Source organism: Thalassotalea psychrophila (assembly GCF_031583595.1).
GTDB classification, from domain to species: Bacteria; Pseudomonadota; Gammaproteobacteria; order Enterobacterales; family Alteromonadaceae; genus Thalassotalea_A; species Thalassotalea_A psychrophila.
On sequence record NZ_CP134145.1, the window covers coordinates 2076169 to 2133839 of the forward strand.

Below are 57671 nucleotides of genomic sequence, written 5' to 3' on the forward strand. Positions count from 1 at the left end.
GATATTCGTAATATTGGTATCAAAGATGGAAAAATTGTCGCTATAACTAAAGACTCTATTATCGCTGATAAAATTATCGATGCCAGTGGCAAGGTTGTCGCCCCTGGCTTTATTGATTTTCATATCCATACCAATACCGAGTTTGGTTTTAACTTGCTAATGCGCGATGGCGTTACTACTGCGTTAGAGCTTGAAGGTGGTACATACCCATTAAAGGGTTGGTTAGCAGACAAGTCAGAAAAAACGCCGGTAAACTATGGTGCATCGGTGGCGCATTCAGGTATTCGTGCGGCAGTACTAGATGGTTATGTGCATCCTGATGGTAACCTTATTGAAGCAACCTTAGGGGGCGATTTAGCCAAAAACTTTCAATGGTCGGTAAAAGTATCAAATACTGAAGAACGTCAACAAATTGTTGAGTTAATTGATAACCAATTACAACAAGGCGCAATTGGTCTTGGTATCACAGTTGGTTACTACAGTAATGGTGCTTCTTCGCCTGAAATTTATGACGTGATTAAGGCTACCGGAAAATATGAATTACCTTCATTTGTACACGCTCGTTTTTCAGGTCAAAAACCACCTACAAGTGGATATATGTCTTTAGCAGAAGTGATTTCTGCTGGCGCTATTTCAAATTCACCTATGGTATTACAGCATTTTCATAACCAAACGTTGTCAGAAACCAGAGATGCAATCCAAATGTTTGAAGATGCCAATGCCAATGGTATCAAAGTGATTGGTGAAGTTTATCCATATAACTTTGGCAATACCTTTATGTTTGCGGATTTCTTACAACCAGAAAACTATGGTCCTGGTTTTGGCCGTTCATACGAAGACATTATTCACCCTGATGGCTCGCGCATGACTAAAGAAAGTTTTGATGCATTATTGAAAAAAGCGCCGCAAACACCAGTAATCTTTTATGGTGCACAAGAGGCCGATATGAATTATGCAGTATCGCATCCAAGTGTCATTATTGGCTCTGACGCTGGTCCATTATTTGATATGACAACCGGTAAATTTGCAGCTGCCGATGCAGACCCTAAAAATGTAAAAGGCCACCCTCGTTCAGCTGGTTCACATGCGAAAGTCTTGCGTATGGCGCGTGAGCAAAAGTTAATGCCATTAATGTTGGCTATTAGTAAAATGTCTTACATGCAAGCACAATTTTTAGCGACAAGTGGCATTTCTTCTATGCATAACAAAGGTAAGGTGCAATTAGGTACTGATGCCGATCTTATTGTTTTTGATGCAAATACAGTAACCGATAATGCTGATGAAAATTATGCCGCTTTTGCAACAACCGGTATCACCGATATGTTGGTTAATGGCGTCCAAACCGTTAAAAATGAGCAAGTGATTAGTGGTGTTAACCCTGGGCAACCAGTGTTTAGTGATTTAAAGAAGTAATTACTAAAAATATAACATTCACGAGCCTTTTAAAAACATAGGCTCGTGTAATTCAAAAGGTTGAATCAATGAAATTTAATTATAAAAAGCTTTATGCTAAAGCGTTTATAGGTGTTGTACTATTGTTCAGCGTTAGCTCAATAGCACAAGAAAAAGCTGATGACAGACACTTTATATTTATAGCAGAGCCAACGGCCGAAGGCTTTAAATATTTAATGCAGTCAGATATGAATGCTGGTGAAACAGCGCTTAAAAAAGCGTTTGAAGCAGTAGGAGGGAAGTTAATTTCCTATTACTATGGCTTAGGTGATAAAAAGCAGTACATCATCGTTCGCTTACCGAACGATGATGAGCTTATTCAAGCAATTTATTTAATGCGACTTCCTTTAGGTGTATTAGAGTCGTATTCGGCAGTCGAAATTATGCCTAGAGATAAAATGACTAAAGCGATAGCAAAAGCCAATGCCATGATCAGTAATGACAAAACATTGAAACACTAACCGATAAATATTTAGTCCGTTGCTATAACCTAAAAAAGAGCTGATATTCAGCTCTTTTTTAATTCAGGGATAAATTAACCGTATAGCTCTTTTGCCATTTGGTCACGCATGTCTATTTTGCGAATTTTACCGGTAACTGTCATAGGGTATGAATCAACAAAGCGGATATATCGTGGAATTTTAAAGTGGGTAATTTGTCCCTTACAAAATTCTCTAATATCGTCTTCAGTTGCGTTTTCACCTTCTTTAAGTTGGATCCATGCGCAGACTTCTTCACCCATTTTTTCATCAACTACACCAAATACTTGAACTTCAGATATTTGTGGGTGAGTATATAAAAATTCTTCAATTTCACGTGGGTAAATGTTTTCGCCGCCGCGAATTACCATGTCTTTAATACGACCGGTAATACGTACATAGCCATGCTCGTCCATGGTGCCTAAATCACCTGAGTATAACCAACCATTTTTAATGGTGTCTTTGGTTTTCTCTTCGTCGTTCCAGTAATGCGACATTACCGAGTAACCGCGAGTACAAATTTCACCTTGATCACCAATGGCGACAACGCGACCAGATTCATCAACAAGTTTAATTTCAACATAAGGGATGGCACGACCAACTGTTTGTGTGCGGTTTTCAAGCGTGTCATCAGGCAAGGTCATATGGTTAATTGGGCTAACCTCAGTTTGGCCATAACCAATTACTACACTATCCATATGCAATTTATTAATGATGTTATTCATCAACTCTTCAGGGCATGGCGCGCCGGCAATAACGCCTGTTCGAAGCGAGCTAACATCATAGTCACTAAAATCTGGATGATCGAGTTCCATTACAAACATGGTTGGTACACCATGCAATGCTGTACATCTTTCTTTATGCACAGCTTCAAGTGTTGAGCGAGAATCAAATGCTTGTGCTGGGAACACCATGGTGGCGCCAGTAGTGATACAACACAAAACACCCAATACCATACCAAAACAGTGATAAAGAGGAACAGGTATACATAACCTATCTTTAGATGTGAATTGCATGCCATTAGCGGTGTTATAACCATTATTTAAAATATTATTATGGCTTAATGTCGCACCTTTTGGATTACCAGTAGTTCCTGATGTAAATTGAATGTTAATGGCATCATCGGGTTGTAGCTCAAATGCCAATTCGGCTAATTTTAATTTGCCAGCTTCAGAGCCCATGCCACATACATTGCCAAAGTTAAACATGCCGGGTGTTTGCTCAACTCCCATACGAATTACGGTGGTTAAGTGTGGGAATTTTTCAGCTTTTAAATGACCAGGTTTACAAGTGTTTAGCTCAGGCGCAAGCTCTTGCAACATTGTTAAATATTCACTAGTTTTAAAGCTTTCAGCGCTTATGATAGCTTTACACTCTACTTTATTAAGGGCATATTCTAATTCATACAAACGATACGCTGGGTTAATACACACCATAAGTGCGCCGATTTTAGCTGTAGCAAGTTGAGTTAGTACCCATTCATAACTGTTTGGTCCCCAAATACCAACACGATCGCCTGGCTCTATACCTAAGGCAAGCAATCCTGTTGCTAATTTATCTACTTCTTTTTTAAGTTCGCTATAAGTCCAGCGAATGTTTTGATAACGAACAACCAGAGCTTCATTGTCAGGATATTGTTTTGCAATACGGTCAAAACAATTGCCGATTGTTTCATATAATAATTGACCAGTACCTTCACCAGTCATATAACTTTGGCTTAATTTCATTATCTACTTCCCACACTTTTATGTGTTTTGGATTTGTTAAACATTATTTATTTAGATGTTATCGTTCGCGTAAATTAATAACTTGTCTTGATGACTAAAATTTTCGTCAAAAACGAACTTATATTACAGGTTTATAAAATCAATACACTAACCGTCTAAATTATTGTTAAGAGTGACTTTAATAAATAATACAGTTAGGCCAATAGTTACTTATTATTTTAGGAAGTTTGCTTGTTTCAAGGCGAATAACTCGCAATTTTGATGTTATCAAGATTCTTTTTGACGTTGTTAAAAAAGTTTAAGACAAGTAATCATAAAAGCAATTTGTCATTATCATCGCAACAGAATTTAAGACTAAGTTCAATTCTAGTGATTTGAACCTGAGACATAACTAGGGAGTTATAAACCATGCCTGCTGTAGAGTATAACAAATACATTTTAACGTTGAAGTGCCCAGATCAACTTGGCTTAATGGCTAAATTTTCAACGGCTCTATATGAAAATGGAGCATACGTAACTAAGGTTACCCATTTTGGCGATCCTGAAACGTGTATTTATAATTCACGTATTGAGTTTGACGACCGTGAAATGAAAGATGGTATCGAAACGTTTAAAGTTAAATTTGATGCATTAGCTAAAGAGCTGAGCATGGAATATAAACTGCGCAGCGCTGACTACCGTCCAAAAGTATTATTAGCGGTAAGTAAATATGATCATTGTTTAAATGTATTGCTTACCAAATGGAAAGGTGGTGTTTTACCTATTGATATCGTTGGTGTGTTTTCAAATCACCCTGATTGTCGTGATTTTGTTGAATTTTACGGTTTACCTTTTTATCACTTTCCAATTACTAAAGAGACTAAGCCACAGCAAGAAGCACAAATTCTTGAGTTGATGGATAAAGAAAATGTCGACCTATTAGTACTTGCCCGTTACATGCAAATTTTATCAGATGATTTATGCAAAAAGTTAGGTGGTAAAGCCATCAACATTCATCATTCATTTTTACCTGGTTTTAAAGGCGCTAAGCCTTATCAACAAGCCTATGACCGTGGTGTTAAATTAATTGGTGCAACGGCTCATTACGTAACTGCTGATCTGGACGAAGGCCCAATTATTGTTCAAGAAGTTAAGCATGTTGATCACGCAACTTCAGTGCAAGACATGATTGAAATTGGTCATGACAGTGAAGCTACGGCTCTTGCTCGTGCCGTACGATTACACGTTGAGGACAGAATTATACTTAACGGCGAACGAACCATCATCCTATAATTTCGCGTCACATTTAGCTGTTAGGCGGCATTGTTTTCAAAATTATCTTAATCATTTATGGAACATAAACTCATAAGATAATTTATCAACGGCTTTGCCCAACAACTAACTGTTTAGCGAAAGCGAATAAACTAACGGTGGGTACTTTGTTTACTCATCAGATCTTTCAAGGAGATCTATAAATGGAAAAATATTCATTTACTAATTTGGCCAAGCATGCGCTTACCGGTCATAAAAATTGGAAGCCATTATGGCGCTCGCCAGAGCCGAAAAAATCCTACGATGTAGTGATTGTAGGAGCTGGTGGCCAAGGTTTAGCAACAGCCTATTATTTGGCTAAAAATCACGGCATCACCAACGTTGCTGTTATCGATAAAGGCTGGTTAGGCGGTGGTAACACTGGCCGTAATACCTCTATGGTACGGTCAAACTACTTCTATGAAGAAAGTAGTAATTTTTATGACCACTCACTAAAGTTGTATGAACAGCTTGGTAATGAACTTAACTACAATGTGATGTTAAGCCAAGGCGGGGTGATGCTACTTGGTCATTCTGCGGTTGAAATGCAGTTAATTGAGCGTGCGGCAAATTCATTATTACTACAAGGTGTGGATTCAGAAATGCTTACACCTGAGCAAGTAAAAGAGCGCGAGCCAGTTATTGATTTAAATCCTAATGGCCGTTATCCAATTCAAGGTGGTTTCGTACAAAAACGTGGCGGTGTAGCTCGTCATGATGCCGTTGCTTGGGGTTATGCTCGACGTGCTTCTGACATGGGCGTAGATATTATTCAAGAGTGCCCGGTTACCAATATATTAACCGACAGCAATAACAAAGCCATTGGCGTTGAAACTGCCAAGTTTGGTGTTATTAAAGCCGATAAAGTGGTGAGCTGTGTTGCTGGACTCTCTTCAACTATTGCAGATATGGCAGGCTTTGACTTACCAATTAAATCGCAAACCTTGCAAGCAATGGTTTCTGAACCTATCAAGCCAGTAATGCATGGTTGTGTTGGCTCAGGTCCAGTACATTGTTATGTTTCGCAATCAGACCGCGGTGAAATTTTAGTAGGTGGTACTGCTGACTTTTATCCATCATTTGGTCAACGCGGAAATATCAATCCAACTGAACATACACTTGCTGCTATGTGTGAAATTTTTCCATTATTTAGTCGCTTAAAATTAATGCGTCAATGGGCCGGCATTGTTGATATTTCTCCAGACTCGACCCCGATTATTGGTTTAACTCCTGTAAAAGATATGTACATCAGTACAGGTTGGGGCACAGGTGGCTTTAAAGGCATTCCTGCTGGTGGTGAAACACTAGCGTATACGGTAGCAAACAATAAGCCGCATCACTTAGTTGAGAAATTCGATTTAGGTCGTTTTGCCAGAGGCGAGATGATAGACGAGGCAGCCGCTGCCGGCATCCCTCATTAACTTTGTTGGGGGTAAAAGCGTTTTATGCTGCGTTACTTGGCGCTCGTTTAGTGTACTAAACGTCGCTTCAAGTGCCTTGCCTAAACCACCTTTACCCACCAACAAAGAGCTTATTACTAAGTTTTAAAGCTTAATTGATAGAAAAATATTACTCCATAAGGAGAGAACAAAATGATGATAGTACCTTGCCCAATTTGTGGCGATCGTGATGAAGATGAATTCACCTGTGGTGGTCAGGCGGGCATTATTCGCCCTGAGCAACCTGAAAATGTAACAGATGAAGAATGGGCAGAATACTTGTTCGTTCGTAAAAATACTATGGGCTTGCAACGAGAGTTGTGGCGTCATACTTATGGTTGTCGTCAGTGGTTCACCATTGACCGAAATACCATCACTCATGAAATTACAGTAGTTACTAATGATAGTAGCGCTGCTAGCGCAGAACCGGAGGCTAAATAATGTCTTATGCAAAACGCTTAGGCAATCTCCATCGTGTAGATACAAATAAGCCATTAACATTTAGTTTTGATGGCAAAAAATTCCAGGGCTTTCAGGGCGACACCTTAGCTTCAGCTATGCTTGCTAATGACGTTAAAATTGTTGGTCGTAGTTTTAAATTACATCGTCCGCGTGGCCTAATGGCTGCGGGTATTGAAGAGCCAAATGCATTAGTTCAATTAGAACCAGATTCGGCTTATTCAGAGCCAAGTGCGCGCGCCACCTTAGTACCTTTATACGATGGTTTAACAGCTCAAGGTCAAAACTCTTGGCCAAACGTTAACAATGACGTATTTGGTTTATTGGGTTATTTCCACCGTTTCTTTCCTGCATCGTTTTATTATAAAACGATGATGTGGCCAAACTGGAGTTGGTATGAAGGTTTAGTACGTAATATTGCCGGTCTTGGTAAGTGCCCAACTGAACGAGATCCTGATACTTACCAAAAACGTCATCGCCATACTGATGTCTTAGTCGTTGGTGCTGGCCCATCTGGTATTGCCTCAGCATTAACCGCTGCCCGCCAAGGTTTGCAAGTAATGTTGGTTGATAATGACGTTGAATTTGGCGGTTCTCTACTGGCATCGGCAGAATTAATTGATGGCAAGCCTGCAATGCAGTGGGTTGCACAATCAATTAGCGAACTTAACGCGTTAGATAATGTGACATTATTAAAACGCACTATGGTGAGTGGCTATTACGATCAAAACTTTTTAGTTGCAATCGAGCGTGTTACAAATCACTTAGGTCCGGCAACAAAAAATAGTGAAGTAAATAAAGATTTACCTCGAGAGCGTTTTTGGAAAATTAGAGCTAAACGTGTAGTACTAGCTACTGGTAGTCTTGAGCGTCCATTGGCATTTGCTAATAACGATGCCCCAGGAATAATGTTGTCCAGCGCGGTCCAAACTTATATTAACCGTTACGGTGTTTCTGCTGGTAATAAAGCCGTGTTCGTTACCAATAACGACAGTGCTTACCAAGCCGTTTTAGATTTTCATGGTACTGGCGGTGAAGTTGTCGCTATTGTTGATACACGCGCCAATGCTAATGGTTTCTGGCAACAACAAGCAACCAACCAAGGTATTACTATTTACCATGGTTATACCATTGCCAAAGTACATGGCCGAAAAGGCTTAAAAGCGGTATCTATTGCTAAACATGACAACGGTGCGCTGCAAAGTGTTGATACCAAAATAAGTTGTGATTTACTCGCAATGTCAGGTGGTTGGACGCCAACGATTCATTTATATTCACAAGCGGGTGGTTCATTAGATTACATTGATGAAAAAGCTTGTTTAGTACCACGTGGTAATTGTACACAAGCAGTTAAAGTTACTGGCTCTGCAGATGGTCATTTTTCATTAAAAACAGTACTTGAGTCGGGTTATTCTGTTGGCGCTGATGCGGTAAGTAAAGTAACAAATACAACGGTGACGGCTCAGAGTGAACATCAGTGTGCTGATGACGAAACTCAAGCCATTCAAGCGTATTGGTATACTAAAAATTCACCTTCAGATAAACAATGGCTAGATTTTCAATACGATGTAAAAGTTGCTGATATTGAACTTGCCCAACGTGAAAACATGTTATCTGTTGAACACGTTAAGCGTTATACCACTAACGGTATGAGCGTCGATCAAGGTAAAACTTCTAACGTTAATGCTTTAGCTGTAATGGCTGAGCTATCGAACCGACCAATTCCACAAGTGGGTACGACTAAGTTTCGTCCACCATATGCGCCAATTACAATAGGTGCTATAGCCGGTCGTGATATTGGTGAACAATACCGTCCTCGCTTACAAGTGGCGGCGAAAAAATTCCATGAAGACAATGGCGCTGTGTTTATCGATTATGGTTGGCAACGTGCTGATTACTACCCGCAAGCGGGCGAAAGTAAAGAACAAGCGGTAATTCGTGAAATCAATGCGGTTCGTACTTCTGTTGGTGTACTTGATTATTCATCGTTAGGTAAAATTGAAGTTAAAGGCCCTGATGCTGCTGAATTCTTAAACCGTATTTATGTAAATAACATAGGTACAGTTAAAGTAGGTAAAGCACGTTACGGTTTAATGTGTAGTGAACGAGGTTCACTCATTGATGATGGTATTGTGGTTCGTTTCGCTGATGATCACTTCTTATTAAATACCACCTCTGCAGGTGCTGCATCAATAGCATTAATGCTAGAAGAGTGGCAGGCCGAGTGGCCGCATTATAAAGTATTGGTTGCTAACGTATCTACCCAGTGGGCTGATATTAAAATATCAGGCCCGAACGCACGTAAAGTGATGGAAAAACTAGATACTGGTATAGATGTAAGCAAAGACGCTTTTGCTCATATGGAAATGAAACTTGGTCAAATTGATGGTGTACCTGTGCGCGTATTACGTGCAAGCTTCACCGGTGAATTATCGTTTGAAATTAATATACCAAGCCGATACGCAACAGCACTTTCAGAAATGATCATGGCTGCCGGTGAAGAATACGACATTACTCCTTTTGGTACTGAAGCATTAAACTGGATGCGTATCGAAAAAGGTCACTTAGTAATTGGCTTAGATACCTTAGGTACTAGTACGCCACTAGATTTTGGTTGGGCTGTGCCTATATCGAAAAAGAAAGGTGACTTTATCGGTAAACGTTCGTTATCTCGTCCAGCTGATCAGGATGAAAACCGCCATCAATTTGTTGGTTTTAAAGCGAATGACCCAACACAAGAGCTACCTTTAGGTGCTCATATTATTAATGAGTCTGTATTTAAAGCGCCAATGAATAGTCAAGGTTTTGTAACTTCATCGGTTATGAGCCCAACACTAAATGCATCCGTTGCAATTGGTTTAGTTAAAGGTGGTAATAAGCGTATTGGCGATACAGTGTACGCATTCCATCGAGGTACAGTGATCCCATGTACTATCACTAAAGCAGCCCATTACGACCCGAAAGGAGACCGTATCAATGTCGAGTAATCCAAAGTTATTTGTCACTTCAACCTTAGCTGAACTTCATCAGCAAGTCGGTGAAGCAAAATGGCAAAATGCCAATGTAAGCTTTGAAGAAATTTGTGCAACAGGTCTTGTTCGTTTACAAGGCCCAGGTTCAGATGAAGCATTTTTACAAGCTGTTAAAAGCCTACTTGGGGTAGCACTACCAACTAAAGCTTGTACAGCAAGCGCTAATGAAACGTATCGCATCATGTGGTTAAACCCAAATGAGTGGTTGGTTAGCATGCCAATTGAGCAAGAGTTGGAAATATTAGAAAAGTTGATCACTTTACAAGATAACTTTATATCTTTAACCACGTTAAATACCGATAGCCGTGTTGGCTTTACGTTAACGGGTAATGAAGTGGTAGAGCTTATGTCAAAAGGCTGCTCACTTGATATGCATAGCAAATTTGCTGTTAATAGCTGTACAGTAACAAAATTTGCTGAAATTCCAGTGATTTTAGATCACATAACTCAAAGTAAATATAATGTTTACGTTGACCGTGGTTTAGCTCGTTTCCTTTGGGATTGGTTAATTGATGCATCTGTGGAATTTAATTAATCTATTCCTTGCAGGACGACACAACTTATAAAAACAACAAAGCCGTCTTCATGACGGTTTTTTTGTTTCAAGGATGAATTAACTTAGAATTGCCATGGATGGTTTTGAATTCTGTTATAAGTGCTCCTTTAGCTCCATTTTACAATGCAGTATGCGGATTATTAAAATAGAGTCTGCCTGTAGATCATATATAATTAAATGTTTACGTTCAGGGCATATTCTAATCGCAGGGGTAAACTCAACTCTTTTGACATAAAAATATGGGTTAAGAGCAATTTTTTGAATGGCTGAATCAATGTTTGTAAAATATTTTTCAGCTTGTTGTTGCCCATATTCTTTGAGGGAATATCGATAGATGTTAATTAAATCATTACTTGCAGCTACGGTCCGTTGTATTTGCATGGTTAAATCCTTTTATTTAGCTACGCTATTTTTTTAGCTTCCTTTAATATCTCATCCATGGTCATATTGCTGATACCGCTTTCTATGCCTTCATTAATGGCCAGTTGTAATGCAAGTAATTTGTTTTTTTGCTCTTGATCTCGACGAATTAGATCTCGTAAATAATCACTGGAACTTGCATATTTTCCACCTTCAATTTGCTGCTGTACCCATTCACGCATAGGATCAGGCATTGATACATTCATAGTTGCCATTGTCATACTCCAAACTTACTTACTCTTAATGATGGCATTATTTGGCAAAAAATGCCAAATAATGCCACTTAGCCTTGAAATTTCAACTCTCTATATTCACTAGGTGACATACCTACCCAACGTTTGAATGAGCGGGAGAAATTACTACAATCAGATACACCTAATAGGTATGCGGCTTCACCTATAGTTAAACCGTCGGTGCCAATGTATTGCTGGGCAAGTTCTTTACAAATATGATCGAGCAGCTCTTTATAGCTGGTATTAATTGCTTTTAATTTTTTGTGCAATGTACCAGGAGACATCTTTAGGGCATCTGCTACGCGTTCTCGTGAGCAATCACCTGATGGTAAAAACTCAATTATTTTAGCGTAGACCCGTGATTCTATATCGATAGTCGCGGTTTTTTCTAAAAACTTAGTGACGGTTTTGTCGCTTTCTCGTGCTAATTCAATATTCGCGCTAAAAAGTTCTTTATCTAAATCATTTACGTCGAAATAAATCTCAGTTTTATTCGCTGAAAACTCAATGTTAGGTCCGAACAAATCAAAATATTGCGGTTGAATTTCTACCGGGGGGGTCCAAATTAAGGATACTTTTTTTGGAAAGTATTGAGGCCCCATTGTCATGCGTAAAAACTTCAGGGTACTGGCAACAAAACAATCTGAATCAAAGTTTGTGACTAAGCTACAAATGTCGGCATCTTCAACTGATTCAAGCCTTGCTTCTATGTCGGTTTCAACATAACGAATTTTTAGCATGGTAGAAATTAGCGTGAAGTAGCGCTCGTAGCGTTTACAAAACGAGCGCAGATTTTCACTATAAAGCAATCCAACGCCAAGAGCATGGTAGCTTGCGGGACTGAGTTGGTTAACACTATCAAAACTTAACGTTGGGCTGGTTTCGATTATTGCCAATTCAACAAAACGCTCAATTAAATTGTTAGGAATGCGTTTTGAGCCATCCTTATAATCAGCAATATTAATCCCCGATTGTATATATAACGAATTCACATCAATCCCTCTTGCTTTTAACGCTAGGGTGATGGCACTGATGTTCCCATAGTAACTGCTAGGCGAGTCGTTATTCATTCAGATCTCAAGATGATTTTTTTAATTGCTGTGAAATAAGGAGATAGAAAAATTATACCTGTATTTTAATTAAGTGAAAGTACTTAGCAAAATAATCTGTATTTTTTATAAAGCTAAAAGTTGTAAGTAAATTGTAGGTATATGCTGAAAATAGTGGTTTATTTCTAAGTTTTGACCTTAGTTTCGATACTTTTGACCAGTTAAACTTTACATAGTTTGGGATGATGACAAGCGATTACATTTTTTACAAAATTGCCAAAAAAATAAAATAACAGCAGTTTTGTTTATAAACATTAATGCTTATTAGAAGCACAACAGGAGTGAACATGAGTTCAAACAAACCAGTAGTAGTATACGGCGCAAGTGGTTATACCGGCCGTTTAGTATGTGAATTTTTACGTCAATACAATATCCCTTTCATTGCAGCCGGTCGTAACGCTGAAAAATTAGAAAAAATCATGCAAAACGTTCCTGGTATCGAAACTGCTGATTATGAAGTTGCTGCCGTTGAACACTCTGTTGAAGCATTAACTGAATTATTTTCAGGTGCTCAAGTTGTTTGTAACATTGTTGGCCCATTTGAAACTTACGGTGAAACAGTTGTTGAAGCAGCACTTAATGCAAACTGTCACTACATTGATACTACTGGTGAGCCAGCATTTGTTAAAACTATTATCGAAAAATTTGCTGCTGATTTTGAAGCAAAAGGTTTATTGATGGCTCCTTGTACAGCTTATATGTACACGCCAGCTGAAATTTGTGCACGTATTTGTTTAGAAGAAGGGGATATTGATACATTAGAAGTGGCAACTGCTGGTAACTTTGTACCAACTCACGCATCTACTCAATCAATATACTCTTTGTTCAGCCACGATGCACAATACTTGATGAACAATGAATTTGTGTCATGGCCCGCAGGTAAAGGTTATGAAATTCAAGTACCAGGCTATGCTGTAAATCAAATCGTTCACCCATGGGGTGGTGGTACATTACCAACAGTATTTAAAAATGACCCTCGTGTTCGTACTTGTCGTCAATACTCTGGTACTGCAAACCGCGAAGTGATGGAAGGCGTAATTGCTCTTCAACAAGATTTTGAAGCAAACTTCCGTACTCTTCCTGAAGATCAACAAGTTGTTGAAATGAAGAAAATGGTTGATGCTGTTCCACCATTCACGCCACCACGTGAAGAAACACTTGTTCACCGTAGTTGTGACTTTGCTGTTGGTACGGGCTCTGCTGGTGGTAAGAAAGTAGTAATGCAATCTACTAGCCCTTATACACAAACGGGTATGATCCAAGCGGCAACTGCTGCAAAATTAATTGCTAGCGGCACATCTAAAGCGGGTTTTGCTACAGCTTGTGAAGCAGTAGATTACAAATACCTTCTTGGTCAGTTAAAACAATTTTTCCCACTAAAACTAACTGTTACTGATATCTAGAAACAGTTTGCAAAAATAATTTGGCGTCCATTTGGGCGCCTTATTTTTCTTAATAACAATAAATTAGTATTTTGTCATTAGTGGTTGATTAACAACAATTAATCAGAAAATAGTAAGTAATAAATTAAAAAGGACGTATTCATGCGTATTATCGATTTTTGGGATCAAGGCGTAGCTTATCACGCAAACAATCAAGCGTTTGTAGATAACACCAGTAAGTACACTTATGGTGAAGCGGATAAAGAAATCCACAAAATAGCCGCTGCTATCCACGGTAATGGTTTTAGTAAAGGTGCAAGAGTGGGTGTATATGCTCCAAACTCAAACGATGCATGGCTAGCACTACTTGGTTTAATGCGCGCTGAAAGTATTTGGTTGCCAATTAATCCGCGCAACAGCGTTGAAGTGAATGTTGATTTATCTGATCGTTTTAACATGGATATTATGTTTTACGATGCCTGTTTCAATGCTGAAGTTAAAGCGATTGCAGCACAAGTGCCTTCAATTAAAGCGTTTGTATGCATTACAGGAGAAGGCGAAGTAGGTCAGTCGTTAACAGATTTCGTTGCCGGCCAAGTGGAGTTTCATCAAGTTGGTGAACAAAGCGTTAATGAACTTGCGGCAATTTTTCCTACCGGTGGCACAACAGGTAAGTCGAAAGGCGTACTGATGAATCATGAAGCGCTTGAAACATTCGCTATCAATTGGTTTACCCACTTTAAATTTGAAGAGAATAGTGTTCACTTGGTTGTTGCGCCGATGACTCATTCTGCTGGCATTATGGGCTGCTTACACTTTATGCGTGGTGGTACAAACGTAATCACTAAGCATGTTGACCCATTATCAATTATGCAAGACATCAGCGAGCACAAAGTCACTCACTTATTTTTACCGCCAACCGTTATGTACATGATGTTAGCGCACGAAGACATTGCTAATTATGATTACTCATCGTTGCAACATTTTGTTGTCGGTGCAGCCCCAACTTCAGTAGAAAAACTAAAAGAAGCATGTAAAGTTTTCGGGCCTTGTATGACTGAAGCTTATGGTCAAACAGAAGCACCAGCTGCCATTACCTTAAAAGCACCATGGGATTACATGGACAAAGATGGCAACATCAATGAAGAGCGTTTAGCGGGTATTGGTCGTCCTGCTGGTCTTAATATGGTCAAGATCTTAGGTGAAGACGGCAAAGAGGTTGCTCGCGGTGAAGCCGGCGAAATTTGTGTTAAAGGTCGTTTAGTAACATTAGGTTATTTAGATAACCCTGAAGCGACAGCCGAGGCTCATAAAAAAGGTTGGTTATGGACTGGTGATGTTGGTGTAATGAATGAAGATGGTTACATTAAGATTGTTGATAGAAGTAAAGATTTAATCATTACTGGTGGCTTTAACGTTTACCCTAATGAAGTTGAACAAGTTATCTCTGAAAACGCCGCTGTACAAGAATGTTCAGTTATTGGTGTTCCTGATGAGAAATGGGGTGAATCAGTAAAAGCTGTTGTGCAGTTAAAACCAGGTCAAACAGCTACGGAAGAAGAACTTATCTTAGCGGTTAAAGCTAAATTAGGCTCTGTTAAAGCCCCTAAAACCGTTGATTTTATAGATGACTTACCACGCTCTCCAAACGGAAAAGTGATGAAAGCAGACCTTCGTAAGACGTACTGGTCTGGTAAAGATCGCGCTGTAAACTAGGAATTTAAAATGAAACAAAATGCATATATTGCCGGTGTTGGTATGACCAAGTTTGGTAAACACCTTGACCGTTCATTAAAATCACTTGCCAGTGAAGCAATTTATATCGCGTTAGAAGATGCCGGTATTAGCAAAGAAGAGCTGAACGCGGCCTATTGCGGTAATGTTGGTGCTGGTGTGTTGCAGGGCCAAACCTGTGTACCTGGGCAAGTAATATTACGTGATATGGGTATAGGTAAAATTCCAGTAATCAACATTGAAAATGCTTGTGCATCTTCTGCTACTGCGTTTCAACAAGCCTGCTCTATGGTAACAATGGGCGCTTACGATATTGTTTTAGCCTTTGGTGTTGAAAAGTTATTCCATAAAGATAAATTGAAAACCTTTGGTGTATTCTCTGGTGGTATTGACGTAGAGAAAAACGATGAACTGCTGGCTGAAGTCGGTGAAAAGTTAAAGGCACTTGGTATGCCTGTTGATGAAGGTGCTGGTACTAACCGCAGTGTATTTATCGATATTTATGTGTCTTGGGCACTGGACCATATGCAAAAGTATGGTACTACTCGTGAACAACTTGCGGCGGTGTCTGCTAAAAACTCATACCATGGCAGCATGAACCCTTATGCCCAATATCGCGATGTAATTACTGTTGACGATGTATTAAACTCTCGCGAAGTGGTTTATCCATTAACATTACCAATGTGTTCTCCAATTGGTGATGGCGCATCAGCCACTATCATTGTGAGTGAGAAAAAAGCGAAAGAGCTTGGCATGAGCCGTATGGTTAAAGTTGAAGCTTCGGAGCTTTCAAGTGGCTACGATTACGCTGAAGATACTGGTTTAGAATGTCCTAAAGTTGGTGCTGAAAAAATCTATAACACTACCGGTATTTCACCAAGCGATTTAGATGTAGTTGAACTACACGATGCCTCGGCTATTTCTGAAATTATGTACTACGAATACCTAGGCCTTTGTCCACAAGGCGAGGGTGGTAAGCTAATTGAAGAAGGCCACACTAAATTAGGCGGACGAATTCCAGTAAACACCTCTGGTGGTTTAATGCGTAAAGGTCACCCTATTGGCGCGACAGGAACATCACAAATTACCGAACTTGTTTGGCAATTACGTGGTGAAGCTGGTGAACGCCAAGTTAAAGGTGCAAAACTCGCATTAGCTGAAAACGGTGGCGGCTTCATCGGCACCGATGTTGCTGCATTAGCGTTAACCGTTTTAAGCAAATAGTTTAGTTACAACAAAAATCATAAAGGGGTCAGTACCTTTTAGCTTATTAAAGCTAAAAAGGTACTGACCCCTTTTTTTTAAGCTATTCTATTAATTGAAGTTTCTTTTGTATTAATAGGATTGTATACGTTGTTAAGAATATTTTTTCAAAGCGAGCAATGGCATAAACGCTATTCAGTGCTTTCTCTAGTGCTTGTCGCTTTATTTATCTGTTATATCGATAGGGTAATGGTCTCAGTAGCTTCTATAGAAATGCAGCGTGTTTTTTCTTGGAGCGATACTGAAAAGGGCTTTGTGCTATCAAGTTTTTTTATTGGCTATTTAGTCATGCAAATTCTTGGTGGTTTATTATCTAATCGCTTTGGCGCCTATCTGGTTTTTGCGATTGCAGTTATGTTCTGGTCTTTATTCACGTTAATCACTCCACTGGCTGCAAGCATTTCTTTTTCTGCATTAATTGTTGCTCGTATTTTTTTGGGGTTAGGCGAGGGGGCAGCATTTCCATGCTCTTATAGATTATTAAATGACTGGATGAAAAAAGACGAACTATCAAGATCTTATGGCTTAATGAATATGTCTACTGCTATTGGAAGTGTGTTCTCGTTACTGATCACCGGTACATTAATTATATGGTTTGGCTGGCAGTCTGTGTTTTATATATTTGGCATTATGGGCTTAATCTGGGCCTATTTTTGGTTCAAGCTAGTGCCTAATAAAAATCAAAATATTTATCAAAGCGTCGAGGATAATAACACTATAAAAGAAAAACGCAGCATACCGTATAAGGCGTTGCTAATTGCACCACCAGTATTAGTTTTATATTTTATTGGTATGGTGATGGGCACGATAGCGTTTGCGTTAGCAAGCTGGTTGCCAAGTTACTTTGTAGATACCTTTGAATTGTCCATATCAAAAGCTGGTTTATATTCAATCTTACCATGGTTGGTGTTATCTTTTATCGCACCATTAACTGGCTTAGTGGCTGATAAATTATTACACAGAGGTATGGCGAGCCTAAAAATTCGTAAGCTGGTAACTTGCACCGGTATGGTATTAATTATTGCTGGTTTTTATCTGTTAACGTTTGCACCATCACTGTTTCAAGCACTTGCCTTAATTGTAATGATTTTTACTGGACTCGGTATTTGTGTAACTGGTTATGTACCTCTCGCTTCCGAATTATTCCCGAAACATTCAGATGTTATCTATGGTTTTGTTGCCGGTATTGGCTCTTTAGCCAGTATTTTTATTATAAGTTTGACAGGTAAAATGCTGGATCAAAGTAATTCATACGACGGCTTGTTCAACCTGCTTGCCTTAGCAACAGCTTGTACATTTTTTATTTTTGCCATCTTCGCCAAAAATAAACCTATAGCTATAAATAAATAGTCATAAAAAGCAGTAGTTTTATCTAAGATAATCGTACTGCTGTTTTTATTTTACAACGACTCTATGACTTTGAAATATAACCGTTAACTAGGCTTATTTATTTGCTTTGTACGAACGCATATTTTTGAAAATAGCACAAGCAAGGAATACAAGGCCGGCGTAACCAACAGTTGGGTAAATCCAGTTAACTAGCTGTGCAAATGGTAATAAAGTAGCACCTATTAAACCAAGAAGAACAAGACTCACTACCAAGGTATTATATTTCGGCGTTTTATCTTCAGCAAAGCGAGAGCAAACGGTCCATAATAGTGGGGTTGCTGTTGTGTAAATTCCACAAAAAATAATGATGGCAAAGATTGAAGCATAAACAGGCAATACATCATTCGCTAATGCCATTACTGGAATTTGACTGCTATTAACAACGTCAACTTTAACCATTAGTGCAAGTACCAATAGGAATAATGCACCAACAAATAATAGTGGACCTAAAATAGACGAATATTTTAGGTCATTTTCACACTTGGCACTTGCCCCTAATGCAGGAAGAAAACTTGCAAGACCGGGTATCATTAAGCCCGCATACAATAACGCCGACATTAACCAGTTATTTGATGCTGCTAATATATCCATTTCTGCAACTTTCGCTGCACCTTCTACAATAGTTACTGGCGTTTCAACTAAAGTTAAAATAGATATCAAAATGGTAAAGGCGACTATTATGGGGCCAATTATGGCAATTATATTGACTATTTTTCGAAGACCCATCAGCAAAGTACCGCCAGATAGTAAGGCCATTAGTACGGTTCCGATATAACTAGGAAGTCCATAATGCTGCTCTATTGTTGCACCGGTACCCGATAGCATAATAGCGTACACAGCAACAATGAAAATCATTGTATACCAGGTTAAAAACTTGCCAACATAGTTACCACAATAATGCACAAATACATCTTCATTTCTTTTAAATCCATGCTTGAAACCAACTTTGTATAATATGTTGCATACATAAGTTAAAAGAATAAAACTGATCATACAGCCAATTAAACCATTGATTCCAAAACTGACAAAAAACTGTATGCCTTCTTGACCTGTAGCAAAACCAGAGCCGATTAAATACGCCATGAATGCGCCGGATAAACGAACAACTGACATAGGGTTAAACGGTTTTTCACTCATAGGCAAATTTTTATTAGCTACTGTTGTTATCATAATTATAGCTCTCTCAAATCAAAGGGGTATCTGAGTGTAGCAACAAGTAGTAACAATCTTTTGTGCAAATATTATAAAAAAAAGGGCCTTTTTAATAAAAAAGCCCTTTTTCGTGATTATTTTGCGTTTAAATATGTATTTAGTTGTTAGGTTTGTAAATAACCACCGTCCACTTGCAAGGCAACACCATTTACATAACTTGAATCATCGGAGCAAAGCGAACGCACCATTTTGCCGATATCTTCGGCTGTGCCTAAACGCTTTTGTGGGATACGAGATAAGAACCAATCAGTGTCTTGATCTGCAGTCAAAGGAGTAGCGATAAACCCTGGGCAAACAGCATTACAACGAATGCCTTCAGCGCCATGATTAACCGCGATTTGCTTAGTTAGGCCAACTACAGCGTGTTTTGCGGCAGTGTATTCAATACTTGAACCATCAATAGGGCGTAAACCACAAACAGAAGAATTATTAATTATAACGCCACCGCCATTTTTAAGCATGGCAGGTACTTGCTGCTTGATACAGTAAAAAACTGAATTCAAGTTAATATTAATAACATTTAACCACTGCTCATCGGCTAAGTCTTTCACATGAGCAGGTTTACCGCCAATGCCTGCGTTGTTAAAGGCAAAATCTAAACGGCCGAATTTTTCTATGGCGATATCACAAATTTCTTTTGCGGTATCAGGTTTTGATATATCAGCGACTAATGTTTCAACTTTTACATTAAATTCATTAATAATGTCGCCAGCCAAATCATTTACGTTGGCTGATAAATCAGTAATTACTAAATTTGCGCCGGCTTCTGCAAACGCTTTTGCTGCAGCTTTACCTATACCTTGAGCAGCACCAGTGATGATGGCAACTTTGCCTGAAAAGTCTGTAATAGAAGACATAGAACTACCTTAAATATTTTATCTACGTGTTATCTTATTGCCTATTAGCATGAACTTAAACTTGTGGTCTGTCCATGTAGTTTAAGATAAAGCGTAGGTCATTAGCGGCAACTCATATGTCAATTATGGACAGCTTGGTGCTGGGTTTGTATAAAATATGCTTAATACTAATAATTTAAAATAAGCCAAATAATGCAACTGCCATTACCGTGCCAATAAGCGGCAATATCACCGTTAACGCAAATATTGGCCCATAAGCTGACGCATGACTTTCGCCACAAATAGCTCGAACAGTGGTCACGACATAACCATTGTGAGGCAATGAATCTAGGGCTCCAGAGCTGATCGCTACGACGCGATGTAATTCGCCGGCATCTACTCCAGAGTTTAAATAATGTGGAGCTAACTCGGGTAGAGCAATTGATTGACCACCAGAAGCTGAGCCGGTAATGCCAGCGATGATAATAATCGCTACCGAAGCACTGACTAAGCCACTGCCAGGTAAACTCATCACAAAGTCCATGGCGATATCAAAGCCAGGGGTCATTTTTGCAACCGCACCAAAACCAACGACCGCACAGGTATTACCTGTAGCGATTAAGGCAGAATAAGCCCCATCGTTTAAGGCTTTTTCGATATTTTGAAAATGACTGATATTGAGTAGGTAAGTTAGAATGCAGCCTACTAATAAGGCAAGAACTAATGCGTTTTGGTGCAAGGTTTCGTGGCCAAGAAAGCTAACGACTACGATAGAAAATAATGGCAGCAACGATGGCAATAGAGCAGGTAAATTACGTTCGTCGGGATGCGGATCGTTGTCACGGTGCTCAAAGTTCTCACCATTGGCAACGGCAGTAGTGATCATTTTATTCAGCCAAATGAATCCGGCTATTGCCATAAAAATTGCAACTGGAATACTCACTTCCCAGCCGGCCCAAGGTGATGTGTGCAAATATTTAATAGGGATCCAATTTTGAATTTCTGGAGAGCCTGCTGTGGTCATCGTAAAGGTAGCAGAGCCAAATGCTAAGCAACCGGGAATAAAGCGTCGAGGCAAATTAGCTTCACGAAACAGGCTTAACGCAATGGGATAAGAAGTAAAAGCGACAACAAAAACACTAACTCCACCGTAGGTTAGTACGGCGCAGGCTAGTACAACCGCAACGGCAGCTCTTTCGCTGCCAACTTTAGTCATAATATAATGTGATACTTTTTCTGCTGCGCCACAATCTTCCATTAGTTTACCGAATATACTACCGAGCAAAAATACTAAGAACCAGGAGGCAAAAAAGCTGGTAAAGCCCTTCATATAGATAAAGGTAAAGCCGTGCTCGGCAACGGTGGCAATATCTATACCACTGAAAAACGCTAAAATTAACGCACAAAATGGCGCAACGACAATAAGGTTGGCACCACGCATGGTTAGCCAAATTAATAGCGCTAACGATAAGATTAAAACTAATATTTCCACAATACTTCTCTTTTTTATTGGTTTTATTATTTAATGTGATTATTAATGATTAGATGTTCGCTGTTGATCTCATCTACAGATTTACAGCCAAGCAGGGCCATTGTTCGTTCTATTTCACTACTTAGTATGTTGATTGTTTTTTCGACACCTTTTTGACCTCCAGCAGCAAGACCATATAAATATGGACGGCCAATAGAGCAAGCATTAGCGCCAAGTGCTAGTGCTTTAACTACGTCAGAGCCGCGACGGATGCCGCCATCAACAATCAGTTCGAGCGAATCACCAATAGCATCTCGAATTGGCGCGATACAATCAATTGGCGCCGGGGCAAAATCAAGCTGACGGCCACCATGGTTTGATACCATCATTGCACTACAGCCTACTTCGACTGCTTTTTTAGCATCTAACACCGATTGTGAACCTTTAAGCACAAACGGGCCATCCCATTGCTCGCAAAGCCAGGCAACATCATCCCAGGTAACGGATGCATCAAACTGAGAGTTAACGTATTGAATTAAGCCCATGGTGCCTTTTGATAAACTGGTATCCCAATGTGATATATTGGCAAGCTTAAAGTCACTATTACGTAATAAGTTGAATGCCCACTGCCAGTGAGTCATATAACTAAGCATGCTTTTCATAGTTAATTTCGGCGGTATCCCCATGCCATAATAATGATCACGTTCACGGTTGCCCGCAATAGCGGTATCTACAGTTAAACAAAGCGCTTTGTAACCTGCCGATTTTGCGCGTTTTACGTATTCTTTAGTCAGCTCACGGTTTTTAAAAATGTAAATTTGAAACATTTTATCTGAATCAATTGTCGAGCCAATATCTTCTATGCTGGTAGTCGCCATGGTTGATAGGCTATACAATGTGCCCATCTTTTCGGCGGCTTTTGCTACGGCAAATTCTTTATCATGATGAAATAGGCGGCTCATACCGGTAGGCGCTAAGAAAAATGGCATTTTTAAATCACAACCGAGAACCTTCGTTGAGATGTTCACTTTAGATACATCATTTAACTGATTCGGCATCAGTTGATAATCATCAAAGGCACTACTGTTACGTCTTAAACTCCATTCGTCATCGGCTCCACCTGCCATATAGTGATACATGGTCGCTGGTAATTTTCTTTTCGCTTTTTTCTTTAAATCATTAATATTGAAGCAGCGGTTCAATGAACTCATGATTATTTCCCCAAAGTGTTTTTGCCCAATAGCAGGGCATTTGTTATTTTAATTTTATATACTGTTTTACCGCATCAATATGAGCGTTCGCCGCATCTTGTGCCTCTTGCGCATCGCCTTTGATTATGGCGTCATAAATACGTTGATGCTGGGCGATTAAATCGCGATGATTTTGTGCAAATGGGTAAACTTTATCGCCTAGCATATACATAAAATTCATCATCAAATCGCGAATACTGTTGAGCGCGAGCAATAACACCTGATTATTTGCTGCCATATAAATACTGCGATGAAAGGCGATATCTTTTTCGGCAACAGCTGAGCCATCATCTGAATGCTCTAAATTAACAAGTTGCTGAAAAGCTTCGCTAATTTTGTCTTTATCTTGTTTAGTCGCATTTATTGTTGCCAGCTTGGTCGCTTCACTTTCCAATAAACGCCGAACATAAAACATATCCGTCAAAGTCTTTTTATCGTTATTTAATAAATCAATCAGCGACCGACTAGGCTGTATATCTTTAAACAAAGCCACATGGGTGCCACTACCTCGCTTGGTTTCAAGAACGCCGCGAGCGTTTAGCTCTTTAATAGCTTCGCGAAGGCAGTTCCTGGAAACCTTAAGTGTTTGACTTAATGCTCTTTCTGAAGGCAGTTTTTGCCCTTCCGTTAATGAACCGTCAATGATCATGGTTTCGAGCTTTTTAGCTATGATTGATGATTTAGACGATTGTGTTGTTGCTGATTTATTTGCCATGGCTGACCTTAACTAAAATGTTTGAGGACTTACAGTTGATTACATGTGCTGTGATTGAAAGGTGCTGTTTACAAAGGGGTTTTTAATAAACGGTAAATATAAACTAAAATTGGTAGTACCAATTAAATGGTATATTGACTATTTTATCAGCACTTGTAAAGTACAAACGGAGTTGGCATTCCTTCATCCCTGAAGTGAGCCAACTTTATAACATCCATGTTAAGTTGGCATTCCTTCATCCCTGAAGTGAGCCAACTTTATAACATCCATGTTAAGTTGGTATTCCTTCATCCCTGAAGTGAGCCAACTTTATAACATCCATGTTAAGTTGGTATTCCTTCATCCCTGAAGTAAAAAGCCCCGCAGTGCGAGGCTATGTTATTCATATGAAAAGAGGGGAGTTATAATGTGTTTTTATAAATTTTACCGTCTTTCATTATTACTTTTAATGTTTTTATACCTTTGTCACGAGCAGGTGCCGCAAACCATTTTTCGTTACCGCCAATTACACTGATGTCCTCAAGCGGGTTACCGTCTACAAGTAATAAGTCGGCTAATGCGCCTACTTCAACCACACCTAATTTACCAGGGTATGGGTTTGAACCACCTGACATTGCAACCAATTCGCCTGCTGATGAGGTCATAGATTTTAAGGCAATAAAGTTGCCGTACTCTTTTGACCATACCCATTTTTCATGGTCGCGGTGACGACGAGCATTAACGCCAGATTCATTAACTAAGTCGGCAGTAAAGGCCATGTTAGGTTGCACTTTTCTGATTATATTAGTGTAGTTTTTACTGTCTTCAATAAACTCTTCTACTTTAGCACGCACTATTGGATTACCACCGTAAACAGGGTGCTCTAAGAGTGCTGGCGACATACCTGCCAAGTTCCCTTGGAAGAACACTCCTGCTTCTTTACCCATGCGAGCGGTTTCTTCAGAGATAAACTGACCATGTTCGATAGATTTTACCCCTAAGCGAATAGCGCGTTGTACGTGTTTATCTTGATAAACATGCACTGCAACATAGGTATCTCGAGCTGCAGCTTCTTCAACTGCTGCTGTTATTTCTGCATCGGTAAATTGTGCGGCAAATAACGGACCTTTAAGCGAAGAAATACCACCGCCTATCATTAATTTGATTTGCGATGCACCAACGGCGAAGTTACGACGAACCGCTTTTCTAATTTCGTCTTCTCCATCGGCCAGTTGGGTTAAGCCCAATTTTACCAAGTTACTATTTTCAGGATTTTCCTGCATCGATGCCATGACAATATCAGCATGGCCTGATGTTTGTGATATGTAACTACCTGAAGGGTAGATGCGAGGACCATCAATAATGCCTTTGTCGATAGTCTTCTTTAAACCATTTGGTGTGGCGCCCATACCTCTTATGGTAGTAAAACCTTCATATAACCACTCTTGGGTGTTACCCGCTGCAACGGCGCCAATTTCATCCCAGCGAGCTGATTCAATAGCGAGCAAACCACCTTCAATAAGCATATTCGGGTGAACATGAGTATCCATTAAGCCTGGCATTAATGTTTTACCCGTACCATCGATGATCATAGCATCATCTTTAACGCTAATGTCTTTTGCTGAAATGACGGTAATTTTATTGCCATCAACCAATACATTTAAATCGCTGTAAATTTTGTCTTCAGTGCCGTTAAAAACATTCACATTGGTGAACAGGGTTTGGGCAGCCATAACGCTATTGATACTCATCCCAGCAATTAATACACTAGCGGCAACAAACTTCATTTTAGACTTCACGTTCATCGATATACACCTCATAGGAATTTAAAAATTAGATATTTGTGACTTGCTGTATAGTTTAGTCTAGGCTGATAATATCTCGGTTGCCATTTTCTACCGTTTTCAATATTCAAACACTCTTTTACACTTGATTACAATATGAAAAACATACACTTAGTAAAGACAGGAAATATCAGACCAACAATTTTGTTTTTTAAAAGTAAGGGCATCCCCGTTGAAAAACTGATGGCACTGTCGAAACTGCCAATGTCGGTATTTAATGCCAATGATGATGAACCTATGCCGGTTCATGCCTTCTGGCACTTTGTGCAATTGTGTGGTGATGCCAATAAAGAAGACGATCTTGGTTTTCAGTTGGTTAGTGAGCAGGGCATGGCCGTTATTCAAAAAATAGCTGATAAGGCAATCGCTGAAGCTATAACTTTGCATGATGCTATTGCCATATTAGTTAAATTCATCAGTAGTTATTCTACTCATGCAAAATACTGGCTCGACAGCAAAGACGATGGTATTTGGTTTACTGGCGGCAAAGTAGAGATTAACGATCTCGACTTTCATCTGATGGAGCAAATCGCACTAAGCAATTTAATTTGTTTTGTCCGCCACTACCTTGGTACTAACTGGCAACCTAAAGCTATTCGTTTGCAACAAAGCAAAAACCTGACGGTAACCAAGCGCAACTATCCAAAATCATTAGTTGCGACAAATCAGGATGTCACTGCCATATTTATCGACAATGGAGAACTTGGTACCAGTCATCCTGAATTACTGTCACTGTATGATGATTTAGAATTATTAAAAAGTAATAGCTTTCAGCAGAAATTGTATTTAGCCATTAAGCCATATTTTGGTGAAGGCTTGCCATCATTACAGCAACTTGCAGAAATTCTTGGTTTATCGCTTCGACAAATACAGCGCAGGTTGAGTAAGGAAGGCGTGACATTTCGCCACGTATTGCACAAGCTAAGCTTTGATATTGCTAAAGAACAGCTAATCCACAGCGATAAAAAGATCATCGATATTGCCGCCGATCTAGGTTATTCCGATAAATCTCATTTTAATCGGGCATTTCATCAATGGAGTGGCATGGCGCCCTCGGCATATAGAGCGCAGATGATGCAGGAGTCTAAATAAAAAAGGGTACTGACCCCTTTTTTACGTATTGCACAAGCTAAGCTTTGATATTGCTAAAGAACAGCTAATCCACAGCGATAAAAAGATCATCGATATTGCCGCCGATCTAGGTTATTCCGATAAATCTCATTTTAATCGGGCATTTCATCAATGGAGTGGCATGGCGCCCTCGGCATATAGAGCGCAGATGATGCAGGAGTCTAAATAAAAAAGGGTACTGACCCCTTTTTTCTTTCATTTTTAAGCTGTGGTTAATAAACCGCACCAAAGAATGCAGGCATTGGGCGTACGATAATTTGCTTATCTATAACGTAGTGATCTTGGGTTACAAATAAACGGCCTCTATCTTTATCGGCAAACAAGTCAATATCGTCCATCGACATAGCAACTACTTCAGCACACTCTTCTGCTGGGAAATCTGGGGCTACTTGCTCGGTTGAAATCCAACCTTCAGCATGGCCAATCAAGTCATCACACACTTCATAGCCGCGCAGGTTAGCAATATAGTCAACAAACGTTGAATCTATTACATGGGCTTGTACATATTTTTTCTGTACCGAATACTTAATGTCCTGCCTTGATACAGCACCATGGCAAGAGTTCCAATGTAACTGTGCACCTTGGCGAGTTAGTTTAGAATATTTACGCACTACATAATGAATGTGAACATATTCAGAGCCAGGTGTTGCATGTACATCTTCGGCATCATGCGGGTAAAACTGAGCAATGTCATGAGTCATGCTGATATTTGATTGGGCAATATCAACGTACTGGTTTTCTGACTCAAATAACCTTTGCATCGCCTCTTTAACTTCAGCAAGCTGGCTACCAGCTTTTAATGTTTCAATATCGTTAAAGTGTAAATGGTCGACAAAGTCATAATGAATAGGGCCGGTCTGGTAAGCTTCAATGCTGGCAATACCTACAGGATGATCAGGTAAAATTTCACACTTTTGATAACGACGTACGCCAATTTTTTCTAGATAGGCCTTTTGTAATTCTGCGTGTTCCCCTAGCCAATAGTTTTTAAACTCTTCGCTGCTGATGTTTGCTTTTTTCTTTATATAATAAGTTATCTTGAACATCTGTTTTCCATGTTTTCTTTACTTAAGGTTAATATTTACAAAATAAATCGTTCATTACTGGTCTTATAAATGGGAAAAATTGTCTTTATATAGGCGAAAATTGTCATAAGAATATTTTTCTGTTTAACCTGTTATTGCTTATTAAGCATAGAATAGTTTGGGAAAACTTTAGCAAAGTTATCAAATTTCACAGTTAATTTGTCAAAGAAATTTATAAGTGTTTTGTTTTGTATTACCTTGTTTTTATTTGTTTTTTGCTCTTTTTTCAATGAGTTAGTATTGCTATAAATGCGTCAATTATTTTTGAGTTTCACACTTAAATCCATTTATTGAGGCATTTATGCAAAATACAAAAGCGGTAGCCGTTACAGCAATAGCGTTAGGTTTAACATCTTTCACATCATCGGCAATAGAAATTTATAAAGATAAAGAAAACGCACTTAGTGTTGGTGGTTTCTTTGGAGTTAACTATTTAGTTGCAGATGACTATGATGAATTAGCAAATGGTGCTTCACGCGTGAACTTTGAGTTTACTCGTGAATTGAAAGACGGTTGGACTGCATTTGCTAAAGCTGAATGGGCTGTAAACTTAGTAACCAGTAATTCGGACCTTATTGTTAATGGTGATGGTCGTCTATCTCCTGGTGCTGCTGATGACACCATTTCTACTCGTTTAGGATATGTTGGTGCCAAACATGACAAATGGGGCTCAGTGTCTTTAGGTAAGCAATGGGGTTCTATTTATAACGTTACTGCGCCTACTGATATGTTAAATGCATTTGGTGCTGAAGCTGCGGGTAGCTTTAATATGGGTACTGACGGTGGTTACACCGGTGCGGGCCGTGCTGAACAAGCAATTCAATACAACAACACGTTTGGTAACTTATTTGTGAGCGTTCAAATGCAAGCAACTGAAGAAAACGTTGAAATTGATGAAGAATTTTTAGCTAATCACCTTCCTGAAGCTGGTATTCCAGGAACTATTCCAGCAACTGATTTAGAAATAACGTATGACAACAGCTACGGTATTGCAGCAATTTATGCATTACCATTTAACCTCACAGCTGGTTTAGGCTACAACATTGCTGAGCTGGAAGTTACGTCTGAATCTGTTGGTATGAACGAAACATTAGACGATACTATGACTGCTGCCAGCTTAACTTACGGTTCTATCGGTAACTATGGTTTCTATGCGGCAATTGTTGGCTCTGTAACAGAGAATCATGAGTTAGACAGTGAAGGTAGATTAATTGATGCTACTGGTTTAGAAGCAGTAGTTACTTACCGCTTCAATAATGATATTGAATTATTAGCCGCGGTTAACACGTTAACTGCTGATGAAAGTGATAACGACTATGAAATGAGCTATTACGTAGCTGGTATTGGTTACTACTGGGCAGATGATTTTAAAGTTTACGCTGAATACAAAATGGATGATTCAACAAACGTCGATGGTTCAGAGTCTTCTAACGGTGATATGTTAGCAATAGGTGCTAGATACTCGTTCTAATTTTTAATTCATGAACGAATTAACTTAGAATGCCAAGGATGGAGTTAAATTCTGTTACATCAGGGATGATGGAATGCAAATTGTCATATGTGGCATTAAATCGATAACGTCCGAATGAATTCAGACCAACCATAGTATAGACAGTGGTTGGCGTGAATTTATTCGCGCGTTATAGCAAATAAGCTTAAGCCCTTAAATGCGTTAATGGCAAATCAGTTTTATAACATACCTGCTTTAATGAAAAGCTACTTTTAATATGATTTATACCTTCCATTTCGGTCACTTTGTTCAAAAAGACTTGGTAATTGCTTAAGTCTGGTACCGCGACTCGAATCAGGTAGTCAAAATCACCGGTCATTAAATAACACTCCATCACCTCTGGCCAGATACTGATATGTTTTTCAAAAACTTCTAAATATTCTTTTTTCTGCCTACTCAAAGTAATTTGTACAAAAACATTAACCGGTAGGCCAACCGTTTTAGGATCTAATAGGGTTACTTTTCCGCGAAAGAACCCAGCTTCTTCTAGTAGTTTTACTCGTCGAGAGCAGGGGGAAGGTGACAAGTTAACTTTATCGGCTAATTCTAGATTTGAAATACCGGCATCATGTTGCAGGGTTCTAAGTATTTCAATATCGGTTTTATCTAAGGTAAAGGTGTCCATAGCTGATTTGTCAATGTTATTAAATTAGTTGTCAATATACATTTTAGTGGTGAATAAAGCCAATAAAGATAAGAAATTTAATTAGTTATTCTAATTGAGTGTGTTAATGGTGGTGTTTTTGGTATGAAAGCCTAATTGTACTCATGATATATTTTTCATTATGCATTGTTTGCTGTGTTTGACAGCAAAACAAAACCATAGGAAATAATAATGAGTGATAAAAATCCACTTTCCACCCCATTGAGTTTACATGTTCCGGAGCCTTCTTCTCGTCCGGGCGATAAGCCAAACTTTAGTCATATTACCGTACCAGATGCTGGTAATGTGCGTAGACCTGCTGTTGACAGTAACCCTGCTGATATGCGTGATCTTGCTTTTGATATGGTTCGTGTTTTAGATGACAACGGCCAAGCTGTTGGTGACTGGGATCCCAAGTTAGCTGATGATGTGTTAATCAAAGGTTTAACGGTGATGTTAAAAACGCGCATATTTGATGAGCGTTTATTTATGTCGCAGCGCCAAGGTAAAACCTCTATTTATGTGCAGTGTCGCGGTGAGGAAGCGATAGCCTGTGCACAGCGCATGGCCTTATCAAAAGGAGACATGTGTTTCCCTACGTATCGTCAACAAGGGTTATTGATTGCGCAAGACTTCCCTATGGTCGATATGATTAATCAAATTTATTCAAACTCGAAAGATAAATTAGGAGGTCGTTCATTGCCATTTTTCTATTCTGAGCGTGATTACGGGTTCTTCTCTATTTCTGGCAACTTAGGCACGCAATTTATGCAGGCCGTAGGTTGGGCTATGGCTTCAGCCATTAAAGGTGACAATAAAGTTGCTTCCGCTTGGATTGGAGATGGTTCAACGGCGGAAAGCGATTTTCACTCTGGTCTTGTGTTTGCCTCAACGTATAAACCGCCAGCGGTATTAAACGTTGTAAACAACCAATGGGCAATTTCAACGTTCCAAGGCATTGCTAGTGGTGAAGCTGCAAACTTCGCCTGTCGTGGTCATGGCTTTAATATTCCATCTTTACGTGTTGATGGTAATGATTTCTTAGCAGTTTATGCCGCAAGCCAGTGGGCAATAGAACGTGCTCGCAAGAATCTAGGTGCAACGTTAATTGAGTGGGTAACCTATCGAGCTGCAGCGCACACTACCAGTGACGATCCAACAAAATATCGTCCTGCTGATGAAGCCGAGCACTGGCCGTTAGGCGATCCTATCGAACGACTAAAGCAGCATCTTATAGTTAAAGGTGTTTGGGACGAAGATAAACATCAAGCATTAACAAAGCAGCTAAAAGCAGAAGTGAAAGCTGCAGCAAAAGAAGCGGAAAGCTACGGTACTTTGGGTAAAGGTGACTTACCGGCGGTTAGTGAAATGTTTAATCATGTTTATAAAGAAATGCCTGCGCATCTTCGTAAACAACGTCAAGAAGCTGGAGTATAAACGAATGCCTAGTAAAAATATGATCGAAGCCATTCGTGATGCACTTGATGTGAAAATGGCCCAAGATGAAAACGTAGTCGTTTTCGGTGAAGATGTTGGTTATTTCGGCGGCGTATTTCGCGCAACTGAAGGCCTGCAAGAAAAATATGGTAAGCAGCGTTGTTTTGATGCACCTATTTCAGAATTAGGCATAATTGGCGCCGCTGTTGGTATGGGCGCTTATGGCCTGCGTCCAGTACCAGAAATTCAGTTTGCCGATTACATTTTACCTGCATACGACCAAATTGCTTCAGAAGCGGCGCGTTTGCGTTACCGCTCAGGAGGTGAATTTTTCGCACCTATTACCATTCGTACCCCTACAGGTGGCGGTATTTATGGGGGGCAAACCCATTCGCAATCACCAGAGGCTTTGTTTACTCATGTTGCTGGGTTGAAAGTGGTTATTCCTTCAAACCCATATGATGCTAAAGGCTTATTAATTGCCTCTATTGAAGATGATGATCCTGTAGTGTTCTTTGAACCTAAGCGTTTATACAACGGCCCATTCGATGGGCATCATGACCGCCCAGTAACGCCTTGGGGTGAACAGCCATTAGCTGAAGTACCAGAAGGGCACTACACCGTTGAATTAGGAAAAGCAGCAGTAGCAAGAGCAGGAAACGACGTAACCATTTTAACGTATGGCACTATGGTGCATGTTGCAATTTGCGCCGCACAAGAAACTGGTATCGACGCTGAAGTTATCGACTTACGTACGCTATTACCTCTTGATGAAGAAACTATTATTGCCTCGGTTAAGAAAACCGGTCGCTGTGTCGTGGTTAATGAAGCAACAAAAACCAGCGGTTTTACCTCAGAGTTAACTACCGTCGTACAAGAAAACTGTTTTTATAATTTAGAAGCGCCGATTATTCGTGTAACCGGTTGGGATACGCCTTATCCGCATGCACAAGAATGGGATTATTTCCCTGGCCCAGGTCGTGTTGGTGAAGCATTAGTTAAAGTGATGGAAGGGTAAAAATATGAGTAATTATTTAATTGAAGTACCTGACATCGGTGAAGGTATTGCAGAAGTTGAAGTAGTTGAATGGAATGTTGCTATTGGTTCAACTGTTGAAGAAGATGACGTACTTTGTGTGGTTATGACCGACAAAGCAACGGTTGAAATACCGTCACCTGTTGGCGGAAAAATTGAATGGCGTGCTGTTGAAGCGGGCGATATGATCGCTGTAGGCGCTGACTTTGTGAAATTACAAGTTGCAGCTGATGAAAGTAATTTTGATGAAAGCGCAGAATCAGAACCAGTAGCTGAAGCCGAGCTTGTGGTAGAAGAAACGATTGAAGCTGTTACTACAGAAGTTGAAGCTGCAGCACCAACACATAACTTACCAGGTAACTACTATATTGATGTTCCTGATATTGGTGAAGGTATCGCTGAAGTCGAAATTGTTGAATGGAACCTTAATATAGGTGACAGCATTGAAGAAGATGATGTGCTTTGTGTTGTTATGACCGACAAAGCAACGGTTGAAATTCCAGCACCAATTGACGGAAAACTTTTATGGCGTGCCAGCGAAGCGGGCGAGATGATTGCCGTAGGTGCAATGTTTGTACGTTTAGATGTTGGAGGTGAAGGGAATTTATCTGAACTAAAAGAGCAGACAAGTGCAACTCCAGCAACAGTTCCTGCGCCTGTTAACACTGAAACACTTAAAGCAGCCGATCCAGTAAAAGAAACTATTGCTAAATCAGCGAAAGCAGCATTTGATAAACCAACGGTCAATGCTAAAAATACCTCAATATCTTCAGTGCCTGTAGCCGCGCAAAGTATAGGCGCACCACGTGCTGAAGGTGATAAGCCCATGGCATCACCAGCCGTTCGTCAACGAGCATTAAATGCCGGCATTAATTTAAACTTTGTTCGTGGCAGTGGCCCAGCAGAGCGTATAACGCATGATGATTTAGATGCGTTTATTGCGGGTCAATCAAATGCAATGGCGCCCATGGCTAATTTTAATGCCGGACCAACCGCTGATGAGTCTGTTGAAGAAGTTAAAGTCATTGGTTTACGTCGTAAAATTGCGGCAATCATGCAAGATACCATGCAGCGTATTCCACATTTCACTTACGTTGAAGAAATTGACGTTACCGAATTAGAAAAACTTCGCGCTAAGCTAAACAAAGAAAAAACCGCAGAGCAGCCTAAATTAACCATGTTACCTTTCTTTATGAAAGCTTTGGTTATCGCGATGAAAGAGTTCCCAGAAATGAGCGCTCGTTTTGATGATGATGACAACATTGTTTATCGTTATGGTGCAGCGCATGTTGGTATTGCCACCCAAACCGACAGTGGGTTAGTGGTACCAGTAGTACGTCATGCTGAAACGCTTGATTTATGGCAATCTGCTGATGAGGTTAAGCGTTTATCTACTGCCGCACGCAGCGGTAAAGCCAAACGTGAAGAGCTAAGCGGCTCAACCATTACCATTACCAGTTTAGGGCCAATGGGCGGTATTGTGACCACGCCGGTTATCAACTCTCCAGAAGTTGCCATTATTGGTATTAACAAAATGGCGAAACGTCCGGTATGGCAAGACGGTGGTTTTGTACCTCGCGACATTATGAATATTTCATCTTCATTTGATCATCGTGTAATCGATGGCTGGGAAGCGACGTTATTCGTGCAACGTATTAAGAGCTTATTAGAAAGCCCTGCAACCTTATTTATGAAGGGATAAAAATTATGAGTTCAATTTCATGTAAAGTATTAGTGGTAGGTGCTGGCCCAGGTGGCTACGTTGCGGCAATTCGTGCTGGTCAACTTGGTTTAGACACCGTTATCGTTGAAGGCGACAGAGCCGGCGGTACGTGTTTAATACGCGGTTGTATTCCGTCAAAAGCATTAATTCATGCGGCTACTCGTTTTGAAGAAATTAATGCTCATACCGGTGCTGGTAAGCTAGGAATAACCGTATCGCAACCTGCGCAGTTAGATATGCCCAAGCTGATTGATTGGAAAGAATCGATCGTGGCACGATTAAGCGGCGGCGTTGAAAGCTTACTTAAAAAGAACAAAGTAAACCATGTTAAAGGTTGGGCAACGTTTTCTGATGCGAAAAACTGCACCGTTGAAACTGCAGACGGTCCGGTAACCATAAAAGCTGAAAACGTTATTTTAGCGAATGGCTCAACAGCAACAGAATTGCCATTTTTACCGTACAGTGAAAATGTTATTTCGAGCACTGAAGCACTAGAACAGCAAGAATTGCCAAATCATTTAGTGGTGATTGGAGCCGGCTATATTGGTTTAGAAATGGGGATTGCTTATCGTAAGTTAGGTGCAAAAGTGACATTTATTGAAGGCATGGATCGCATTTTACCGCTATACGATAAAGAGTTAACCAAACCTGTTGCTGACTGGCTGAAAAAGCACGATGTCAAAATTGAATATAAAGCGCGAGCGCAAGGCGTTGTTGATCACGGTAGTGACGACGGGGCAACTTTAACCTATACCGATAAAAAGGGCATTGAACATGCTATCCACGGTGACAAAGTATTAGTCACTGTTGGTCGTCGCCCTAACACTAAAGGCTATGGCCTTGAAAACATGTGTATTGATATGGATGGTCCATTTGTAAAAGTAGATAACCAATGTCGCACAGCAATGAAAGGTGTATGGGCAATTGGTGACTTAGTTGGCGAGCCAATGCTTGCTCATAAAGCTTCGGCACAAGGTGAAATGGTTGCTGAAATTATCTCAGGTTTAAAACGCGAGTTTAACCCTACTGTTATTCCTGCGGTATGTTTTACTGAGCCAGAACTTGTTGGTGTAGGCTTAACGCCAGATGATGCAAGCGCACAAGGCATTAAAACCAAAGTTGGCAAATTCCCATTTGCCGCAATTGGCAAAGCACTTGCAATGGAAGCGGGCAGTGATGGCGGCTTTGTTCGTATTACCGCCCGTGAAGATAACCATGTGGTGATTGGTATTCATGCGGTTGGTGCACACGTTGCCGAGCTTTCAAATCAATTTGCTACGGCCATTGAAATGGGGGCCCGTTTGGAAGATTTAGCCAATACCATTCACGTTCACCCAACACTGGGTGAAGCCACGATGGAAGCGGCGATGGCGTCTTTAGGTCATGCGATTCATATTTAATCTTTGATTAAACAGTTAAAGGGGTCGTTAATATTTACTCTAACCGATAAATATTAACGACCCCTTTTAATACCTTTAAGAGGTTTGTCAGCCTACTTAACTGTTTTATCGCCAGAAACTAATTGTTTTGATTTTATTAATGCTTTGCTCATTTGCTCATTTGCTCACTAGGCATCAATTCAATCACTTTGTATGAAGTTAGCATGCCAGCGGGTAAACGCATTAAATAAATGGCTTGAATAAGTTCGTTGTCGTTTGGAATGGTTACCGTGATGTAGTTTTTACCATCACCTAAACCAAAGTAGTAGCTTAATACCTCACCACCAAGCTCTTTAAATGCTCCTTCAACAGATGATTTTCTGTCGGCAGGATTATCCATCAAATATTTCCATGCCGCGGCATTTGGTTCACCAATAAACATAAAGTGTCTTTTGTCTTGTTGCTCTGCAGATGCAGCAGTACTAAATAATCCGAGTACTGCAACATTCAACATAATTAAAATTAATTTTTTCATTTTTAAATTCCTTAAATACGAGTGATGATTTCATCACTCTTAGTATTAATCACCGAGGTTACTACAGGGTGTTTTTATAAATTTTGCCGTCTTTCATGATAATTTTCATACCATCGATGGCACCTTCGTCACGGTTAGGAACACTGAAAATATCAGCTTGTGCACCGATAACGCTTAAGTCTTCTAATGGATTACCGTCAACAAGTAATAAATCAGCATAGGCACCCACTTCAACAACACCAATTTTTCCTGGATACGGATTGCCTTTACCAGTTAGTGCAGCAAGCTCACCACCATAAGACGTTAATGCTTTAAGGGTATAAAAGTTGTCAAATAACTCTCCCCAGCGGAAAATTTCATAATCGCGTTGTTTACGCGTCATGTATGGGTCTACCGTTACTACATCGACACCAAACACTGCCTTTACGCCATTGCGTTTAATAATATTTGGTAACTCTCTTGCTTCATCAAAGGCCATGTCAGCCTTATCTCGAGTTGGCGTACCTTTTGGGCCAAATACCGCTTCAACCGGAAACTTAGGACTTACCGTGCCAAATTGTGGGTTAGTCATGATGTTGTTTTTTGCCATTAACTTGGCAGTATCGTCAGTGATATAAGGGGTATGTTCAAACATTTTAAGCCCAGCTTTCATCGCACGACGCACATCTTTATCATTAAAGACATGAGCAGTTACGTAAGAATCCCAAGCATCAGCAGCCTCTACCGCAGCCTTTAACTCAGCTTCATTCATTTGCGTGGTAAAAAGCGGATCTTTATCTGAGAAGATACCGCCACTGATGGTTAGCTTAGTAAAGTCAGCATATTGGGCGTAGTTATTACGCGCGGCTTTTAGTACTTCATCCGCACCATCGGTATTTTTAATGAAACCTAAGCGATTTATATTTGATACTTCAAATTGTGCTTCGCTAACATTTGAAACTAAACGCCAATCACCATGCCCGGCGGTTTGTCCGATAACAGTACCTGCAGTGTAAATACGAGGACTGTCAACTAGGCCTGCGTCTGCTGCATTTCTAAAGCCAGCATTTAAGGTACCAAGATCTCGTATGGTGGTGTAACCATCCATCAATATATGACGAGCAGCGCCGGCGGCCATGGCACCAACTTCTTGCCAACTACGGTTTTCAAGCGTGTTATAGCCACCTTGCATATATTGCAAGTTTAAATGAGTGTGCGATTCGATTAATCCTGGCATCAAGGTTTTACCTGTACCATCAATCAATGTTGCTGTGTCATCAACTTTCGGTAGCTCAGCAGAAATCGATGTGATTTTATTGCCATCAACTAACACGTTTAAGTTACTATAAAGTTGATTGTCGGTGCCGTTAAAAACATTAACATTTTTGAATAGCGTTTGTGCAGCTTGTGCATTAGCTGCAATAAAGGCAGTAACAACAAGAGCCCCTAATAGTTTGATTTTCATTGCTTTCATAAGATAAAACCTCGTTATGAGTAGTAAAGATTGATTAAATTATAAGTAAATTTTATGATGGTATTTACCACTTTGGGACATTTTGGCGTTTTTATAGCGGAGATAGGGCGTGGAAAACAAAAATATATCACTGGTTAACAAATCAGCTATATTACCTTGCTTAGAATATCTGTTACGACATAAGTTGTGCAGTCACAGTGAAATTGAACAAAGAGGTTTATCGTGGAGTGACCTGAGTAATGAAAGCGTGCAGTGGGCTCCGTCGAGGCCCTGGTGGGAACTACTGCACCAGAGTGCACATAAGCATCAGATTTATGATTTAGGCTTTAAGATGGCGTTTGAAAATAAAGCTTTTATAATGCCCTTATTGACCAGCATTACGGCAAGTAACAAATCACTTATAGATGCGCTTAATTATTTGGTCTCTCAGGTGAACTATCTGTCAACTGGCGCAATAGTATTTCTTGAAAAATCTAAGCATGGTGTTTGGTTTTTAGCGAGAAACTTTGAGCCTTATCCGCAAACCGCCCTCGACATTATTGAGCAGCATTCGTTAGGCGAGCTGTTTAAATTTTTAAAACATTATTTAGGTGATACCTGGCAACCATCGGCAATAAGAGTAAGGCATGAGGATAGTCGTAACGTTTTTAATCAATACTTTAAACACGCTTGTTTATTAGATAAAAATGCTTTTGCAGGCTTCTTTATTGACGCCAAATATCTGCCAGAAAATTATATTGTAGTTAATCAAAGTGTCGAACAAAAACTAAACACTATCTCCGATATCAGTTTTAAAGATCGCATCTTTCATATCTTATATATAAGGAAAAAGGTCTCATTGATGGTATTAACGTCCCTTGAGCAAGCATTTAATTTAACCGCAAAGCAGATCAAAAGTCGATTGAAAAAAGATGGCACATGTTTTCGTGATGTCGCTAATGATGTTAAGTATAATTTGGCGGTATATGAATTAACTCATAGTAAACTTTCTTTAGCCCAGATTGCTGAAGATTTAGGTTATAAAAATCAGGGACACTTTACTCGTGCTTTTATCAATTGGAGTGGTGTAACCCCATCGCAATACATTAAAGAAAAAGTCGGCAAAGGGGTCAGCCATTAGTCAGTATTATTGAATAGCTATATTCTTTAGTAAAAAAACGGAGCCAAATTGGCTCCATTTTTGTTACCTAAGCACTGAAATTAATATTTATTTCCAGTTAGCGGCATAAACGCGCATTAAGTTTTCACCTAGGAAACCACGTATTTCTTGTTCATTCCAATTGTATTTATCTTCAAGAACGCGAACGATACCCCAAATATCTGCACCGGTTGCTGATTGTAAAAATGCTCCGAAACCTTTTTCTGGTGGGTAAAGATCTGGGAATGGTAAAGCTTTTACCATTAAGTCTTCCATATGGTGTACTTTATCTGAGCCATAACATGTTTTGTCTTTACCAATTAGTTTAGCTGTATAAACCACATGCTCGGCAATAGCTTCCATTGAGGCTTTGCCTTCTTTGTTCATAAACATACCCACACCATTGGTACAAACTACGCCACCGGTTTTACCAATCGCTAAAATAGCTTCATCAGATACATTACGACCAATGTCATAAATGCCTTGCGTATTTGAGTGTGAAGCCATAATTGGTTTTGTTGAGTATTTAGCTGCATCGACACAAGTTTGGCTAGATGAGTGTGAACAATCAATAATAACACCTTGTTCATTCGCGTTTTTAATAAACTCTTTACCTAAGTCCGTTACGCCATTTTCTTCTGGGTTTTGACCTCCGCCAGCTAACGCATTGTCGTTGTTGTAGGTAAAGTTCATTACTTGAATACCTTGCTGTTTTGCCCTGGCAACTTTACTCATATCTTCGATCACGAAATCAGCGCCTTGGGTGTTGTACATTGCAGCGATTTTATTTTCACTTTTGGCCTTGCGAATATCTGCAACCGAATTTACTTTTTCAATGCCCATTTGCTTTAATACTTTATCAGAGCGTTCAATGGTATCTTCCATTGAAACATCGTTAACGCCTGGGTAGCCAAATACAGAGCCTGAAATTAAAGTAATGTTGGCATCTTTGCTTTGTTTTAAAGCAGCGGTTAAATGCTTCTCTGCACCACCTTGCACACCAACTAATGAAGGTAATAATGAGTTAATGACGATAGCATCCTGGTAACGGGCAATAGTTTTAACATCTTTAGCCATATCTGCTTCAGTGCGGTCTGAGCCACTCATTTGGGCAACAATTTTGGCACGCTTTTTATAATCTTCTGTGGTTTTACCACGCGGGTTCCATAATTTATTGTTTATATCTGTATCTGAAACAAAACCTGCTGCTGAGTTCCAGCCGCCTTCAACGTGTTCATGTTTATGACCAATGTTGTGCGCCATAGCAGCGGTAGAAAGGATTGTTGTAATAGTGATTGCGATAATTTTGCGTTTCATAAATGTTCAACCTTATATTTAAACTTAAGTAATAACTTAATATTTTTGTTAAGAGTGTTAACAATTGCTGTGTGTATCAATTGACTAAATAGTAACAACTGGATAATAATAAAAAGACCATTTTTAGACATTTAACAGTTGTTTACATCTCTGTTACAAACCGGGTATTAAACGATGCTAACTAAAACCATATCAATGAGTGCAGGACAGTCACTTGCCCCGACACTGGAGTATTTAAAAACGTTAAATTGTCCATTGGATAAGTGGTTACTTGAAACTGGCTTACCGATAGCGCTGCTTGATGATTACAATATACAAGTGCCTGCGATCGCCTGGTGGCGCTTATTAGAATTGGCCGCAGAGCAGTTACAGTGTTTTGATTTGGGCGTAAAAATTGATCACTACGATCAGGGCAAGCTAATAATGAAGTTGTTTAGACAAGCATTTGAGCAATCTCATTCATTACATGATGTTTGGATGCAGATCATTGCATTAATTCGTGGTGAATCGAGTAATGCCAGTTTAAAGCTTGTCTATCAACAAAGGGGCGCATGGATACAGGGCAGTGGTTTTGAAATGCTGGCTAAGGATCATCCGCAGGTTGAACAAATAGTCTTGTGTCACTTTCGCCATATTGGCCGACACTTTATTGGCGAACACTGGCAACCAAGTGCGCTAAAAGCATTGAATACTGATACTCATGGGGTGTTGGCCGAGACCTTTACACTGGCAAATGTTTTTGACAAAGCAGACTGTACGGGTATGTATTTTAGTAACCAGCAACTCGGTACCATAAACAAACACTTGTTGAACAACGTTGCGGTGTCAGCACTGATAAAACAAAATTTTAGTGAACGGGTATATGAAATTATGTTTGCTTTTTCCCGTTACGGACTACCAGATAAAGATTACTTTGAACGACATCTTGGTTTAACCGCCCGGCAAATTCGCTCACGCTTGGAGCAAGAGGGCACAACGTTTCGACAATTAACTAATCAGGTAAAACTTGATATGGCGAGTTATTATTTACGACAAACGGATCAGAGCATTATTGAGTTGGCATTGATGTTGGGTTACAAAAACTCGACCCATTTTAGCCGTGCTTTTAAGAGTTTGTCGGGGTTAACGCCGTTAGTGTTTCGAAAGCAACAACGCCAGATAAATGTACATGGAAAAAGGGGAGAGAGCCTTTAATCCTTTGGAGGAACGCTTTATATTACGACCATTTAACCTAAATTTATATGTTCGCTAATATAATCAATAAACACTCGTACCCGGCTACTCATCGCTTTATCGGCGTAGTAAACCGCATAAACAGGTATATTTATTGTTTCTTGTTGTTGCTCAAGCAAGGCGATTAAGTTGCCATCTTTTACATCATCTATTGTAGTAAATGCTGATATACAAGCAATTCCAGCTCCTTTTACTGCTAGTTGTTTTATCGTTTCACCATTGTCGGCAAAAATGCTCGGCTCAATAACGACTAAGTTATTGTTGTTATCTTTTATTGGCCAAGTATTTAATTTACTGGGTTTGCTAAAGCCTAAGCACTTATGCTGGATTAAATCTTCTGCGCAACTTGGACGACCAAACTGCTTTATATAGGTTGGTGCAGCATAAAGTTTGCGATGCGTGTGTCCCAGCTTTTTCGCTTTTAATGAAGAGTCTTCTAAGGTTCCTATGCGTATAGCCACATCAACTTTTCGATCAATCAAGTTAATGTTCGATTCGTGTGCTTCCAATACCACTTTTACGTGCGGAAACAACTGGTTAAATCCTGAGATTAAAGGGGCGAGGGCATGAATAGCAAATGGGGTGGCAGCATCAATTCTTAACATCCCCTTAGGTATAGTCTTTTCTTCTATCAAATATGCTTCGGTGTCTTTAATACTGTTAACAATTTCATTAGCTTTAGAAAACAACCACTCTCCCTCTTGGGTAAGGCTTATTTTTCGAGTAGTGCGGTGCAACAAGGTTGTACCGTATTGTTGCTCGAGCTTCTTTATGCTGCGACTCACTACAGAAGCTGCAATATTTAGTTGTTCTGCAGCTTTAGTAAAGCTCAATGATTCAACTACGGCAATGAATATTTCTAAATCTATGATTTGTGTTTTTAACAATAAAGTCTCACTGATGCTGATTTGGCAATTATGTTTTGAAATTATAGCTGTTTATTCATTAATTGGAAGTGGCTAAACTAGCCTCAATAAGTCGCACTGACGATTAGTGTAAATACTTCCAATAGTTAAAAGGTAATGATAATGAGCAGAGTTAATATTCAACAAGTACAACCAGCAGCATATCAAGCAATGTTCGGTTTAGAAGGCTACATAGCAAAATCAACCATCGCAGCAAATTTGCAAGAAATGGTTCGAATTCGCGCATCAATATTAAATGGTTGTCAGTTCTGTATCGGTATGCATACCGAAGCGGCTACAAAATTAGGTGAGTCGAATGAGCGTATCACTGCGTTAGCTAGCTGGAAGGAATCAACTCTATTTAATGAGAAAGAGCAAGCTGTATTAGCTGCAACTGATGAAATCACCAATATCTCTGTTGACGGTTTAACCAAGGAAACTTACACGAATCTTGGTATGTTTTTCAGTGAAGAAGAAATTGCCCAATTAATCATGCTTGTTGCATTAATCAACACTTGGAACCGCATCGGCGTTTCTATGGCAGGTTAATTGATACTTTAACTAAATAGGTCAGTATATTATTAGCTAATATTACTAAAGGGTACTGACCGTTTTAAAGTGTTAAACATAGCCAAATAAGCCTGCAACTCCACCAGTATGCCAAAATAAACTATTCTGACCGAGCGAACCGTCGCGTTTACTCAATATATCAAGCCAGCCATCCAAGGCTTTGCCGGTATAGCAAGGATCGCAAATGATGCCTTCTTCGCTGATCAAGGTTTTAATAGCTTGCCAGGTTGACTCTTGTGCTATGCCATAACCTTCGCCTATATAGCCGTCATCAACATAAATATGTTGGCGCCAGTTTTGTTGTTCAACACCTAAGATCTCGGCTATTTCTACGCATAAAGCGTCTATATTATTAATAAGGTCGTTTTGCTGCGCTAATACACTGACCCCTAGCACTTTTATATTCGAACCGGCTAACAGCAAGCCCATGAGTAATCCTGCTTGAGTGCCTGCACTACCTGAGCCAAGAACAATACTATCTAAAGTGATATTTTGTTCGTTAAGTTGCGTCAACAATTCATTAGCAGCATCCACATAACCTAGTGCGCCAATTGCATTCGACCCCCCCATAGGGATGATATAGGGTATATCGTTACTGTCTGCGGTTATTTTATTCGCGAGTTGTTCGATGCATTCGCCGCTACTTAGGCCTTTTGCAAAGCGAGTAAGTTTAGCATCGGCAAGTTGCTCTAAAAATACATTGCCACCACGTTGATAGTGTTCGCTATAAATAGGGACGGCGTCAGCAAGTGCAATATGACATTCCAGGCCAAGCTTTTTCGCACATACTGCGGTCATAGCGGCATGATTTGATTGTACGCCGCCACCTGTTATGACCGTTGTAGCATCTTTTTGAAGCGCATCGGCAAATAAGTATTCCAACTTTCTTAATTTGTTGCCACCTGCACCAATACCGGTTAAGTCGTCTCTTTTTATATACAGTGTTTGCTGATATTTAATTGATAACTGTTCTAACAAACAAAGAGGTGTTGTTGCTGGCAGCAATTTGATCTTTTCAATGTGATTATAAGCAGACATAAACGTATAAATGGTAGTGATAAAAATTAATAATGGCAGAGAACCTTGCCAATTACCTATCTAAAAAGCAGATATTTTAGTCCTTTGTTACTATTAATTTGTCAAATACAGCCTATCTTATTTAAAGACTAGGTATATATAGTCAAATTGTTTAGTCTTAACGAAATAACAAATCCAAGGTTAATAAATTATGTCTAATGGTTTAATTAAAAAACGCAGCCGGATTTCATTAGATCCTATAAACAATGAACCTATCATTACAGAAATGACAGGTGCTGATAAGCGTAAATACGATTTTGGCGAAGATATTGGCTTATTAGTTTTTCGCCCTTGGTATAACTGTATTTCTTATCCAAAACATTTTGCCTACGCTAAAAGTTATGACTTTCCCGTTAGAATTGCCTTCGTTGATGATCCTGTTGACCCACAAGGGTTTATCGATGGTCGTGATGAATGGCGAGGTTGGAATTTACCTAACTGGATCAATGCTGCCAAACAATTACAAGAAGATGGCGTTAAAGCCATTGTTGGTGGTTGTGGTTTAACTGGTGCAATTCAATCGTTGATATCTAGAGAACTCGATATTCCATTTTATTCTTCTACTGTGATGTTTGCACCGCTTTTACATAAAAGTATGGCTAAAGGTAAACGTATAGGGATTCTTACCGTAAGTGAAGAGCAGCTTAGAGTGCGCGATAACATTTTATTAAAAGAATGTGGTGTAACTGATGATATGCCTATTGTGGTTCGGGGTATGAATGAAGCTGCTGAGGCTGACAAGCAGGTTTGGTTAACCATGACTACTGATGCGTATGATAAAAGCGCCGTTGAAAAGGCTGTCGTTAATACAGCTGTAAACCTGCAAAATGAATATCCTGATTTAGGTATGTTTTTATTAGAGTGCACCGAAATGCCGGTATATTCAGAAGCAATACGTAACGCAACTGGCTTACCGGTATTTGATGCTCTGGATATGGTTAACATGGTACAGAGTACTGTTTGTAAAGATTAGTTTGATGCACTGGACAGAGAAATAAGATGAAAGATTTTAAACAAAAAGTTGTTGTTATCACTGGTGCCGCTTCTGGCATTGGTCTTTGTTTAGCAAAGAGTTTCGCCGCTCGTGGGGCTAATTTGGTAATAACAGATCTTAACCAAGAAGCCTTGGATAAAGTGACAAACGAGCTTGAAAGAATTAATACCAAGGTAATTGCCGTACCCGCTGATGTGCGCAAGTTTGAACAAGTAAATGCAGTTGCCAATGCGGCGTTTAGTGAGTTTGGACAAGTGGATGTGCTCATTAACAATGCTGGTGTATTTACTGCGCCAAAATTTACTTGGGAATGTGATGAAAGCGAATGGGATTTCCATATCGACATCAACTTAAAAGGTGTAATTAATGGCATACGTGCCTTTATGCCACGAATTATTGAACAAGGCAACCAAGCTCATATAGTGAATACAGCTTCGTTAGCAGGGCACGTCGTCGAACCATGTTTCGGTCCTTATCATGCCAGTAAGTTTGGTGTGGTAGCGGTAAGTGAATCAATTAAACTTGAACTGGAAATGTTAGGTAATACGAATATTAAACTTTCAGTTGCTTGTCCTGGTTTTGTTAAAACAGGGCTTTTAGGCGCACAAAAAGGTTTTGAAGTAGTTGACGGCGATCCACTTGCAACCATTAAAGAAAACTTTACTGCTGGTTTTGATGGTCGAGGGTTAGATGGCAATGATGTTGCACTGCAAATTATTAAAACCATCGAAGATGAAAACTTTTATCTGTTTACCCATGATTTTTCTCAAGAGGTTTTAAACCACCGCATGAGCCCAATCATAAAAGGAGACAGTGCAGGGCTCCGTGATGATCAAATAGAGAGTTATGGCGTTGAAAAAATTCAACAGATGATGCAACGTAATTAAAGAAATTTTAACACTCAATAAAAGCCTCAAAGTATTGCTTATTTTGAGGCTTTTTTAGTTTGTAGTTGCCGGTAACTTTTAGGTGTAATACCAAAATAAGATTTAAAAGCGCGAGTAAAATGGGCTTTATCAGTATAACCAAGTAGAGCACTAATCTCCTGTATCTGCTTGTTAGAATTACAAAGCTGTAATTTAGCTTTATCCATAATCATCAACATTATTAGATTCCGATAGCTTTTATCTTCTAATTGCAACATACGTTGAATCGTTCTTGCTGAAATGCCCGATACTTTAGCAACATAACTTAGTTTCGGTATTTTATGGCCAATGAAGGGGGTTAATAATTGGATCAATTGATCACAGAAATTTACTGGAGGTGAGTAACTATATTGACGTCTTTGTATAAAGTATTTATTAGAAAATGATTCTGCGAACATATTGCGTTCTATCACTACTCGGTTGCATTCTCGGCCTCGATATATTTGAGTATTCGGCAGAGCATGTTGTAAATCATTATCATCTTGCAGCCCTTGTAAATGTACTTCCTTTGGTTGCCATAGTTCATCATCGATTAAAAATTGAATTACAGAAATAAAAGATATGATGCTGTGCTGTTGAACAATATTTTCGCCAATAGAAAACTTAGTCATACGTTTATGGCAAAAATACAGATCGCCACTATTAGCTTTTTCTAATGATGCTGATGGTAAGTAACCCTGTTTATTAAACTCGCAGCAGAACTTAAATAAATTGGATAATAGAACATTTTTATCTTGTTCAAGTCTGTTGAGCTGATTTGAAAAAGCCTTCAATGAATACTTCTGCGCAGAATATATGCCAAAATCTTTAATACGATTACGTTCAATGATCTCAAACAGGTGCCTAAATACCACCGCGGATATTTTAAAATCGGCTAGTTCAGAATCATTCTCCATCACCATATCTATATAGTCTTGAAAATGTAAGTGCTTAATATCAAAGTCTTTTAAGGCTAAAAAATAAGGCAAATAAAAGTGGGTGGGAATGAGAGGTATTATCTTCATCTGAATGTCTTTGTTTTTGATAATACATTCAGTTTAGTAGTTTGGCGTAATATGGCAATTAAATTGTGTACTTCTTCTCATATAATTTACCTCATCAAACTAACTAACGAATTTTTGATTACCAAAGGTGTTTATATGAAGAACTTACAGAAAAATATAATAGCTATATCGCTATCAACTGCTTTAGCAAGTTTAGCATTTGCCTCAACAAATGCGATTGCGATCACTGATGCAGAAGTTGAAGAGAAAAAGGCTTATTTACAGAAAATGACTGAAGCACGCCCAGGTGATGAACGGGCAAAAGACAAAGCCGTACATCAACGCTATAAAGATGCGATTGTCATCGATCAATTAGTTCCAGGTACGCCTAATGGTTATGTTGGGCAATCTACTCAAGATTGGGAAGTAATGGCCGGTAAATCTCGTGATAATAACATTGACCTTGTTTCTTATACCGCAGCAATTGACGATACTTTTGACCCATTAACTATTGTAAATTGGATTGCACAAGCGAGAATTTTTTGGGATCAAAACCCAGAGAAATACCAAGTCATTGAAACTGCCGATGACATTATCGAAGGTCATAAAAATGAAAAATTTATGGTTAATATGAATTTTCAGGGCTCTAATGCCTTAGGTGGTAACCTAAACATGGTTGAAACCTATTATAAGCTGGGTGTGCGTTCAATGAACTTTGCTTATAACGTACGTAACCATATGTCTGATGGTGGCGGCGTCTCTGCCGACAGAGATGGCGGTTTAAGTAAAGCGGGTATTCGTTTAGTCGCTGAAATGAACCGTGTCGGTATGATTGTTGATTGTACTCATTCTAGTAATCGTACTTGTTTAGATGCTGCTGCCGCGTCAACTAAACCAATTATTTTATCACACTCTAATGCGTTAGGTAGCTATGCATTACCGCGCAACTCGCCAGATGATGTGATCAAGGCTGTAGCCAAAACTGGTGGAGCAATTTGCGCCAATGGTTTAGGCGGTTTCCACAACAAACAAGGTTTTGCTGGCCCTGAAGATTTAGCCAAAACCATTAACTATGTAAAAGAGTTAGTAGGCGCTGAACATACGTGTTGGGGCTCAGATTATGTTGATCCAGTTGTTTATGTTAATGCATTAGATTTTGTCTTACGTAACCCTGAATCTTATCCGCCAGAGTTAGGTTATGGTAGTCCAACTGAAATTGCTGAACCGGGTGATATATGGGGTGTAGTTCCTGTATTAGAAGACAAATACGGCTGGAGCGAACAGGAAATAAAAGGTTTCTTAGGTGAAAACTTAATGCGAGTATACAAGGCAAATTGGCGTTAATTCAAAGTCAGTTGCACCATTAAAAAAAGCCCGAATATCATTATGATATTCGGGCTTTATTATTGTTTATTTGAGAACTTTAAAACAAACGATTCAAACCATTTAACGCAGCAACACGGAATGCTTCTGCCATAGTAGGGTAGTTGAATGTTGTTTCGATGAAGTAATCAATGGTATTTCCACCATTTTTTTGCTGCATGATCGCTTGGCCTATGTGAATGATTTCTGCTGCGTTTTCACCAAAACAATGAATGCCGAGAATTTCTTTAGTTTCACGATGAAACAATAACTTTAACGAGCCAACCAAACTGTTAGATATTTGTGCACGCGCCAGATGTTTAAATTGTGCACGTCCAACTTCATATGGAATTTTAGCTTCGGTTAACTCGAGTTCAGTTTTACCAACTGAGCTGATCTCTGGAATGGTATAAATACCTGTTGGGATATCGGCAATAAGTTTACCTGCAGTACCGTTATTTATTATGGCACCAGCAGCTATACGGCCTTGATCATATGCTGCACTTGCCAAGCTTGGATAACCGATAACATCACCTACGGCATAAATGTTATCTACGTCTGTTTGATAAGCGCCATTTACTTTTATTTGACCTCGGCCATCGGCTGTTAAGCCCGCTGCAGCTAAATTTAGTTCGGCTGTATTACCGGTACGACCGTTGGCAAACAGTAAACAGTCGGCCTTCATTTTCTTACCAGACTGTAAGTGCACGATCACTGAGTGTTTGGTGGTTTCAACTTTTTCAATCTGCTCACCATGGCGAATTACTACGCCATTGTTCCACAGGTGATAACTTAAGGAGTCTGACATTTCATCATCTAGGAAAGACAATAAACGGTCACGAGTATTAATTAAATCGACTTTTACGTCTAAGCCTCTAAAAATTGACGCGTACTCACTACCAATAACACCAGCGCCATAGATAATGATTTGTCTTGGATCGTGCTTTAACGACAAGATACTGTCTGAGTCATACACTCTAGGGTGACTAAAATCTATCTCATCAGGGTGATAAGGGCGAGAGCCAGTAGCGATGATTATGTTATTCGCACTGATGGTCTCTATAGAACCGTCTTCTAGGGTGATTTTAACATGGTGGGCATCAACAAATTCTGCTTCGCCATGAAAATTCGTTACCCGGTTACGATTATAAAAACCTGCGCGTAAATTAACTTGCTTGTCGATAACCGATGATGCATGAGAAAGGATATCAGGGAAAGTCAGATGCTTAGGTTGTTCTTCATTAGCAAATAAAGGGTTTGAGTTAAATTGAATAAGCTGACTTACTGACTGGCGCAATGCTTTAGAGGGGATAGTACCCCAATGTGTACAGCCGCCACCAACTCGCTTGTAACGTTCAATAACGGCAACAGTTTGCTCTTGCTTGGCCAACTTCATTGCCGCACCTTCGCCACCAGGCCCTGTGCCGATTATAATTGCATCAAAATCATATGACGTATTGCTTTGATTTGAATTCTGCTTTTGTTTAGCCAATGTAAATGCCTTTTACCCTTTGGGTGAGTAGAATAATTAACAGGATTATATCTTAAGTTAATGGGGGCAGTGATATTTTATTTTTAAATTGAATAAAATATCACTGACTCTTTAGCTAATAGTTACAAAAAATTAACTAAATTTTATTGTGATTGATCAAGTAAAGACCGAATATCCTGTTTCAATGCTTCTAGTACGATGAAAGTGATAAAGTACTGATGTGCTGAAAGTTATGAGTGCATAAAAAAGATCTGCAGTTGCAGACCTTTTGACGTTGCAGCTTAATTTAAAAAATTATTTTATATGTTCTAATTCAAGCGGTTGCCATTTACTTTCCGTTGGCGCGAAACGAATTGGTTTACCTACCATTTCATTTAGAGCTTTGCCATCACGTTTTACAAACTTACCGTTCACTATTACATGGGGCATGCCTGCTGGTGGTCTGCCATTTTCACCCGGCACATAATCTGATTTGTCAGCAACCGTATTGGCGTCAAAAATGGTAATGTCGGCAACCATCCCTTCTTGCATACGGCCACGTTCGTCGAAGAATGTTAGCCCCATTTTACCAAGGTAATAGGCTGAATTATAACTGAGTTGTTTTATCGATAGCATTAACGGTACGTTATGCTCACGGCCTAAGCGTAATACTCTAGAATGCGTACCTGAAGTACGCGGGTGACCACTAAAATCATTACTATCAGTATCCCAAGTCATGCCATCACGCATATCCCACATGCCGTCGCTACCTACGGTCATTCCTTCTTCCTTTATCCAATCATCAAACCAATCGAAGCGATTGTTGTTATAACCGACCACGATACGACCCGGATCTTCTTTTTGTAATGCCACAACTTCTTCTTTCGTTAAGAATTTTGATTGAGAAGGATCATAAATAGCTTCTTCATAAGTAAAGCCTAAAACGTCTTCCCAGACAGCTGGTGTATAAGCGATAGCGCCAATGTTAGAGGAGCCGCCTGCATAGGGGTAGTATTCACTCCACACGTTATAGCCTTGGTCTCGGGCAAGTTGTAATTTCTCTTCAATTTCCCACCAACCGTAATCATTGTTGTGCGAGTAAATGAGCGGTGCATTTAGTGCCATGGCATTGGCAATAACTTCATCTGCGCCAATGGTTGATTCTGCTGGCGCTTTGTTTTGGGTGTGATACCGGGTATGGCTACCAATAGGACGTCCATAACGTGCCGCTGTTTTTTGCACTTCAAATAACTCGTAACTTTGCACACCTGCTTGCGCATAACCTGGCGTTGTACCAATACAAAGTGCACCTTCGGTTAAGCCTTTATCTAAAATTTTCGTAATTTGATTAATTTCATCTCTGTTTGCAACGGTTACCGACCAACTATTAACACCATCTTCTGCAGCTTTTGCGCGCATGGTGAACCCTTTAGATGCATCAATAGGATCATTTATTTCAAGCTTATCTAATACCATCATCCTAGAATGTTCATGGGCAACACAAGTACCATAGTTAATTGGCCATTTGCCAGCTTCTGCGTCATACCAAGCGGCCACATTCGATGCACCAAGCTCAGTATCCATGGCGGACGTTACACCATCCATCATAGCCATTTTAATGGCAAATTTTTGTGATGAGTGAGTATGAGTGTCGATAAAACCAGGGGAAACAACTAGACCTTTGGCATCGATAGTGTCGCTACCGGTAATTACATCTTCAGTTATGGCAACAATTCGACCATCTTTAATACCAACATTGCGAATACCATCAAAGTTGGTTTCAGGGTCTAATACTCGACCATTGTTGATTACTAAGTCGTAACCGTCTGCGCCGGGCGCTTCACTATTACCGCCCATAGAGCTACATGCAGCAATGGCAAAAGCTAAACTTGTATAGACGCACACTTTGGTAATCGCATTAAAATTAACCTTAACCTTTGATTTTGAAGTCATCTAACCATCCTCTGATTTAATTGAACGTTCTCTGAAAAACGATATTCTTTATTGTTAAAATATTCACCTTAAAGATAGACCAGTACAGGCAAATTAAATAGCCATTTGGTACCGTTTTGGGCGATATTTAAAAAGAATAATGAGTTTTATTAATGACTTAAATAATAGTACATCATAGAAATAGTAGTATTGTTATTTATGGGAATATGAAAACGAAAAACGGAAGCGAATTTTGCTTCCGTTTTGTTTTATCTAAATTTTAGCTGATGCGTTGTTATTTAGTGATTGTGATTTGCTTTAACGAAAACTTCACCTTTATCATTCATTACTTCACTCATTACACGAATGTAGTTAAGACCTAAAAATCCACGGATTTCAGCATCAGTCCAATCGTAGCTTTGTTCAAGAATAGCAACAACAGCCCAAATATCCGCTGGTACACCAACACTTGAGATTGATCCATAACCTTCTTCTACTGGGAATTTTTCTGGTGTTCGAACTATCCAATGTAACGCATCTTCCATGTTATGCACGTAATCTACACCCATGCATGTGTGCTCTTTACCAACAAGCTCAGCCACATATTGAACTGATTCAGCTACACGCTTTGGTGATGCGTCAAAATCATCATTTAAGAAACCACCAACCATATTGTTACAAGCTAAACCACCTGATGCGGCAACTGCTTTAATGGCTTCATCAGAAGCGTTACGTCTAATATTCATTAATGCACGCGGGTTGGTGTGCGACAAAATTACCGGTTTAGTTGATACCTTTGCTGCGTCAACACAAGTTTGATCAGATGAATGTGAACAATCAACGATAATACCTAGTTCGTTCATTTTTTTAACGAGTGCAATACCTTTATCTGACAAACCTTGATCGTCATCAGTCATATTAGTTGAAATGCCGTCAGCGTACTGATTACGAGTGTTGTAAGCAAAGTTTACTCGGTTTAAACCAAGTTCATTTAATTGCTCAAGTTGTTCCATTGTTTCAACCTGTGCAGCGCCTTGTAAGTGATAATCATATGCACCACGGCCTTCAACTTTTGCTTTGTAAATGTCATCAACTGATTTAACTAAAATACGTCGCTCAGCCTGGTTTGCAGCATCTGTTTCTTTTAAGCGTTCAATGGTTTGATTGAAATCTTTATCAGTTCCGTTTGAAAGGGTTGTTGATAAATAGGTGTAACCGTAATCATACGAGAAGTTCATCATTTCATTATAACGAGGTGCGGTTAAACCTGTTGGGAAGTTAACGGCACCTGTTGTTAGAGTATCCATAACAATGGCATCACTGTACTTGGCTCGAACGGCTAAGTCCGCCATACGCTCTTGCGATGTACGAGGGAAAGCGGCTTGCATTAAAAAGGCAACACGCTCGTTAATTTGCGCTTCAGTTTTGCCTTCAACATTCCAATAACGTGCGGTGAAATCGTCTGAGATTTCAATTGCTGATACAGAGCCAGAAGCTGCGATAAGAGTTGCTAGTGCGATTGTTTTCAATTTCATTATTACTTACCTCTATTAAGCCGTTTAGCTTATGTTTAAATTTCAACTCGTTGTTTTACTAAACGAGCAATTGAGGCTAGTATATGGATTAAAGTTACTAGTTTCTGGCCATATTATTCCGATTGTGAGGAAGTTTGTTATCAGGAGGTTACAAAAGATTGAAAACCTTACATTTAATTAACAGTCAGTCGCTGTTGCCAATAATTGCTTACTTAAAGTTACAAAAGCTTGATGTTAAATCTTTGCTCTATCAATCTGGGTTACCTGTAGAATTAGCGAGTAAAGACTGTAAAGTTAAGGCTGTAGCGAATTATCAATACTGGCAGTTCATTTCTATGTGCCAGCAACAACTTAATAGGCCTGATTTTGGATACCGCTTGGTGAAAGAGATCAAACTTGCCACGATGAAACCTATTTTTGATCAGGTTTGTGATAAAAGTTTGAGTTTATACGATGGTCTGAATATGTTGGTGCGGTTAATGTCTCATATTTCAACTCATGCTAGCTATGGCTTGAGTCAGCAAAAGAATGGCATTTGGTTATATGGCAGTAGTGTTGAAATTGAAGAAGAGGTATTGCCGCCGCTAGAACAAATCTCAATAGCCAATATGATCGGCTTTGTTCGTTATTACCTTGGTGACAACTGGCAACCATCGGCGATAACACTACAGCACAAAGATGAAACGAACGAAACTTGTAAATATTTTCCTAATTCTCTGGTTACCGATGTGCAGACTAAAACTGGAATTTTTATTGGCAAAGTTCACCTAGGTAAAATCAACTATAAATTTACTCTCGAAAACTTAATCGGGAACAGTGAGATCGACATTGATTTTAGTGACAAACTCTATCAATTACTCAGCCATTATGCCGGGCTTGGATTTCCGACCATTGACAAATTATCCGAGTTGGTAGGTTTAAGCCTTAGGCAAATACAACGTCGGCTTGTAAAAGAAAACACCAGCTATCGGGATATTTTAAATAAGGTGAAGTTTGATACAGCTTGCCAGGAATTAACACAAACCAACAAACGTATTATCGATATATCTCAACTGCTTGATTATACCGACGCGTCACATTTCGGTAGGGCGTTTAGAAAAATATCGGGCATGTCACCTAAGCAATATAGAGCGATTCATTAAACATGGGCAGAAAAAAGGGTGACATTTGCCACCCTAGATAAACAAACAGTAAGTTAATTACTATTTCCAGTTAGCTTTGTATACACGCATTAGATTTTCACCTAAGAAGCCGCGAATATCGCTTTCTGACCAGTTGTATTTGTCTTCTAGAACTCGAGCTACACCCCATATATCACCGCCAGATGCATTTTGAATCGGTGCGCCAAAGCCTTTCTCCGGTGGATACTTGTCAACAACACCAATAAAGGCTTTTAAGAAGTCTGCATACATATGTGAGTAATCTGATGCATAACAAGTACGATTTCGACCAATTAACTCTGCTGTATACTGTACATGCTCAGCAATCGCTTCTACTTCGGCAGTTCCTTTTTCATTAAGGAATAAGCCTACGCCTACAGTACATACTGCGCCATCTGTTGCGGCAATAGCTTTCATTGCCTCATCGGTAATATTTCGGCCTGTATCATATAGCGCTTTTGAATTTGAGTGTGTTGCTAATACCGGTTTAGATGAATGTTTTGCCATATCAATACAGGTTTGTGACGATGAATGCGAACAATCAACAATCACACCTTCTTTATTCATCCTTTTTATAAATTCGATACCAAGTTCGGTAACACCATTATCAGCAGTGTTTTGGCCACCCCCAGCTAAGGCGTTGTCATTATTATAAGTAAAATTCATTACTCGAATGCCACTATCTTTTGCCCATTTTACTTTGTCTAAATCTTCAATAACAAAGTCTGCACCTTGAGAGTTATACATAATTGCCATTTTGCCATCGGCTTTAGCCTGGCGAATATCTTCAGTATTATCAACTTTTACTAAATCAAGCGCTTTAATTGCCGCGTCAGTGCGGTCAAGGGTATCTTGGAAAGAAACATCGTTAACCCCTTCAAATGCCCAAACTGAAGTTGAGATCAATGAAATTTGATGATCACGGTTTTTATTTACCGCTTCCTCAAATTTATCTTCTTTGATGCCCTGAATACCAATCCCTGATGGCATTAACGAGTTAATTACAATAGCATCCTTAAAGCGGGCTTTAATGGCTTTATCTTCGGCGCGCTCTGCTTCAGTGCGACTGGCATCGAAAAACTTTTCAACATAGGCTGCACGTTCATTAATTTCGGCTTGTGATTTACCTCGAGGGCTCCAAAGCTTCGCTTCTACATCAACATCAGAGACAAAACCAGCTTCGGCGTTCCAACCATTTTTAACGTGCTCATGTTCGTGACCGATATCATGTGCTGCTGCTGTATTTGAAATAATGGCACCAGATAAAATGGCAGACGTTGCCAGTACGATTGCTTTAAGTTTCATAAAAATACCTTTTTGCTTGTTCACAAATTAAATGTGTAAAAAATTAAATATTGTTGCTAGCGATTTCAATGAAGCCATTCTAGAATTAATTTATGCTTAAAAAGCATCATTAGATGCCAAAAAAAAGTTATTACACTTTTTTTATATTGTAGACGACATAAATTACTTTTTGATTTTATTATGAAATATATCCATCTAATTGATACTCAAGTAGCCATGCCGGTTGTTCGCTACTTACAAAGTATTAATGCGCCTGTGTATGACTTATTACACCAAGCTGGGTTACCTGTTGAAATACTTGAAGGTAAACATAGGGTAATTGCCACATATCCTTGGTGGAAACTGATGCAGGTTGCTTATGATTACAGCGAAGATGAAGCGTTGGGTTTTCATATATCTGATCTAAAGGGGTTATCAGGCCTGCAAAATTTTATTGAAGATAAATTGCTTATTGCCAGTAATGCACATGATGCTATTTGTCTGTTGATACATTATTTAGATAGCATGTCTTCACATGGCGTTTTCAAATTATATCACCAACAAAAGGGAAGTTGGTTCTTAGCGTATACCCAAGATTATTTAGATGTTGGACTAATACCAATGCAACAAACGGTATTTGCCGATATGCTGAAATTTGTGCAGTTGTTTTTAGGGAAAATATGGAAACCGACGTTAATAAGCATACAGCATGATGATAAAAAGAACGTGTTTAATAAGTACTTTCCCAACGCCGCTATTGCCGATAAAAATAAAGCGCTCGGTTTTTTTATTGCTAAAGAAAAGTTAGGTGAGTTAAGCGAAAGGGTTAAATGCTTTATTGAAGAAAACAGTCAACAAAGTATTATTCCACCTACGTTTAAGTTAACCCTTTGTCAGGCATTGAAGCCCTTTGGAAAAGAGAAGTTGCCGCAGTTAAAAGATGTACCAGAAAAGGTAGGTTTATCACTTCGAAAAATTCAACGAAGTTTAGCCAAAGAGGGCACCAGTTTTAAAGAGGTTATCCAGCAGATGCGTTTTGATATTGCTAAAGATATATTATTGAATTCTAATGATTCTATTATTGATATTGCCACATTACTTGGCTATAAAAACCCGAGCAATTTTGCACGAGCATTTAAGGTATGGACAGGCTTAACACCGAAAAAATATCGAAGGTTAAATCAAAAGTAGCTAAAAAGGGTTATACAAACAACGGGTAGGGACCCTTTAAAATTTAGTCTTTTACGTAGTTTGCACCAGCGGCAAGGTATGTTTCACGAAGTGTTACTTTCCCCTCTTTGTCAAAAGTCCAAAAATCTGAAAAACCAATATCTTTTGCTGCACCATCAACACCTATACCTTTAAACACACCGTTAACGGCAATAACATTGTCATTATTTAAGGTTAAGTTTTTGATACTATGTTTACCTGAAATTTTACGATCGTTATTATAAAAATCAGTGATATCTTGTTTCGTTGCATAGGTTGCATCGGCACGAACATAACAACTTTCATCGGCAAAAATATCTAACACCCAGTCAATGTCGCTTGCATCTACCTTTGGATAATAATCGATAACAACTTGTTCTATCGTCATTTTTTCAATTCCTTTAATTAATCGTTTTAATAAATGATGAGAGGAAATTGTTACTTATTTTTTCGGTATTTATTTATTCATTATTATGATGAAAATGTTAAATGTTGATATATAATTACTTAAAATTAGTGATTGGTGAAATATAATGTCCCTTGATAGAGTTGATAAACAAATATTGCAACTTTTGCAGCAGGATGGCTCTTTATCTTCAGCAGAAATTGCCGAACAAGTAGGTTTAACCCCGCCGCCGTGTTGGCGCAGAATTAAGAAATTGCAAGATAATGGCTATATTGATAAATGTGTAAACTTATTAAATGCTAAAAAACTCGGGCTAGGGGTTACCGTGTTTGCCACCATAAAACTGTCGGCCCATGGTAAAGAAAATGTTGAAACATTTAGAGAAAAAATCACCTCTTATGAAGAAGTGATGGAGTGTTACATTTTATTAGGTGGGATAGATGTTTTGGTTAAAATGAATGTGGCAAGTGTAGAGTCTTATCATGAATTGTTTTTTAGACGATTATCGCAAATCCCTGGCGTACAAGAAGTAAATTCAAGTGTTGTTGTTGAACGAGTAAAAGATACTACTGAGCTGCCGATCAAATAAAAAGTCATCATTTTTAATGTAGCTGCTAGGCTTGTAGTGCAGAGGTGAATTAAAATTCTTTGTTAAGGTATCTGTAATGTTAATACAACTAAAAACTATACGAAACTTCCTTATTAGAGATGGTAAATTTGGAAAGTATTTGCTTTACGCTATTGGTGAGTTACTACTGGTGGTTACGGGTATTCTTATTGCATTACAAGTGAACAATTTTAATGTTCATCGTCAACTTAAAGAAGTAGAAATTCAGTATTATAGTTCGATGAAACTGCAACTGATGGAAGATAAGCACTTAATAGCAATTGAATTATCAAATATTGATATACGTATAAAAAACTACCTAATTGGCATACGTTTAATTGAAGACAATGATCCTATGC

At 39.3% G+C, this 57671-nt stretch carries 51 protein-coding genes (2 of these 51 only partly in view); 28 read left to right on the plus strand and 23 right to left on the minus strand.

The features are described from left to right. Both RGQ13_RS08275 and RGQ13_RS08280 read left to right on the plus strand, forming a co-directional pair. Positions 1 to 1413 carry the 3' portion of an amidohydrolase family protein gene (locus RGQ13_RS08275; protein WP_348393083.1) on the plus strand. Its footprint begins 198 nt before the window's first position, so only the last 1413 of its 1611 coding nucleotides appear in the window; the start codon falls outside the window, past its left edge; it ends in the stop codon at positions 1411 to 1413. Between the two features lie 68 nt (positions 1414 to 1481). Then, positions 1482 to 1913, plus strand: coding sequence for a GYD domain-containing protein (locus tag RGQ13_RS08280; protein WP_348393084.1), 432 nt, complete (start codon positions 1482 to 1484; stop codon positions 1911 to 1913). 74 nt (positions 1914 to 1987) lie between these two features. Here the strand turns inward: RGQ13_RS08280 and RGQ13_RS08285 are convergent, their stop codons facing one another. Then, positions 1988 to 3658 (minus strand): AMP-binding protein, encoded by a 1671-nt coding sequence (locus RGQ13_RS08285; protein WP_348393085.1) that lies wholly within the window; start codon positions 3656 to 3658, stop codon positions 1988 to 1990. 408 nt (positions 3659 to 4066) lie between these two features. Between RGQ13_RS08285 and purU the strand changes: the two genes are divergently transcribed. From purU to RGQ13_RS08310, 5 genes are all read left to right on the plus strand, one after another. After that, positions 4067 to 4930: a formyltetrahydrofolate deformylase gene (gene purU / locus RGQ13_RS08290; protein WP_348393086.1), complete on the plus strand. Its 864-nt coding sequence runs from the start codon at positions 4067 to 4069 to the stop codon at positions 4928 to 4930. Positions 4931 to 5112: 182 nt separating this feature from the next. Next, positions 5113 to 6369, plus strand: a complete 1257-nt coding sequence (locus RGQ13_RS08295; RefSeq protein ID WP_348393087.1) for a sarcosine oxidase subunit beta family protein — start codon at positions 5113 to 5115, stop codon at positions 6367 to 6369. A gap of 171 nt (positions 6370 to 6540) precedes the next feature. After that, the gene (locus RGQ13_RS08300) at positions 6541 to 6828 is read left to right on the plus strand and encodes a sarcosine oxidase subunit delta (protein ID WP_348393088.1); all 288 of its coding nucleotides are present in this window, start codon (positions 6541 to 6543) and stop codon (positions 6826 to 6828) included. Next, complete coding sequence (locus tag RGQ13_RS08305; protein WP_348393089.1) at positions 6828 to 9833, plus strand: sarcosine oxidase subunit alpha family protein; 3006 nt, start codon at positions 6828 to 6830, stop codon at positions 9831 to 9833. The genes RGQ13_RS08300 and RGQ13_RS08305 overlap by 1 nt, the downstream gene beginning before the upstream one ends. Next, on the plus strand, positions 9823 to 10413 hold the full coding sequence (locus RGQ13_RS08310) for a sarcosine oxidase subunit gamma (RefSeq protein WP_348393090.1): 591 nt from the start codon (positions 9823 to 9825) through the stop codon (positions 10411 to 10413). Before RGQ13_RS08305 ends, RGQ13_RS08310 begins: the two co-directional genes overlap by 11 nt. Before the next feature lie 114 nt (positions 10414 to 10527). Here the strand turns inward: RGQ13_RS08310 and RGQ13_RS08315 are convergent, their stop codons facing one another. The 3 genes from RGQ13_RS08315 to RGQ13_RS08325 all read right to left on the minus strand — a co-directional run bounded on the left by RGQ13_RS08315 (position 10528) and on the right by RGQ13_RS08325 (position 12157). Next, a complete protein-coding gene (locus RGQ13_RS08315; protein ID WP_348393091.1) occupies positions 10528 to 10815 on the minus strand; it encodes a type II toxin-antitoxin system RelE/ParE family toxin in 288 nt (95 codons plus the stop codon). Between the two features lie 20 nt (positions 10816 to 10835). After that, complete coding sequence (locus RGQ13_RS08320; RefSeq protein ID WP_348393092.1) at positions 10836 to 11069, minus strand: type II toxin-antitoxin system ParD family antitoxin; 234 nt, start codon at positions 11067 to 11069, stop codon at positions 10836 to 10838. A gap of 68 nt (positions 11070 to 11137) precedes the next feature. Then, a complete protein-coding gene (locus RGQ13_RS08325) occupies positions 11138 to 12157 on the minus strand; it encodes an AraC family transcriptional regulator (RefSeq protein WP_348393093.1) in 1020 nt (339 codons plus the stop codon). A gap of 326 nt (positions 12158 to 12483) precedes the next feature. Between RGQ13_RS08325 and RGQ13_RS08330 the strand changes: the two genes are divergently transcribed. The 4 genes from RGQ13_RS08330 to RGQ13_RS08345 all read left to right on the plus strand — a co-directional run bounded on the left by RGQ13_RS08330 (position 12484) and on the right by RGQ13_RS08345 (position 17925). Further along, positions 12484 to 13599: a saccharopine dehydrogenase family protein gene (locus RGQ13_RS08330; protein ID WP_348393094.1), complete on the plus strand. Its 1116-nt coding sequence runs from the start codon at positions 12484 to 12486 to the stop codon at positions 13597 to 13599. A gap of 141 nt (positions 13600 to 13740) precedes the next feature. Further along, on the plus strand, positions 13741 to 15294 hold the full coding sequence (locus RGQ13_RS08335) for a class I adenylate-forming enzyme family protein (RefSeq protein ID WP_348393095.1): 1554 nt from the start codon (positions 13741 to 13743) through the stop codon (positions 15292 to 15294). Between the two features lie 9 nt (positions 15295 to 15303). Continuing rightward, positions 15304 to 16536 (plus strand): thiolase family protein, encoded by a 1233-nt coding sequence (locus tag RGQ13_RS08340; RefSeq protein ID WP_348393096.1) that lies wholly within the window; start codon positions 15304 to 15306, stop codon positions 16534 to 16536. Between the two features lie 129 nt (positions 16537 to 16665). Next, on the plus strand, positions 16666 to 17925 hold the full coding sequence (locus tag RGQ13_RS08345) for an MFS transporter (protein WP_348393097.1): 1260 nt from the start codon (positions 16666 to 16668) through the stop codon (positions 17923 to 17925). Between the two features lie 93 nt (positions 17926 to 18018). On the opposite strand, the gene RGQ13_RS08350 is transcribed toward RGQ13_RS08345, so the two are convergent. From RGQ13_RS08350 to RGQ13_RS08375, 6 genes are all read right to left on the minus strand, one after another. Beyond that, positions 18019 to 19134, minus strand: a complete 1116-nt coding sequence (locus tag RGQ13_RS08350; RefSeq protein ID WP_348393098.1) for a YkvI family membrane protein — start codon at positions 19132 to 19134, stop codon at positions 18019 to 18021. A 146-nt stretch (positions 19135 to 19280) separates the two neighbouring features. Further along, positions 19281 to 20033, minus strand: coding sequence for an SDR family NAD(P)-dependent oxidoreductase (locus tag RGQ13_RS08355; protein ID WP_348393099.1), 753 nt, complete (start codon positions 20031 to 20033; stop codon positions 19281 to 19283). A 175-nt stretch (positions 20034 to 20208) separates the two neighbouring features. Then, the gene (locus RGQ13_RS08360) at positions 20209 to 21507 is read right to left on the minus strand and encodes a GntP family permease (protein ID WP_348393391.1); all 1299 of its coding nucleotides are present in this window, start codon (positions 21505 to 21507) and stop codon (positions 20209 to 20211) included. Positions 21508 to 21530: 23 nt separating this feature from the next. Next, positions 21531 to 22694, minus strand: coding sequence for an alpha-hydroxy acid oxidase (locus tag RGQ13_RS08365; RefSeq protein WP_348393100.1), 1164 nt, complete (start codon positions 22692 to 22694; stop codon positions 21531 to 21533). A 43-nt stretch (positions 22695 to 22737) separates the two neighbouring features. Continuing rightward, entirely contained in the window at positions 22738 to 23448 is a 711-nt protein-coding gene (locus tag RGQ13_RS08370) for a FadR/GntR family transcriptional regulator (protein WP_348393101.1), read from the minus strand. Positions 23449 to 23849: 401 nt separating this feature from the next. Then, positions 23850 to 25232, minus strand: a complete 1383-nt coding sequence (locus RGQ13_RS08375; RefSeq protein ID WP_348393102.1) for a metal-dependent hydrolase family protein — start codon at positions 25230 to 25232, stop codon at positions 23850 to 23852. Between the two features lie 135 nt (positions 25233 to 25367). On the opposite strand from RGQ13_RS08375, the gene RGQ13_RS08380 reads away from it, so the two are divergent. Continuing rightward, the gene (locus RGQ13_RS08380) at positions 25368 to 26363 is read left to right on the plus strand and encodes a helix-turn-helix domain-containing protein (protein WP_348393103.1); all 996 of its coding nucleotides are present in this window, start codon (positions 25368 to 25370) and stop codon (positions 26361 to 26363) included. 28 nt (positions 26364 to 26391) lie between these two features. Next, positions 26392 to 26571 (plus strand): helix-turn-helix domain-containing protein, encoded by a 180-nt coding sequence (locus RGQ13_RS20150; protein WP_405054180.1) that lies wholly within the window; start codon positions 26392 to 26394, stop codon positions 26569 to 26571. Between the two features lie 43 nt (positions 26572 to 26614). Here the strand turns inward: RGQ13_RS20150 and RGQ13_RS08385 are convergent, their stop codons facing one another. Continuing rightward, positions 26615 to 27448: an EthD domain-containing protein gene (locus RGQ13_RS08385; protein WP_348393104.1), complete on the minus strand. Its 834-nt coding sequence runs from the start codon at positions 27446 to 27448 to the stop codon at positions 26615 to 26617. Between the two features lie 340 nt (positions 27449 to 27788). Between RGQ13_RS08385 and RGQ13_RS08390 the strand changes: the two genes are divergently transcribed. Then, positions 27789 to 28958, plus strand: a complete 1170-nt coding sequence (locus tag RGQ13_RS08390; protein ID WP_348393105.1) for a porin — start codon at positions 27789 to 27791, stop codon at positions 28956 to 28958. 184 nt (positions 28959 to 29142) lie between these two features. Here RGQ13_RS08390 and RGQ13_RS08395 read toward each other — a convergent pair whose 3' ends face one another. After that, entirely contained in the window at positions 29143 to 29622 is a 480-nt protein-coding gene (locus RGQ13_RS08395) for an Lrp/AsnC family transcriptional regulator (RefSeq protein ID WP_348393106.1), read from the minus strand. A 210-nt stretch (positions 29623 to 29832) separates the two neighbouring features. Between RGQ13_RS08395 and RGQ13_RS08400 the strand changes: the two genes are divergently transcribed. From RGQ13_RS08400 to lpdA, 4 genes are read left to right on the plus strand one after another with little or no spacing between them, the layout of a single operon-like run. Further along, positions 29833 to 31077: a 3-methyl-2-oxobutanoate dehydrogenase (2-methylpropanoyl-transferring) subunit alpha gene (locus RGQ13_RS08400; protein ID WP_348393107.1), complete on the plus strand. Its 1245-nt coding sequence runs from the start codon at positions 29833 to 29835 to the stop codon at positions 31075 to 31077. A 4-nt stretch (positions 31078 to 31081) separates the two neighbouring features. Next, on the plus strand, positions 31082 to 32095 hold the full coding sequence (locus tag RGQ13_RS08405; protein ID WP_348393108.1) for an alpha-ketoacid dehydrogenase subunit beta: 1014 nt from the start codon (positions 31082 to 31084) through the stop codon (positions 32093 to 32095). A gap of 4 nt (positions 32096 to 32099) precedes the next feature. Then, on the plus strand, positions 32100 to 33815 hold the full coding sequence (locus RGQ13_RS08410; RefSeq protein WP_348393109.1) for a 2-oxo acid dehydrogenase subunit E2: 1716 nt from the start codon (positions 32100 to 32102) through the stop codon (positions 33813 to 33815). A gap of 5 nt (positions 33816 to 33820) precedes the next feature. Continuing rightward, positions 33821 to 35236 (plus strand): dihydrolipoyl dehydrogenase, encoded by a 1416-nt coding sequence (lpdA, locus tag RGQ13_RS08415; RefSeq protein ID WP_348393110.1) that lies wholly within the window; start codon positions 33821 to 33823, stop codon positions 35234 to 35236. Between the two features lie 148 nt (positions 35237 to 35384). On the opposite strand, the gene RGQ13_RS08420 is transcribed toward lpdA, so the two are convergent. After that, positions 35385 to 35750, minus strand: a complete 366-nt coding sequence (locus RGQ13_RS08420) for a hypothetical protein (protein ID WP_348393111.1) — start codon at positions 35748 to 35750, stop codon at positions 35385 to 35387. A gap of 61 nt (positions 35751 to 35811) precedes the next feature. Then, positions 35812 to 37203 carry an amidohydrolase family protein gene (locus RGQ13_RS08425; protein ID WP_348393112.1) on the minus strand — a complete coding sequence of 464 codons (1392 nt, stop codon included), beginning with the start codon at positions 37201 to 37203 and terminating at the stop codon, positions 35812 to 35814. Positions 37204 to 37312: 109 nt separating this feature from the next. On the opposite strand from RGQ13_RS08425, the gene RGQ13_RS08430 reads away from it, so the two are divergent. After that, positions 37313 to 38323, plus strand: coding sequence for a helix-turn-helix domain-containing protein (locus RGQ13_RS08430; RefSeq protein ID WP_348393113.1), 1011 nt, complete (start codon positions 37313 to 37315; stop codon positions 38321 to 38323). An 87-nt stretch (positions 38324 to 38410) separates the two neighbouring features. Here RGQ13_RS08430 and RGQ13_RS08435 read toward each other — a convergent pair whose 3' ends face one another. Beyond that, positions 38411 to 39658 carry a dipeptidase gene (locus RGQ13_RS08435; RefSeq protein WP_348393114.1) on the minus strand — a complete coding sequence of 416 codons (1248 nt, stop codon included), beginning with the start codon at positions 39656 to 39658 and terminating at the stop codon, positions 38411 to 38413. A 174-nt stretch (positions 39659 to 39832) separates the two neighbouring features. Between RGQ13_RS08435 and RGQ13_RS08440 the strand changes: the two genes are divergently transcribed. After that, complete coding sequence (locus RGQ13_RS08440) at positions 39833 to 40852, plus strand: helix-turn-helix domain-containing protein (RefSeq protein ID WP_348393115.1); 1020 nt, start codon at positions 39833 to 39835, stop codon at positions 40850 to 40852. A gap of 32 nt (positions 40853 to 40884) precedes the next feature. Here RGQ13_RS08440 and RGQ13_RS08445 read toward each other — a convergent pair whose 3' ends face one another. Further along, on the minus strand, positions 40885 to 41778 hold the full coding sequence (locus RGQ13_RS08445; RefSeq protein WP_348393116.1) for a LysR family transcriptional regulator: 894 nt from the start codon (positions 41776 to 41778) through the stop codon (positions 40885 to 40887). 141 nt (positions 41779 to 41919) lie between these two features. On the opposite strand from RGQ13_RS08445, the gene RGQ13_RS08450 reads away from it, so the two are divergent. After that, positions 41920 to 42345: a carboxymuconolactone decarboxylase family protein gene (locus RGQ13_RS08450; protein ID WP_348393117.1), complete on the plus strand. Its 426-nt coding sequence runs from the start codon at positions 41920 to 41922 to the stop codon at positions 42343 to 42345. Between the two features lie 72 nt (positions 42346 to 42417). Here RGQ13_RS08450 and RGQ13_RS08455 read toward each other — a convergent pair whose 3' ends face one another. Next, positions 42418 to 43404 carry a D-cysteine desulfhydrase family protein gene (locus tag RGQ13_RS08455; protein WP_348393118.1) on the minus strand — a complete coding sequence of 329 codons (987 nt, stop codon included), beginning with the start codon at positions 43402 to 43404 and terminating at the stop codon, positions 42418 to 42420. A 190-nt stretch (positions 43405 to 43594) separates the two neighbouring features. Between RGQ13_RS08455 and RGQ13_RS08460 the strand changes: the two genes are divergently transcribed. Both RGQ13_RS08460 and RGQ13_RS08465 read left to right on the plus strand, forming a co-directional pair. Beyond that, a complete protein-coding gene (locus tag RGQ13_RS08460) occupies positions 43595 to 44416 on the plus strand; it encodes an aspartate/glutamate racemase family protein (RefSeq protein ID WP_348393119.1) in 822 nt (273 codons plus the stop codon). 26 nt (positions 44417 to 44442) lie between these two features. After that, a complete protein-coding gene (locus RGQ13_RS08465; protein ID WP_348393120.1) occupies positions 44443 to 45324 on the plus strand; it encodes an SDR family NAD(P)-dependent oxidoreductase in 882 nt (293 codons plus the stop codon). Between the two features lie 38 nt (positions 45325 to 45362). Here RGQ13_RS08465 and RGQ13_RS08470 read toward each other — a convergent pair whose 3' ends face one another. Further along, positions 45363 to 46367 carry a helix-turn-helix transcriptional regulator gene (locus RGQ13_RS08470; protein ID WP_348393121.1) on the minus strand — a complete coding sequence of 335 codons (1005 nt, stop codon included), beginning with the start codon at positions 46365 to 46367 and terminating at the stop codon, positions 45363 to 45365. A gap of 135 nt (positions 46368 to 46502) precedes the next feature. Between RGQ13_RS08470 and RGQ13_RS08475 the strand changes: the two genes are divergently transcribed. Next, a complete protein-coding gene (locus RGQ13_RS08475; protein WP_348393122.1) occupies positions 46503 to 47690 on the plus strand; it encodes a dipeptidase in 1188 nt (395 codons plus the stop codon). A 79-nt stretch (positions 47691 to 47769) separates the two neighbouring features. Here RGQ13_RS08475 and sthA read toward each other — a convergent pair whose 3' ends face one another. The 3 genes from sthA to RGQ13_RS08490 form a co-directional block, all read right to left on the minus strand. After that, positions 47770 to 49200: a Si-specific NAD(P)(+) transhydrogenase gene (sthA, locus tag RGQ13_RS08480; RefSeq protein ID WP_348393123.1), complete on the minus strand. Its 1431-nt coding sequence runs from the start codon at positions 49198 to 49200 to the stop codon at positions 47770 to 47772. A 294-nt stretch (positions 49201 to 49494) separates the two neighbouring features. Next, on the minus strand, positions 49495 to 51132 hold the full coding sequence (locus RGQ13_RS08485; protein WP_348393124.1) for an amidohydrolase family protein: 1638 nt from the start codon (positions 51130 to 51132) through the stop codon (positions 49495 to 49497). 278 nt (positions 51133 to 51410) lie between these two features. Beyond that, entirely contained in the window at positions 51411 to 52646 is a 1236-nt protein-coding gene (locus RGQ13_RS08490; RefSeq protein ID WP_348393125.1) for a dipeptidase, read from the minus strand. 158 nt (positions 52647 to 52804) lie between these two features. On the opposite strand from RGQ13_RS08490, the gene RGQ13_RS08495 reads away from it, so the two are divergent. Continuing rightward, complete coding sequence (locus RGQ13_RS08495; RefSeq protein ID WP_348393126.1) at positions 52805 to 53788, plus strand: helix-turn-helix domain-containing protein; 984 nt, start codon at positions 52805 to 52807, stop codon at positions 53786 to 53788. A gap of 60 nt (positions 53789 to 53848) precedes the next feature. Here the strand turns inward: RGQ13_RS08495 and RGQ13_RS08500 are convergent, their stop codons facing one another. After that, on the minus strand, positions 53849 to 55111 hold the full coding sequence (locus RGQ13_RS08500; RefSeq protein ID WP_348393127.1) for a dipeptidase: 1263 nt from the start codon (positions 55109 to 55111) through the stop codon (positions 53849 to 53851). 180 nt (positions 55112 to 55291) lie between these two features. Here RGQ13_RS08500 and RGQ13_RS08505 point away from each other — a divergent pair, with 180 nt between their 5' ends. Next, on the plus strand, positions 55292 to 56281 hold the full coding sequence (locus tag RGQ13_RS08505) for an AraC family transcriptional regulator (RefSeq protein ID WP_348393128.1): 990 nt from the start codon (positions 55292 to 55294) through the stop codon (positions 56279 to 56281). Positions 56282 to 56324: 43 nt separating this feature from the next. Here RGQ13_RS08505 and RGQ13_RS08510 read toward each other — a convergent pair whose 3' ends face one another. Further along, the gene (locus RGQ13_RS08510) at positions 56325 to 56687 is read right to left on the minus strand and encodes a nuclear transport factor 2-like protein (protein ID WP_348393129.1); all 363 of its coding nucleotides are present in this window, start codon (positions 56685 to 56687) and stop codon (positions 56325 to 56327) included. A gap of 145 nt (positions 56688 to 56832) precedes the next feature. Here RGQ13_RS08510 and RGQ13_RS08515 point away from each other — a divergent pair, with 145 nt between their 5' ends. Together RGQ13_RS08515 and RGQ13_RS08520 are read left to right on the plus strand one after the other, a co-directional pair. Then, entirely contained in the window at positions 56833 to 57294 is a 462-nt protein-coding gene (locus RGQ13_RS08515) for an Lrp/AsnC family transcriptional regulator (RefSeq protein ID WP_348386140.1), read from the plus strand. 76 nt (positions 57295 to 57370) lie between these two features. Beyond that, positions 57371 to 57671: the start of a hypothetical protein gene (locus tag RGQ13_RS08520; RefSeq protein WP_348393130.1), read on the plus strand. 410 nt of this gene lie beyond the right edge of the window; 301 of the gene's 711 nt are visible here — the first part of the coding sequence; the start codon lies at positions 57371 to 57373; its stop codon lies off the right edge, out of view.

Excerpts from the sequence above, each read along its gene's own strand:
- RGQ13_RS08280 (WP_348393084.1), top strand. The coding sequence starts at position 1,482 with ATGAAATTTAATTATAAAAAGCTTTATGCTAAAGCGTTTATAGGTGTT.
- RGQ13_RS08285 (WP_348393085.1), bottom strand. The coding sequence starts at position 3,658 with ATGAAATTAAGCCAAAGTTATATGACTGGTGAAGGTACTGGTCAATTA.
- purU (WP_348393086.1), top strand. The coding sequence starts at position 4,067 with ATGCCTGCTGTAGAGTATAACAAATACATTTTAACGTTGAAGTGCCCA.
- RGQ13_RS08295 (WP_348393087.1), top strand. The coding sequence starts at position 5,113 with ATGGAAAAATATTCATTTACTAATTTGGCCAAGCATGCGCTTACCGGT.
- RGQ13_RS08300 (WP_348393088.1), top strand. The coding sequence starts at position 6,541 with ATGATGATAGTACCTTGCCCAATTTGTGGCGATCGTGATGAAGATGAA.
- RGQ13_RS08305 (WP_348393089.1), top strand. The coding sequence starts at position 6,828 with ATGTCTTATGCAAAACGCTTAGGCAATCTCCATCGTGTAGATACAAAT.
- RGQ13_RS08310 (WP_348393090.1), top strand. The coding sequence starts at position 9,823 with ATGTCGAGTAATCCAAAGTTATTTGTCACTTCAACCTTAGCTGAACTT.
- RGQ13_RS08315 (WP_348393091.1), bottom strand. The coding sequence starts at position 10,815 with ATGCAAATACAACGGACCGTAGCTGCAAGTAATGATTTAATTAACATC.
- RGQ13_RS08320 (WP_348393092.1), bottom strand. The coding sequence starts at position 11,069 with ATGGCAACTATGAATGTATCAATGCCTGATCCTATGCGTGAATGGGTA.
- RGQ13_RS08325 (WP_348393093.1), bottom strand. The coding sequence starts at position 12,157 with ATGAATAACGACTCGCCTAGCAGTTACTATGGGAACATCAGTGCCATC.
- RGQ13_RS08330 (WP_348393094.1), top strand. The coding sequence starts at position 12,484 with ATGAGTTCAAACAAACCAGTAGTAGTATACGGCGCAAGTGGTTATACC.
- RGQ13_RS08335 (WP_348393095.1), top strand. The coding sequence starts at position 13,741 with ATGCGTATTATCGATTTTTGGGATCAAGGCGTAGCTTATCACGCAAAC.
- RGQ13_RS08340 (WP_348393096.1), top strand. The coding sequence starts at position 15,304 with ATGAAACAAAATGCATATATTGCCGGTGTTGGTATGACCAAGTTTGGT.
- RGQ13_RS08350 (WP_348393098.1), bottom strand. The coding sequence starts at position 19,134 with ATGATAACAACAGTAGCTAATAAAAATTTGCCTATGAGTGAAAAACCG.
- RGQ13_RS08355 (WP_348393099.1), bottom strand. The coding sequence starts at position 20,033 with ATGTCTTCTATTACAGACTTTTCAGGCAAAGTTGCCATCATCACTGGT.
- RGQ13_RS08365 (WP_348393100.1), bottom strand. The coding sequence starts at position 22,694 with ATGAGTTCATTGAACCGCTGCTTCAATATTAATGATTTAAAGAAAAAA.
- RGQ13_RS08370 (WP_348393101.1), bottom strand. The coding sequence starts at position 23,448 with ATGGCAAATAAATCAGCAACAACACAATCGTCTAAATCATCAATCATA.
- RGQ13_RS08375 (WP_348393102.1), bottom strand. The coding sequence starts at position 25,232 with ATGAACGTGAAGTCTAAAATGAAGTTTGTTGCCGCTAGTGTATTAATT.
- RGQ13_RS08380 (WP_348393103.1), top strand. The coding sequence starts at position 25,368 with ATGAAAAACATACACTTAGTAAAGACAGGAAATATCAGACCAACAATT.
- RGQ13_RS08385 (WP_348393104.1), bottom strand. The coding sequence starts at position 27,448 with ATGTTCAAGATAACTTATTATATAAAGAAAAAAGCAAACATCAGCAGC.
- RGQ13_RS08390 (WP_348393105.1), top strand. The coding sequence starts at position 27,789 with ATGCAAAATACAAAAGCGGTAGCCGTTACAGCAATAGCGTTAGGTTTA.
- RGQ13_RS08395 (WP_348393106.1), bottom strand. The coding sequence starts at position 29,622 with ATGGACACCTTTACCTTAGATAAAACCGATATTGAAATACTTAGAACC.
- RGQ13_RS08400 (WP_348393107.1), top strand. The coding sequence starts at position 29,833 with ATGAGTGATAAAAATCCACTTTCCACCCCATTGAGTTTACATGTTCCG.
- RGQ13_RS08405 (WP_348393108.1), top strand. The coding sequence starts at position 31,082 with ATGCCTAGTAAAAATATGATCGAAGCCATTCGTGATGCACTTGATGTG.
- RGQ13_RS08410 (WP_348393109.1), top strand. The coding sequence starts at position 32,100 with ATGAGTAATTATTTAATTGAAGTACCTGACATCGGTGAAGGTATTGCA.
- lpdA (WP_348393110.1), top strand. The coding sequence starts at position 33,821 with ATGAGTTCAATTTCATGTAAAGTATTAGTGGTAGGTGCTGGCCCAGGT.
- RGQ13_RS08420 (WP_348393111.1), bottom strand. The coding sequence starts at position 35,750 with ATGAAAAAATTAATTTTAATTATGTTGAATGTTGCAGTACTCGGATTA.
- RGQ13_RS08425 (WP_348393112.1), bottom strand. The coding sequence starts at position 37,203 with ATGAAAGCAATGAAAATCAAACTATTAGGGGCTCTTGTTGTTACTGCC.
- RGQ13_RS08435 (WP_348393114.1), bottom strand. The coding sequence starts at position 39,658 with ATGAAACGCAAAATTATCGCAATCACTATTACAACAATCCTTTCTACC.
- RGQ13_RS08440 (WP_348393115.1), top strand. The coding sequence starts at position 39,833 with ATGCTAACTAAAACCATATCAATGAGTGCAGGACAGTCACTTGCCCCG.
- RGQ13_RS08450 (WP_348393117.1), top strand. The coding sequence starts at position 41,920 with ATGAGCAGAGTTAATATTCAACAAGTACAACCAGCAGCATATCAAGCA.
- RGQ13_RS08455 (WP_348393118.1), bottom strand. The coding sequence starts at position 43,404 with ATGTCTGCTTATAATCACATTGAAAAGATCAAATTGCTGCCAGCAACA.
- RGQ13_RS08460 (WP_348393119.1), top strand. The coding sequence starts at position 43,595 with ATGTCTAATGGTTTAATTAAAAAACGCAGCCGGATTTCATTAGATCCT.
- RGQ13_RS08465 (WP_348393120.1), top strand. The coding sequence starts at position 44,443 with ATGAAAGATTTTAAACAAAAAGTTGTTGTTATCACTGGTGCCGCTTCT.
- RGQ13_RS08470 (WP_348393121.1), bottom strand. The coding sequence starts at position 46,367 with ATGAAGATAATACCTCTCATTCCCACCCACTTTTATTTGCCTTATTTT.
- RGQ13_RS08475 (WP_348393122.1), top strand. The coding sequence starts at position 46,503 with ATGAAGAACTTACAGAAAAATATAATAGCTATATCGCTATCAACTGCT.
- RGQ13_RS08485 (WP_348393124.1), bottom strand. The coding sequence starts at position 51,132 with ATGACTTCAAAATCAAAGGTTAAGGTTAATTTTAATGCGATTACCAAA.
- RGQ13_RS08490 (WP_348393125.1), bottom strand. The coding sequence starts at position 52,646 with ATGAAATTGAAAACAATCGCACTAGCAACTCTTATCGCAGCTTCTGGC.
- RGQ13_RS08500 (WP_348393127.1), bottom strand. The coding sequence starts at position 55,111 with ATGAAACTTAAAGCAATCGTACTGGCAACGTCTGCCATTTTATCTGGT.
- RGQ13_RS08505 (WP_348393128.1), top strand. The coding sequence starts at position 55,292 with ATGAAATATATCCATCTAATTGATACTCAAGTAGCCATGCCGGTTGTT.
- RGQ13_RS08510 (WP_348393129.1), bottom strand. The coding sequence starts at position 56,687 with ATGACGATAGAACAAGTTGTTATCGATTATTATCCAAAGGTAGATGCA.
- RGQ13_RS08515 (WP_348386140.1), top strand. The coding sequence starts at position 56,833 with ATGTCCCTTGATAGAGTTGATAAACAAATATTGCAACTTTTGCAGCAG.